Consider the following 56,565-nt stretch of genomic DNA (forward strand, 5'->3'; position numbering starts at 1 on the left):
CGCTCACCGACGCTGAGGTTGATGATCCGCTGCTCGGTGGTGCTGTCGAATGTCCCGAACTCGACGGCGTCGCCTTGGCTCCCGGTGACACGTTCACATGCTCGCCCGTGACGCACACCATCAGCCAAGATGACGTCGACGCGGGGAAAGTTCATAACAAGGCCACTGTCACCGCAGATTCGCCGAGCGGAGAAGCGACCGATGATGCCGAGACTGAAGCCACGATCGAGGGCTCCGACGCAGTCGAGCTGCGTAAGTCCGCTGGCGATATCGTCGACGTCGATGGTGATGGTCGTTTCGGCGCCGGTGACCAGATTGAATACTCGTTCACGATTCGCAATACCGGCACGACAACGCTCACCGACGCTGAGGTTGATGATCCGCTGCTCGGTGGTGCTGTCGAATGTCCCGAACTCGACGGCGTCGCCTTGGCTCCCGGTGACACGTTCACATGCTCGCCCGTGACGCACACCATCAGCCAAGATGACGTCGACGCGGGGAAAGTTCATAACAAGGCCACTGTCACCGCAGATTCGCCGAGCGGAGAAGCGACCGATGATGCCGAGACTGAAGCCACGATCGAGGGCTCCGACGCAGTCGAGCTGCGTAAGTCCGCTGGCGATATCGTCGACGTCGATGGTGATGGTCGTTTCGGCGCCGGTGACCAGATTGAATACTCGTTCACGATTCGCAATACCGGCACGACAACGCTCACCGACGCTGAGGTTGATGATCCGCTGCTCGGTGGAGCGGTCATCTGCCCGGCGGCAGTTGGTTCGACCGTTGGTCCCGACGAATCCGTCACGTGCGAAAACGCTACCTACACGCTCACGCAAGACGATATCGACGTCGGACACGTGGACAATACTGCGAGTGTTTCTGCCTCTGGTTCGACGACGGTTGAGGACAGTTCGTCCGTTGAGGTGCTCGTAGGCGGTGACTCAGATGTGGCGCTGGCGAAGAAGGCGGGTGCGCCAACCGATTCGAACGGTGACGGAATGATTGGGGTCGGTGACGAGATCAGTTACTCATTCAGCGTGACCAACACCGGCACAACACTTGTCAATGAACTCGTGATCAACGATGCGATGCTCGGCGGCGCAGTTGAATGCCCGAGTCTTGATGGTGCGAGTCTGAGCCCGGGCGAGACAGTTGACTGCGGACCTATCTCGTATTCAATTACACAGGACGACATCGACGCGCAGACGGTTCACAATGAAGCCATTGTGACCGGTGTTTCTCCTGAGGGAGAGGTGAGCGCCGGCGCCACTGCGGATGTGACTATCCCGGTCACGGACGGGATCGTGCTGGATAAGTCGGCTGGGAGCATTGTCGATGCCAACGACAATGGACGAACGGATGCGGGGGACACGCTGAAATACTCCTTCGCTGTGACCAACACGGGATCAACTACGCTCACAGGTCTCAACGTCACCGATCCACGGATCGACGGCGAGGTGACATGCGAGGACGCGACAATTGCGCCCGGCGAGATGGTGCTGTGCCAAGCTCCAGCAGTTACGCTCACCGCTGACGAAATTGATCGTGGCAAGATCGTCAATACTGCCACAGCTACAGCCACGGGTGCCGACGGACGCGAAGTCGAGGATTCGGACACCGTGACAACTCCAATTGAATCTCAACCAGCGATCGCCGTGGCTAAGACCGGGGGCGACTACGAGGACGAGGACGGCGACGCGAGGGTATCTTCGGGCGACACCGTGCAGTTCCGCTTCACGGTAACGAATGTCGGTGCAGTGCCGCTGAACGACGTTTACCTTGACGACCCGAAACTGGGCGGGGACGTTGAGTGCGATATACCGGACCTCGCGCCGGGTGAGTCCTTCGAATGCGGCCCGACGGTGTACAGGATCTCCGTGGATGAGGCGAAGTCGCACAGGGTAACCAACGCCGTGTCAGTCAGCGCCGTGGGCGGGACCGTCACGGTGACCGCGTCTGACTCAGTCACAATCGATCTGCCTGAGCTGCCTGTAACAGGCGGTGTACTCGGCCTGGGACTAGCCGTGTTGTTGATCGGCATCGGGATTGCTGCGCTGGTGATCTCGAGAGTTCGGTCCCAACGTCGGAAGTGAGGCTGACGTGGTTTTGGGGTGATCGACTGCACTCGCACTTGATCACCCCAACAGTTCAGCACTTCGTTCTGTGCAGCGGCCGCTACACTACTTGCCGTCGGCTTTCGCGTTTTTGAATGGGTCGTGCGCGAAGATGCAATCGTGTCTAAGTTCTAGAACAACGGGCGGCTCGTCCACCGGAAGGGCTTTCGGTATACCGGTGCCACGGGCCGCCGGCGCTTCGTGGTGGATCGCCGTGGCTGAACCCCTTGCCGTCGTCCTCGCCCGGTCTAAGGGTGGTCGCAGTTCCACACCTTGGCTCCTCTAGCCGGTTTCACCCCTAAAGGGTGATTTCAAAAGTACATTCCGAATCTAGGCTGGCGGTGTACCCGTTCTCACGAATCGGTGCACCGCATCACGACTGCACAATGACCGGGAGGGAAAGCAAAGTGGCCGACAAACCGAACATTTTGATCATCTGGGGCGACGATATAGGTATCAGCAACCTCAGTTGCTATAGCGACGGACTTATGGGCTATCGCACGCCGAACATCGACCGGATTGCAGATGAAGGAGCCAAGTTCACTGACTATTATGGTGAACAGAGCTGCACCGCCGGACGCGCCGCCTTCATCAGCGGCCAAAACCCTTATCGCACCGGACTCACCAAAGTGGGAATGCCAGGAGCACCAATCGGATACCAAGCAGAGGATCCGACTATAGCAACCGCTCTCAAAGCCGAAGGGTATGCGACTGGACAGTTCGGCAAGAATCACTTTGGTGACCGCGACGAGCACCTGCCAACTGCTCACGGATTCGACGAGTTCTTCGGCAATCTCTATCATCTCAATGCAGAAGAAGAGCCTGAGGAACCTGACTACCCGACCGACGAGGAATTCCCGAACTTCAAGGAGCGCTTCGGACCTCGCGGCGTGCTCAAGTCATGGGCAAACGAGGACGGGACTCAACGAATCGAGAACACGGGGCCGTTGACGAAAAAGCGGATGGAGACCTGCGACGAAGAATTTCGTGATGCAACGATCGACTTCATGCGTCGCCAGGTCGAATCTGACACTCCGTTCTTCACGTGGTTCAACACGACTCACATGCACTTCCGAACCCACACCAGGGAGGAAGACCTCGGGCGTGCTGGACGCTGGCAGTCGTCCTACCACGACACGATGGTCTATCACGACGAAATAGTCGGCCAAGTGCTCGATGAGCTCGACCGACTGGGGATCGCTGACAACACGATCGTCATGTATTCGACAGACAACGGTCCGCACATGAACTCGTGGCCCGATGCTGCAATGACCCCCTTCCGAAATGAGAAGGACTCCAACTGGGAGGGTGCCTATCGGGTGCCGTGTGTGGTTCGCTGGCCCGAGAAGATTAAAGCTGGCACGGTGTTCAACGACATCGTCAGCCACAATGATTGGTTCGTCACGCTTCTCTCTGCTGCCGGCAATCCGAATATTGCAGAACAGCTCGCCCAAGGCCAAGAGTTGAGTGGGACAAAGTTCAAGGTTCACCTGGATGGCTTCGACCAACTGGATTACTTGACTGGCGAGGTGGAGAAAGGGCCGCGTAACTACTTCTTCTACGTCTCGGACGACGGCGACCTTACCGCGCTGCGCTACGACAACTGGAAGATCGTGTTCTTGGAGCAGCGTGCTCCCGGAACACTTCAGGTCTGGATCAATCCATACACAGAGCTGCGCACACCAAAGATCTTCAACCTGCGTACAGATCCTTACGAGCGCGCTGATATTACCTCCAACACCTACTATGACTGGATGATCAGCCACGCCTTCCTGCTCGTCCCAGCCCAGAATTACGTCGCTCAGTTCCTGCAGTCGCTGAAGGAATTCCCGCCGCGTCAGGAACCTGCATCCTTCAGCGTCAACAAGGTGATGGAGAAGCTGAAAGCGGGTGCAGGAAGCGCATGAAGACGCCGTCGTCTCCGTTAGACCCTCAAAATCGGAGTGAGGACGTGATCGCAAAATTTTACGATCACCATCCATATCCGCCTCCGAGGGATCTCAGCGGGGTGACGGCTCGTACGTCAACGCAGCAGCGGGCAGCTTTGAATCTCATCTGGCCGGAGCGGCCCGTTACTGCGGCGCGTAGCGTTCTCATCGCCGGATGCGGCACCAGTCAGGCAATCCGACATGCACTACTCGATCCGAGCGCCCAAATCGTCGGAATCGATGTGAGTTCCACGGCGATCGCCGAGTCTCGAGCTCTCGCCCACAGGCACGGGGTGCAAAATCTCCAGCTACATCGACTGCCGATCGAAGACGTAGCTCGCCTCGGTCGCGTATTCGACCACGTTGTGTGTACAGGAGTGTTGCACCACCTGCCCGATCCCGATATGGGGCTGCGCTCTCTGCGTGATGTGCTTGCTCCCGGCGGTGCACTCACTCTCATGGTCTACGCGCCTTATGGGAGGACCGGAATCTACCTGTTGCAGGACTACTGTCGCCGGCTCGGTGTCGAAGCCAGCAGTGACGAAATAGCTGAGTTAGTCGCTACGCTGCGAGAGATTCCTCTCGGGCACCCCATCAGCCGTCTGCTACGCGAGTCGCGTGACTTCGCCGACGACGATGCACTTGCCGATGCTCTTCTCAACCCTCGAGATCGCGCATATTCGGTGCCCCAGCTGTTCGATCTTCTCGACGGTGCAGGGCTGCGTTTCGGACGCTGGGCTCGCCAGGCGCCGTACTTTCCGGACTGTGGTTCGATAAGCGAGACCCCACACGCACGGCTGATCGCCGGATTGCCGGCTGCGGAACAGTTCGCCGCGGCGGAACTATTTCGCGGAACAATTTCGCGCCACACCGCGATTGCCTTCTCCGATTCCGATCCGACCTCCGGTGTTATTGACTTCTCGCGACCAGAAGCAGATCGTTGGGTACCCGTCCCGGTGCCCACTACGATCATTGTCAAGGACAGACTGCCAGCGGGTGCGGCTGCAGCATTGCTCAACCGGGCCCATACTGAGAGTGATCTAGTTATGTTCATTACGGACTCCGAACTTGCGGAGTATCGCCGAATCGACGGACACCGGACCATCAAAGACCTCAGTGATGGCGCGAATGCATTCGTCGAACGCCTGTTCCGACACGATCTAGTAGTCATCGATTCGTCAGAGGAAGCATAAATGATTCAAGAGGTTCTCACCCACGACGTCGTTGTGTTGGACGGTGACGAGTTCCTCATGGGCTCGAACCACCACTATCCGGAAGAGGCACCTGCCCATCGAGTACGCGTCGGGTCGTTCGGGATTGACCGGCACCAGGTAACGAACCGGCAGTTTGCGGCTTTCGTCGATGACACCGGATACCGCACAGTCGCCGAGCGGCCCCTCGACCCGAAAGCCTTCCCAGGTGCCCCACGGGAGAATCTTGTACCGGGATCAATGGTCTTTACCCCGACGCCCGGGCCAGTCAATCTGTGGCACTTAAGCCAATGGTGGTCGTGGGTTCCCGGTGCTAGTTGGTCGCGTCCGGAGGGTATTCGGTCTTCCATTGTTGATCGAGACAATCATCCGGTTGTTCACGTCTGCCACGAAGACGCACAGGCATACGCCAACTGGGTGGGCGCCCGTCTGCCAACAGAAGCAGAATGGGAGTTCGCAGCTCGCGGCGGCCTCGAGGGAGCAGCGTTCACGTGGGGCGACGAAGCTCGACCTGGGGGACGGATCCTGGCCAATACGTGGGATGGCCCTGACTTCCCATGGCGATCGAGCGGCGAGTCCGGCTTTGACCGAACGTCACCCGTCAAATCATTCCCGAGCAACGGATGCGGCCTTTACGACATGGCCGGCAACGTATGGGAATGGACCGACGACTGGTGGACCGAACGCCACCCTGATGCCGCAGCAACCCCGTGCTGCGTGCCAATTGATCCCCGGGGCGGCGCTGTGGCTGATAGCTTCGATCCTGCTCTACCGCAGTTCCGTGTGCCTCGGAAGGTGATGAAAGGAGGCTCACACCTTTGTGCCGACACTTATTGCCTCCGCTACCGTCCGGCTGCCCGCAGGCCCCAGATGATAGACACTGGGATGAGCCACGTCGGCTTCCGCTGCGCCTGGTCGCAAACCACCGCTGAGGAGCACGCATGACTACACGACTTCCGTCCTGGCGTCCTGGCCCGACGAGGGACGCGATCCTCAACTACCTCGACGGGATCGAAGACGTTCCAGTCCAGGAAAGGGTTGCATATCTCGATAATGACGGCACGATGTGGTGCGAGAAACCCGGGTACGTCCAATACGACTTCTTCGTCGACGTCCTCCGTCGGCGGTCGGCAGATGACCCCAGCCTGGCACGGCGACCGGAATTCGCGGCAGTTCTTAACAACGATATGGTCGCAATCGGGGATATCGGTTTAGCAAAGATAGCAGGTGCCCTCTCGGCTCTCTATGATGGGTCGACACCGGCTCAGTTCGCCGCGGATGTCGATGAGTTCATCGAGCGCTACCGTCACCCATCATTCGGTACTCCGATTGACTCGGTGGTCTACGCGCCAATGCTCGAACTCATCGACGAGCTTCGCGCCTATGATTTCACCGTCGGCATCGTGACCGGTGGAGGCACCGAGTTCGTGCGTCGCGTGGCATCGCGTCTCTACAATGTTCCTCCAGAACTCGTAGTAGGCACCATGATTGGCTACGAGTTCACCCGTGACGACGAAGAGCGGCCAGTGCTGCACCGTACAGTCACACAGATGGGCGCCGCTAATGAAGGCCCAGCGAAGATCGAACATATCCAGTCTCAGACTGGACGTGCACCAATTCTGGCGGCCGGAAACTCAGCTGGGGACTGCGAAATGCTCGAATGGGCGAGATCTTCCGACCATGGCGGTCTAGCAATTCTCATCGATCACGACGACGCGCAACGCGAATTCGCTTATCGAAGTATGGCAGCGACGCTCGAAGAGACAGAACCGATCACCGAAGTCGCCGATCGTCTCGGATGGCATACCGTGAGCATTGCTGAGGATTGGGAGCAGGTTTTCTCGACCGCTGACGCTCACGAAGTATCCGAGGAATAATTCAGCCAAACTCACGTGAGTCCTGCGAGTAAGAACGGTGGTCAGTTTCGCGCTTGCGGTTTGACGCGCTCTTTGGGAGGAGGTTCTCGCTATACCCGTCACTTGCGACCTCGGCTCCCGCGATCTTGCACAACCGATGACAGAGGGGGATAGTAGCATCCCACCCGAAAATGGAATCTGCTCAGCGTACGCTCCCGGTTACGACTCGAAAGCGTCATGTAGCAGAGCGCCCACCGGCGAACGCTGAGTAGTTTGCAGGCACCGGCAATGCCCCGCCCTCACCTCACGGTAAGGTCGTGGCCCTTCGTCGTTGCCTAGTGAAGCGCCTGCGTGAGCACCTGTTTTTCCCCTAGGTGCGTCTCCCATGTGACTCGTAACTCGCCCGAACGCCGTTGGGCAGCCGGGGCGAGCTCGAACTGGATGTCTTGATTCGGTTGAAGTTCCGGAACATTGATGTCCTTGAACACGTCACCTGTGACTGCAACATGATAGACGACCGTGCCGTCGTTGTTGCGTAGTGTGCATTCGTCTTGGGTGTTCTGAGTCAGGTCCATGATTCACCCTTACAGTTTGAATAGGCCCTTATTATAGCGAGGGCATCTTTGTCGTTCTCAAGACTATTTCGAGACTACGCGGCGCTGTCAGATTGCGAGACGGTGTGGCCCCAGGGATGGTACTCATGGTCTCTCACAGTCCTACGAGAGCGTGCCAATGTGACGATAGTGGTGATGCCAGCCACGACTGCTGTTGCGGCAGCGAGAGCAATCGCCAGCTTGATTTGATCGCGTGGAATAGCCATGAGACTTAGCCTTCAATGCTGGTCGGCGTCGGGATTAGATTCTACAGCCGATGCCCACGTGGAGACCATGCCTCGCTCGTCTGGGTGGTGCCCTTTCGCCGCTATTTGATTCCGTATGGGTCGTCTGGTCGGCGTTGGTATTTGCGAATGTATGACTCGACGGCCGCATGCGATCGGCCAAGGATGGCAACGCGTTCGCCGAGTGGAAGGTCTGTGCGAGTGTAGGCCAGTTTTGCTTCTTCGCGGGTCCACGGTTGCCAAAGCCTTGGCGCCCGGGCCAGTGCGTGACGGGCAGGCGATACAGTCACCTCCCATTCGCGAAACCAGTTGCTCAAAGTATTGACATTGACGCCCACGCTTGAAGCGATATCGGCAGTGCTTTCGCCGCCCATACGACGCTGAGTGACCTCGTAGCGAAGTCGTTCCTTGTCCTCTCTCGTTGCGTAGCGTCTCGGTGAGTCAAGCGAATTGGCTCCACGCCACCAGCGCGCATAGCAACGCCTGCACAGGGCACGCGCTACTGGGGCACGGTCACACCAGGCGACAGCGCAAATCCTCATGAAGATCCCTCACCGTTAGGGAGTGTTCTATGCATCCTTGACTTCTCGTGCTTCTCGAGCCGACGCGACGTCGTCGACGATCATGGCAATGTGTCGCATGCTGGTGATCAGCGAACCGTAGAGTGGCCATGATGTGGCGGGGAGATTCTGAGCCTTGGACATGTCATCGGCCAACATCTCCAGCCGGTCATAGATCGGTTCGACTTCAGAGTCAGGGTCGGCAATGGCGCGACCAGCGTCTCTGACGATCTTTGACCACTTGTTGCGAAACCGTGTATCCCACTCACCTGTCGCATAGGTTGCTTCGCGAAGGGTTCGGGCTAGATGTCGAAGATGTGAGATGCCCTCGTCGACACGCTGAAGGATATTTTCGTATCTCTCTTCGTTGGTGTTCGTCTGCTTGTCGTCTGGGCGTTTTGGTTGAATCGTTCTGCGCAAGTTACCGCGGGTGTTGGCTCTCCGGCTTTCTTTTGCGAATCGTACTGACTGCCAGGCAGTGTTGAGTTCATCACTCATCGATTCCGTTTCGCGAAACCAGTCGTCGGCTCGATCAGTGTCCCAAGAATCGCTGAACTCTTGAGACATATTGATGAGGACGTCGCCCATGCGTCGGTTGATGTTGTCGATGTATCTCGCAGCTTGTCTATCGCGGAGTGGAGGGATAATGATCAAATTGACCGCTAGTCCGACGCCGACGCCTAATGCGACTTCGCCGATGCGTTCGAGGAGGAGGGGTTGCTGGCTACCGAAGCCACTGCCGAGGATAAAGATCGCAGTGGTGGCAATAGCGATGCCTTCATCGCGGATCCACGAAAACCTTGCACCGATCAAACCGATCAGGAGCGCGAGAGCAAAAGTCCATATGCTCACGCCCAGGTAATGACCGATGACGAAGGACAAGGCCACGCCGATTGTCGAGGCGACTGTTGACTGAGCTCCTCGAGATAGGGACCGGTAGACGGTGGCATGGACTGTCAGAAGTGCTGTCCACGGGGCGAGAAATGGCATCTGCGAGCTCAGGACGGCGGCAGATATCCACCAGGCACCAGTAGCAGCGAGGACGCTCTTGATGATCTGGAAGAGGTCGGTGACGATTTCGGGTTGCTTAACGAGGGCTGCTACTCGTTCTTTCATGTCTTCAGCCAATGGTCGTTCCTTAGTTGAGAGGCGGACTCAGGTGTAGTCAAATATTAGATCGGTGAGGCCGCAAGTGTTATTGCCTTCGCGATGCTTGAGCGCATCGGTACAGGTTTGCGGTCCGCAGGTGATGCAGCGGTGCAATCAGGTCTCGTTGCGGGTTGAGGAATCAACATGAACTCCCTCCGTAATGTGAGAGGTCGAGCCTTAATCATGGGCCGCGTGGTGAATCTTGAGCCAGCGATAGATGGCCTGTCGGGATAGGCCTGCCGCCCGCGCCACCAGGGCGACGTGGCCTGTCGCTATTGCTGCCTCGGTTGCGAGCTCTCTGAGTTCGTCGGTGTTGACCCGTATTCGCGTGTTGACGACTTGCAGCCGTCTCAGTATGAGTCGGTTAGTCTCTTGATCATGTTCCTGCGGTGTGTAGTCACGTAGCCATTTATCAAGCGTTGGGGCGGTGATCCCGGCGTTGCTATAGACGTGAGCTTTTTTTTGATGCCTGCTGCCACTGCTCTACACGCCATCTCCTGACGGTGACCGCTGTCGCGTGCGATCTCGTCCCGTAAGTACTCAAGGCGTGAAATGTATTCGTCAGGTGCGAGTACTGCAGTGTCTACTGCTTCATTCTCAGTCGATGAGAGGACTTCCTCACGCGGTTGCTCGTGAACTCTCTCGTCTCGTTCTTCACTTCGGAGTCGAAATTCGAGGGCGCCACCGAGGCCGACAACGAGGTCGGGATCATAGCCGTGCGAATCGGCTGCTTCCCGGAGTCGAAAGTACATTCGATCGTAGAACTGTGGAGTGCAAGTGAAGCGGACAGTGGGGCTGCCGTCAAAGAATGTGTCGAGCCATTCTTCAATGTGGCGAGGAATCGATGAGAGGTGTGGGATTTGTGAGCTGTCGGGGTGCCCCGAATCTGCGGGCTGCCTCGACGATTTCATGAGAATACACTACATGCGTTTTGCGAGTGTTCGGAGGGGACAAAGTACTGTTGCGAAGTTGTTATCGGTTCATGTGTGGTTGTCGGGGAAGTGGGATGGGACGCGACCAATCGAAATCAATCAGTCGCGCCCGATGAGTCCGCGATTTGCAAGCGGAATCAGCCGCAGGTATTCCTGCCAAACGTCTTGCACGTGAACGTCCAGACGCATTGCTGGCATTTGATCCCAAGATGCTGGAGAAGGTCTGCCTTCCTTCATTGGACGCCGCGCTCCGAGGCACGAAACGTGTCTCATTACTCTAGGCTTAAGCGACGGCAGCAGAGCTCAACTCGCAGCCAAGACGTGTGCGCTATTCAAAGCTGGTTCTCCGAAGGATGGATCTACTGGCCCAAGTCTTTGAAGTACCTGGCCACCGGCCAACGTTCAAAGCCGATCGACTCATAAATAGCCCTCGCTGGCGCATGCCCAAGGTCATCACCGGTCTCCACCATGACCATACCCATTCCGGCGGCACGAATTCGGCGGAAAGAGTGTTCGAGTAGTGCTTGTCCCACGCCTCGTCGTTGATGCTCGGGATCAACCACCAGAACGTAGACCTCACCCATTCGATCTTCGGGATGTAGCCGTGTGCACACCCATCCCACTGGGGCAGACTCGTGAATCGCAACATCGATATTGTCCGGTTCCTCGTCGAGAGTCGTAGCAAGGTCGTCGTATTGGCGTTGACGCCAGCCATGCGGATAGAAGGACTCATACACAAAACGGGGGACGGCCTCCATCACGCGCGGGAAAACGGGGTCCCACGCTCGGATGGAGAGATCAAGCAGGGCCTTCCGATGCGCCGGATCGAAGGAGACGATCTGTGGTGAGGTATTGGTCATTGCTTAATCCTTGCAGATCCAGATTAAGTGGGTGATGCAACACAACGCCATTGACCGATAGGGAATGGCTGCCATTTACCGATGAAGCTCACACGAGTCAGTATCGCCGGACAGGATGCGCAGCTTCAACTCGATGCACTCGTCGGTGCTGGGGTTCAAAAGCGGGACGTGTTCTCTGATGTGACTTCCGGAAGTAAGACGGCGAAACAGCGCCCCGGCATGAGACGACTACTCGACTATGCCGAAGACGGCGACACTGTCGTCGTGTGGCGCATCGACCGGCTCGGCCGATCACTCCTCGATGTTTTGGCAACCGTAAGCCTCCTGCGCGACCGAGGGGTGAAAGTTCGTTCCGATTCAGAAAACATCGACCCTGAGACTTCATCGGGTCGGTTAATGTTGGGAATGCTCGCTACCCTGGCCGAGTATGAGCGTGAACTCATCACTGAACGCGTCAATGCAGGCATTACCGCAACTAAGCAGAACGGGACCAAGTTCGGGCGGCCGCCGGTAGACCCGCACGAGATCGCCCAGAAGCTCGAGATCGCCGAAGACGCCCGCGCCAGAGGACGCTCTGCTGAAGACGCAGCAAGCTTGGTGGGCTGATCGAGAGCAACGTTGTATCGACACCGTCAGGCCGCTGGCACTCACGACACACTGGCGGAGCCGGTGTGAGATGGACGGGCGGGAGAAATGGCGCATCCTTCGGCTCCACGTCGAAGACGACATTCCGCTGACATATCTGGCCCAAGACACCGGCACAGATCAAACGAGTCATGAGAATCAACCAGCTTGCGACCATCACTGACGATGCCGTCGAAGCTGCTGCAAGCATCCTTGCTATCGGCCACTAACGCCATTATGCGATAAACAATCACCGCCATTTAGCGCTGAAGCTCACACCCGAATGCTCAGAATCGGTGCATCGATGAGACCTCTCGTATCCCTAGGGTTGTGAGGCACGTTTCGGGCCATCGGAGCGCGGCGTCCGATGCTGGAAAGCTAAACCTTAACCAGCATTTTGCGATCAAATGCCAGCAATGCGTCTGTCAATTCACGTGCAAGAGGCTCCGCGACTCCTGCCGAAAACGATCGAGACTCGGAACCCGCTCGCCACTTCACCGCTTTGGTGACTAAAGGCTAAGTACGTGCATACGACCTATCCCGCCGCCGAGGCGACGAAACGCTGTGCGCGGAGATCCAATCGTCGGATCTCCGATTCATCGACTTCTACGCCGAGAACGGGGCATGTGGGCACTGAGATGGCGCCGTCGACGATCTCGATCTGCTCCGCGGTGATCTGCTGCGAATACTTCAGCGGTCCCATGAGATAGGAGGGATAACTGAGAGTCGGCAGAGCTGCCGCCACATGCAGGCCGGCGGCAGTCCCGATTCCCATTTCGATCACGCTGCCCACATGCACCCCATAGCCATGAGCATGAGTAATCTGCGCCGCCTGCAACGCTGCCGTCAGCCTCCCAGCTTCGACTGCCCCAAGTTGAGCACCGTGGCAGATCGCTCGGTGACGACTCTCGCCGCGTCGGAGGTCGTGCGCACCGCTTCGTCAGCGATGATGTCGACTGGGTGGCCGGCCCTGTGGAGAATTGTCGCCGACGAAGAGAACGGAGATTACGGCTCCCTCGGGTCGTCAGTATACGAACCTCCTCGATGGGCTTGCGATCGAGGGTAGTTTTGCCCGTGACTGACGGTGCTTTTTCAGCGCTTAATGGCGGCGTAGGTTCGCACCTGCTGACCTTCAAATTGAGATCTGTGACTTGTTTCGCGACGTCAAGAACCCTCTGTGAGCGACTGAGCATCGTCAAATGCGTCTCGCAGGACGACGGTACTGACAGTTGGCCGAGCCCATACCATCTGGAACAGCCCGATGGCCATCGCTGCAGCTGCCTCACACCGTTCCGGGTTACTGGAATAGTGAGAACAGTCTATGAGCGATTCAGTGAGTTGATTGCGCCACGTCCGAGAGAACTCAAGTGCTGACGAACGGATGCCGGGTGCAGACTGCAATATACGAAAGGCCATCCCTATAGGAGCATTCGAGTCGAGGCCCTCGATTGCCCGGCACATGGCCTCCCGCAATGCGACCCATCCATGTTCGTCCTTGCGATTGCGCACGATTTCCGCGACGTCAGCGCCGAACTTCGCGATATGATCAAGAACTAGCGCATCGCGAGTGGCCACGTAACGGAAGAATGTTGGCCGCGATACTCCACACTCCTCGATGATTTCGTCGGTCGTGACATTGGCGTAACCATGGGTGAGGAAAAGTTCCAATGCGACTCGGTCGATATGCTCTCGACTTGTTGCTCGTGACCTCATTCGATGAGTTCCGAGACGGTGACGAATCGATAGCCCTGCTTCTGCAATTGGTCGATCACCGGCCCTATAGCCTCCTGGGTCTCGGTTCTACCGAACCACGGGTGGAGGAGAATGATCGATCCAGATGTGGTGTTTTCAACTGTGGCTTGAACTATATCTTCACTGCTTTGCGGAGTTCCTGACCAGTCCTCGTAGGCAACGTCCCATGTGACAGTGAGGCGATCGTGTTTGGCGAGGTAGAGAGGCAGCGTGAGGAGCTTTTCCCATGCGGGGGTCGAAAGGTCAGTGGGCCGTCGTAGCCTGTGTCCCGAATTACCTGATCAGTGGGCTCGATCTCATCAACTACTGTTGACGGTGAGACGAACGCCATCGGTCGGTGGCTCCAGGTATGATTGCCGATCTCATGCCCCCCGTGGATGATGCGCTGCATGGTGGCTGAATTGTCCTTGACGTCTTTGCCGTTGACGTAGAACGTTGCGGGCACCTGGTGATCATCGAGGACATCGAAAACGGCATCGGCATCAGCGTCTGTGGGACCGTCGTCGAACGTCAGTGCCACGACCTTATCTGAGGTCTCAACTCGGCTGACGAGTTCGCCGGCGATCTGCCATGAGCGAGTTTGAATGACGCGTTTAACACCGTAGCTAAACATCATCAACAGCACGATCGCGATCGCTACGGAGGCGATCAGTTTCTTCCGGCGCTGTCGTCGAGGAGCTTCGGAGCCGGAATTGTGAGACATAGTATCAATTGAACTACTGGTCTCCCAGTACGGTCAATCCAACAGCCTGTGAATTGCAGCGCCAAATTACGCCGTGAGAACACGGCCATTTAGCGCTGCAATTCACACTGCGAGAGGTGCCACGACCGAACGAGTCGCCTGTCTCGTAGAACTAAACATTTTTAAGACACAGCCAGCTCGGTGTAGCTATTGACCGGGATCTGCGCGACGATGTGTTAAGCGAGCTGGAGATCGGTGATGCAGGTCGCGCCCTCATCGGTTGAGGACAAGGTGGTAGAACCAGTCTTCCCTTCATAGTTGACTTTGATGGTTCCCTCGATATCGCTCGGCGCCCAGAAACCGACAAAACCGTTATCAAAGCTCGTTGCTTGTTCGTCGATTACGACGTCGCCGGTGGACTTATCGGTGATCTGGACGTCAAGGTCCTCGTTGCCGAGTTCTCCCTGACAGGTGGTCAGGCTGTGGTAGAAACCACTTGTGAGTGGTGTTCACATACGGGGCGATCGACACGTACGTTTTCGCAGCTGGCAAATCGAGTGTCACTTCCTGTGCTTCGCCAGTTAGTACGAGTTCGGCAGGATAGACCGACGCCATCAGATCACTAGGCCGATCGGTGACTGCGAGTTGGTCGAGATGATCGATGGCCTCCACGGCTTCCATCCCTTTCAGTCCGTGCTCGGAGAGGAATTCCTCCGACGAGACTTGATCGACTTCTGATCATGAATCAGTATCTTCGGCTGCGCAACCGGCCAGCAGCAGAGCGAAGACTGCAATGGCTATTCCTCGTCGCTTCAGATCATCTCCTACGCCTCACCATTGAATCTTCGCATTGTTCCAGTAGGCAATAAAGCACCGACTCGAGCCGGTGGAGTAAATATCTCCGTGCGCTCGAATGAATGGTGTCAACTAGTTCGTTATCGGATCGATTTGATCGTTGACGTGCCATCATCCGAGCACGTGGCATTCGCTACTCGCTCCATCGCTCAAGCCGGTTGCCACTATTATTCACCATGACTGCCTGTGGTCCAAATCTCATCCCCACCTTCGATCTTGGCGACAGACGCACCGTCTGTAGGGACAATCTCCTCCTCTATAGCACTTCGAGATCGAAAAGATCCGTCGGGCGGGGATCATGAAACCGCTGGATTACATCTGCGCTCTGGGTGGCTCCATCGTAGGACTCTTCGGTCAAATGGCGATCTGTTGAACACTGTGCGGAGGGTTTGAGCATGTCCGCGGCCAGCTTCTGACATCTGTGCATTCGCCAACTGAGACTGTGTCAGCCAATCCCCACCAGTCGCGGAACTTGAACTAGAGCGGGATTGTGAATCCATTGAATCCACTGCGTAGGTGAGGCGTCGATTATCCGTGGCCTTACGAAACGGCGATTGGGCGCGAAGGCTAGTCGGCGGCAGCAAGCGCCACCGTTATGCGCGAAATCCACACCACGTCGCCGAAAGCCGAGACCCATCGATTCTCCTCAGATCTTTTCGTACCACGTGTTGCTATCTACCGGTAGTCATGCTTACTATGTACCGGTAGATAGCGATACTTAGTAGAAGGAGGGTCCAATGGGCAAGCAGGAAACCGAGATGCTCAAGGGCACTCTGGAGGGCATCGTGCTGGCGCTCTTGGCTGGCCGTGCCGCGTACGGATACGAGATCACCAACTGGCTGCGCGAGCAGGGATTCACAGATATCGCCGAAGGCACTATCTACGCACTGCTGGTGCGGATCGAAAAGCGCGGCCTGGTCGACGTGGAGAAAGTTCCGTCAGCGAAAGGGCCACCACGCAAGGTCTATACGCTCAACGACCGCGGACAGGAGTACCTCAATGAATTCTGGAGGACCTGGAGCTTCCTCGCAGAACGGATCGAACAGCTCCACGAACACATCAACCACCTGAAGAAGCAAGGAGAGTAATCATGGCCGCACGTTGGATCGAATTGATCACCGGATCGTTTGAGAACAAGAAGCGCTGGCGCGCGTACAAGGCGAGAGTCCAGCAGTTGCCAATGAGCTATCGCACTGCTGTCGAGGGCATCGAGCGATACCTTCTGGTCACCGGACCTGCCGATGGCGACTATCTACTGGACATGGTTGACGACCTGGCCGACCTGTTCGAGGCGGCCGCGGTCGACGCTACGCCAATTCGCGAAATCGTCGGCGACGACCCGGCGGAGTTCGTCGACACGTTCAAGTCCAACTACGGTCTCGCCGCCTGGGTGGGCAAGGAACAGCGCAGGCTCGCTGATACGGTCCAGCGCGCCGAGAACGAGGAGGAACCACGATGACTGCCACGGTGCGGAGCCCGACGGAGTCGGCAGCGATCAAGGTGCGCGGCATTGAGAAATCGTTCAAGGGCCTGCCGGTGCTGCGCGGCGTCGACCTCGACGTGTCGCGGGGCAGCATCGTCGCCCTGCTCGGCTCCAACGGAGCCGGCAAGACGACTCTGGTGCGAATTCTGTCGACACTGCTCAAGGCCGATGCCGGCACCGCAGTCATCGAGGGCTTCGACGTCACCACCGAGCCCCTGCAAGTGAGGGAGTCGATCAGCCTGGCAGGCCAGTTCGCCGCTGTCGATGAAGTGCTCACCGGCCGAGAGAACCTCATCCTGGTCGCCAGACTGCGCCACCTTAAGAATCCGGACCAGATCGCCGACGATCTGCTGGCCCGCTTCGCCCTGACCGACGCGGGGCCCAGGAAGGCGTCCACCTACTCCGGCGGGATGCGTCGCCGGCTCGACATCGCGATGAGCTTAATCGGCGACCCGCCAGTGATCTTCCTCGACGAACCAACCACCGGACTGGACCCGCAGTCCCGAAACGAGGTCTGGCAGACCGTCCGACACCTGGCCGACAACGGCACCACAGTGCTGCTGACAACTCAGACCCTCGACGAGGCCGAGCATCTGGCCGATCGAATCGCGATCCTCCACCGCGGCACGATCATTGAAAACGGCACCCTGGCCGAACTCAAGCAGCTCATCCCACCAGCGACGGTCGAGTACGTCGAGAAGCAGCCCTCACTTGAGGACGTCTTCCTCGCCCTCGTCGGCGAGACCCCCAGAACAGACACCGCATCCGACTCGATTGCCGACGAGCCAGCTGAGCACCGAAAGGAATCCCCATGACCACGCACTTCCTGGCCGACACCCGCGTCCTGACTGGACGCTCGCTGCGCCACATCCTCCGCAGCCCGGATATAATCATCACCACCGCAGTCATTCCAATCGCGCTTATGCTGCTGTTCACCTACGTTCTCGGCGGCGCGATCAACACCGGCAGCCAACAATCCTACGTCAACTACCTGCTGCCCGGAATCTTGCTAATCACAATCGCCTCCGGCATCGCCTACACCGCCTACCGACTCTTCCTGGACATGCAAGACGGCATCTTCGAACGCTTCCAATCCATGCCAATCGCCCGCTCCAGCGTCCTCTGGGGCCACGTACTCACCTCCCTGGTCTCCAACCTGGTCTCGGTCGCCATCGTCATCGTCGTCGCGCTGATCATGGGATTCCGAACAGGCGCATCCATCGGAACCTGGATTGCGGTCGCCGGTATCCTGATGCTGACCACCCTCACCCTGACCTGGATCGCGGTGATCGCCGGTCTGACTGCCAAGACCGTCGACGGAGCCAGCGCACTGAGCTACCCGCTAATTTTCCTGCCATTCATCAGCTCGGCCTTCGTACCAACCGCCTCGATGCCCGGACCTGTCGCTTGGTTTGCCGAGAACCAGCCGATTACATCCATCGTCAACACCATCCGGGCGCTCTTCGCCCAGCAACCTGTCGGTAACGACATCTGGATCGCTCTGGCCTGGATCGTCGGCATCCTCATCGCCGCCTACGCATTCGCGATCCTCCTCTACCGCCGCAAGATCCGCTGATTCACGGTCGACAGTGGAGCACTACCGGGACCGAGCATCCACTGTTGCCTCCCTGGGACGCTCATCAGGAATCAACCCAGGCCAACGGTCAGAGACAAGTTTCAGGACCAGTCACGTTGAAGTGGCGTCGGTGAGGTCACACATGTGCCCAGGACACTCGCGTCATTGTCACGGATTTCTCGGCCGAGGACGGCCCGACGGAAGTCTGTGCGGCGGAGGGCCAGTTTCTAGCCACAGGGAACTCGTTAACTATTGAATATCCTAAGGTCGCTGCGAACCGTGGAGCGGCCACTAATCGCCGCGAAAACCATGCCACTTACACATGAGACTCATACTCCCTTCGGAAGTCGGAAGGCTGGCCGCAGCCTTTTTCTGGTGCGGCGCTGGGCGAAGCGATCAGTCGTACACTTGTCTTTTGGCCCATAGAGTCTATTCACGAGGTCCATGTCGCGCTTATACTCAAGGCCATGATTGAACTTCGTGTGGTGGGCGAATCTTCGCTTCCTGATCCGCTGATCGTATCGTTGACAGACATGCTTGAAGAGCTCGTCCGCAAGGGAGCAGCGTTGGGTTGGACGAAACCACCCACGTTGTCTGAAATCACCGAACTCGTCCGGTCTCTGGCCACCGATCCGGAGAATGAGTCATGCGTTGTCGTCGCAGAAGCGGAGAATCAGGTCGCTGCCTTCGGCTATTGGCGCCGTTACCAACGTCCCACTTACAGGCCGCACGCTGACTTAGAAAAATTAGCGGTTGCCCCATCTTTCGCAGGGGAGGGACTCGGGAGACGTCTGCTCCGTCAACTCGTCAAACAGGCAAAAGAGGTCGGGGTAGAACAGCTCACTTTGGATTTCCGTGGAGACAACCAGGCTGCAGAACATTTGTACCTCTCGGAGGGATTCAAGGAGTACGGTCGACTATCTGACTTCGTGGCCCCAGGCAACGGTAGACGTCTAGATGCAGTCCTTCATGTGCTGGACCTTCGCGAGGAGAATCGCTGATGGTTCATTCGCCAGGCAGCTGAGGCCACACACGGCGGCATCGTCGGAGGCCGCCGCTAGCATTTCGTCATCGGCTTCTGACGCGCCATATAACGATCGCAGAACCACGTCACTCACCAATGCGACTCACACGGGCCTGTCACACGAATAGATGTCAGGTCAGTTCGTCGCTGGGTAACCAGGATGGTCAGGACATTCAGCTGTTCAGCACAGACGGCGGAGAGCAAAACTATCGGCTTTGCAATCCGAATTATCGACTCTGCGCTCGTGATGGCAGCTCGCATGGCAAAAGTTACGACGACCTTTGGCAGTAGTGCATTCAGCTTCTGAAACTGAGTAGTCGATTCGATCAGGAAACGCCGAGACATGGTAGCGGACCTTGGGGGTCGCCCTCGTAGAATTACTGACAGTCAGATCCGAAACGCGACCCGATTGGTCGAAAGCGGCGAAACGGCGGCGAGCGTAGCCTGTGATCTGGGAATGCCTCGGGCGACCCTCTATCGGTGCGTATGCACTGTTGCTGAGTAATTCGGCACGTCATTTCTGCAGTGACGGCCTTTGAGCTCCGGAAGGATTCCGCCTCTCACCTGTGCAGTTCTCCTTCATCTACGAACGGGTATTCGACAGCAACGAGTCGCTGGCGGATACCAAAAACAGACAGAGGGTGTGTTTGACAAACGCTTCTATTGAAAGCTCCGCCGGACCGAACGAGCGTACCTTTTTGGCCGGCCGGCGCGAGCACATCACTGACGACTCCGTGCGGCCCTCACAATGCCCGCACCGCTGGCGATCAATAGCAGTCCAACGAAGAGCCAAATCGCAATGACAGCGCCGGTCCGCGGAAGGTCGCCGCCGCCTCCGTCAGCATCATCGTTAGATCCTCCTCCGTCCGCATCACCATCGGGCCCCCCTCCATCTGTATCGCCATCTGACGCGGTGTCATCAGAGTCAAAGTTGTTTGTCACTGTGATCGCAGATGGGCCTCCACCAACGGTGACCACTCCCGGTTCCCCGTCACCAGTAGAGGAAATCGTGGTGGATTCTGCACCACCGTCGTCGGTCTCAGTCACCGTGCACTCGGCACCGATCGGTAGGCCGTTGTAGGTCACCGGATCGTCCGGGGTGATATCTCGATCGGCTCCACCTGGGATCTCGATGTCTTCACCGTTGAACGTGCAGTCTAGGCTCACTTCGAAGGGTTCGAAGGGGCCGACTACATTCGCGCCCCCATCAAACTCGACCTCCTTGTCAACCTCGATCGAACCGACGTCGAAGGTGTTCTTCACCGTCACAGTCGCGGGACCGTCCTCGTTGCCCGGGATCACGACCTGTCCAGGGTCGCCGCCATCAACCGTGGTCGACACCGTCGCCGAAGTGGCGCCGCCGGTGTCCGTCTCTGTGACGATGCAATCAGCGCCCACGGGGAGCCCAGAATAGACTGCCGGTTCGTCTGGACCCACCGCCCGAGTCGGCCCACCGATGCCTTCGCCAGACATGTCGATGTCTTCGCCTTCGAAGCTGCACTCAGCTGTGACCTCGAAGTCACTGTCGGCAAACTCGGCGCCGTCACCTTCGACGATTTTCTCAACTTCGAACTCGCCCACATCGTAGGTGTTCGTCACGTCGACCTCGATTGGTTCGGTGCCTTCGCTAATGGTGCCGGAGCCTGGCTCCACGGTCGTGGTCGCCGCACCGCCATCGTCTGTCTCGGTCAGGGTGCACTCTGCACCGTCGGGCAGGCCGAGATAGATTGCCGGAATTCCCGGACCGAAGCCGCGAGTCTCGCCACCAGGGATCGGCACTTCCTCACCTTCGAACGTGCACTCCAGCGTCGACTGGTACGGCAGATCTGCCAGCGAATCGATGTCATCGACCGAATCAGGCATGTCAGGAGCAAAGTCCGCTCCGTCACCGTCAACGGTCTTCTTCACCACCAGCGGGCTGGTCTTGAAAGTATTCGTTGCTAGGACCTCGACACTGGCTGCGTCGCCGTCGTCATTCGATGGGACGACAACCTCGGCGGAAGTTCCATCGACGGGGGCGCCGTCATCGACGGTCATCGTGGTCTCTGTGGCACCGGCGGCGTCGGTTTCGGTGACCGTGCATTCCGCGCCGACGGGAAGGCCTTCGTAGACAGCTGGGTCGCCGGGCATGAATTCCTGTGTTGCTCCGCCAGGGATGTCAATTGGGCTATCACTGTTGGGGAAGGTGCATTCGACGGTCGCCTCGAACGGTCCTGCGTTATAGATGCCCGAGCCTATCCCGGTCAGCTTCTTGTCGACCTCGATCGTGCCCACATCGTAGGTGTTGGTTACCACGACCTCGGCGGGTTCAGCTTTGTCCGCCGGAACGATGACCTCACCTGGATCGCCGCCGTCGATGCTTGAGGTTATCTTGACGCTGGTGGCTCCGAAATCATCGGTCTCGGTGACCACACAGTCCGCGTCGACGGGCAGCCCATCATAGGTGATCGTGCTTCCTGGCTCGATCTGTCGTGAGGCACCGCCAGGAATCTCGATCTCGACGCCTTCGAACGTGCACTGTGCACTCACTTCAAACGGTCCGGCTCCAAAGTCGGCACCTTCACCGTCGACCGCCTTCTGGACTGAGAACTCTCCCAGGTTATAAGTATTGGTGATGTCGACACCGACCACAGTCTCAGAGCCGTCCTCGCCGCCGACGATTACCGTCTCGGGTTCGATTGTGACGTCAGTGGCCTGTCCTTGCTCGGATTCGGAGGTCGTACATTCGGCTCCGATCGGCAGCCCGTCGTAGTTGACAGTCTCACCCGGAGCCAATTCGCGCTCCGCACCACCAGGGACGTCAACTTCGGTGCCTTCGAAGGTGCACTCCAGAGTCACCGCATAGGGACCCTGGGCGAAGTCGGCACCATCACCATCGATCTTCTTGTCAACCTTGACCGCACCGGGATCGAAGGTGTTGGTCACCGCGAGCTCGGCTGGGTCGGGCCCAACGGTGACAGTACCGGGCTCGCCGTCCGGTGCTTGTGCAGAGACAGTGGTCGAGGTCGCTCCGCCGTCATCCGTTTCCGTCACAACGCAATCAGAACCGATGGGTAGCCCGTCATAAGTGACAGGTTCCCCCGGAGTCAGTTCACGTTCAGCTCCATCGGGTATCTCGACGTCCGTGCCCTGATAGGTGCATTCTGCGCTGATCTCGAATGGACCGAAGGTGTCGTCGGGAAGGTCGGTGTTGTTTTCGACGGTTTTGTCCACTGAGAATGACCCGAGGTCGAATTCGTTGGTTGCAACGACTTCCGTCGTGTCGTCCGCTCCTACTGTTACAGGGTTCGGGGTGATCTCAGACGAGGTGGCTCCGCCATCGTCGGTTTCGGTGAACTCGCACGAAGCACCGGTAGGCAGATCGTCGATCGTTGCTTCGAGCGGACCATCTCCACCGACACTCACAGAGCCGTCGTAAACGACGCTCGCATCCGTTCCGCCTTCTCCATCTTGGTCGAAGCTGCAGACGACGTCGAAGACGAAGGGGCCATTGCCGTATTCGCCAGCACCGTTTCCTGTGAGCTCTTTGTTGAGCTGGATCGAACCGACATCGAAATGGTTTTCCACCGTGACTTGTGTGCCAACGGTTCCTTCGTCATTGCCGACGATGGTCACCTCCGCTGTGTTGCCATCCGACACCACCGGAGCCTCTCCTGGCTGAGTGACGATCATCGACGCCGATGAGGCTCCGCCGGTGTTTGTTTCGGTGATCGTGCACTCCGCGTTGATCGGTAGTCCTGTAAGGTCCGCGGGCGTTCCATCGGCGTCGAGATCGACGATCATCGGGTCGTCAGGACCATATCCTTCGGCATAGACCGGATCACCAAGGAACGAACAGGCCACACCCGCTTCGAATGGTCCGAAGTTGGTCGGGTTGCCATCTTGGTCGACTGCGTCGGATTCGACTGTCTTGGCCAATTCCAGATCGCCGAGCTCATAGTTATTCACTGCGTTGAGGGTAACCGTGTCTGGGGACTCACCGATCGTCACAGTTTCGGCGTCAAGCGACGTCTGACCGTTCGAATCGTCCTCTGTGATGGTGCACTCGGCGCCATAGGGGAGGTTCGGTACTTCGGTCTGCCCGCCATTGGGCACGGTGATAGTGATTGGGTCGAGCTCCTTCTCTAACCACGAGTCAACTGCGGAGGTGCATTGCACCTGCAGGGTGAATTCGTCGGGAGCATAGTCGGCTCCTGCTCCTGCTGCAGTCTTGTGCACGGTCAGCGGACCGGTTGCGGTGGCGACTCCGACCTTCGCCCCTTCCGTCGGCAGCATATTGACTTCCTTATCCGCTGAGGTGACGGCCACTCCGCCCGCTGCTGCCGAGTTCCAGGCGATTGAGTGGTCCCCGGCCTCCGGTGCCTCGGCGGGCGTCGTTGTCGTGCCTTCCACACTGAGCGAATCGCCCGGTTCGAGCAAATGGTCAGGATCCATAGACACCACGACCTTGATCGCGGTGATCTGTTCATACTGATCGTCGGGAGTATCCGCAGTCAGTTCCACCCACCCGGCCTCTGGGTCATCGGAGGGGCACGGATGATTGATCGGATCGTCGATGTCGTCCATGCAGTAGTCCTGCGTCGTCGAGTAGTAGATCTTCGAGGTCGAACCTTCAGGGGCATCGACGACAGCTGGGGGCGGATCGTCAGAGAGAGTGGGGGACCATTCTGAACCACGTTCCGTCGAGGTGGCATAGGAACCGACATCACCCGGCGTCGGGAGACGATCGTAGAGAACGGCCTGGTCCATCGGCAGGTTGCCGACGTTTTCCATGTTGATTTGCCATGTCTCGTTATGGCCCGGGGCGATGACCGGGGTACAGGGGTAGGCATAGTAGCCGTCGTCATTTGGTGTGCATTCGACGGACTGATCGGGGTAGGCGGGATCGACTATGACGTCGAGTTCATCGTCTTCGGTGGCCTTTACCAGCTTGTCTTGGCTGATCACCGCCGTTCCTGTGGGATGAACGTTGGCATCTGCTTGACATTGTCCGGTTTCGTCGTCCAGGCGAGTTTCGCATTGGTCCCATGGTCGGTCTCCTGCCACTCCTGCAGTGTTGTCCACCGGAGTCTGCGGGGGGAGCCCGAATCGGAATTGCACCATGACGGTGATTGTGTAACTCTGTCCGACCTCGAGGACCGACCCTTCGGGAAATGTGAACTCGAGGTTGTCGACGTCGCCTTGTTGGTCCACGGACACGTCGTCGGCGTTTTCAGGCAGGTCGGGGGTACCTGGATCGGGGTCGGCTCCGGACAGAACGTAGGCATAAGGTGCGTCCCCATCCGCGAGATTCAACTGCGCACCATCGTCATCGGTGGGCATCGGGTCGGTGACCACCGGATCGGTGATCGGGCGCTGACCAGAATTGGTGATTGTGATGTTCATCGGGAAGGTCGAGTTCGGTCCTTGAGTTCCGTCGGAGACCGTCCCGTCGAAGTCCTTTGTGATGGTGACTCCGTTAGTGGCGTGCTTGTACCGCATCTGGGCGTCGTCCGAGTCCTCGGCCGTGACAGGAACCTGCTCGCCGGAGTCTGGATCGACGACGAGATCGGCGCCGGTCGTCGTACCGGTGACTGTATTGCCGGCTACGCCTGGTTCGGTTTCACCCGGAGCGTTCGGATTCGACGCCAGGTCGTGTTGAACGGAACCCCCAGAGCGCATTTCGTCGCGGCGGAGAACCTCGATCGGCACCGACTGCTTCGGGGTAGCCGGATTCTCCCAGATCTGTCCGTCGGCTCGGGTAAAGGTCAGCCTCAAGCCCTGGACGTCTTCGGGGTTGACTCCATCGGGGAGTGCGAAGGTGTCATTGGGAGTTCCTTCGATCCATTCGGCACCGTCGACCGTGACCGGTTCCGGAGAATCGGGTTCGCCGGAGAATGTTCCTCCTGTGAGGACGTCCACTTGAACTTGGTCAATGGGAGAAGCCAGCTGGGCCTCCGGGCCGAAACCGACGAAATTGTATTGGTTCCAGAATTGCGGGTCGTCGTCGGTCAGCACCATTTCGACGCTGCGCGAGGGCCCCTGCGGCTGCCCGGTGATTGTCATGACCGCTGGAGAGTCGTCCGCATCAGAGCCATGGTTCGGCTCTGTGATGGTGTCAGGGCTGAACGTCTTCGTCACGTCCAAATCGATCGCGGCGTCCTGAAGGTCCATTGTGGCATCGTCGTATGCTTGTCGGCGATCGCCGTCGGTGCCACCCGGATCATCGATTGTCGCGATGGCACCGTTCGTCTCCGGCGAGTAGTCTTCGACCGTGATCGGGTCATCGGTGTATCGATCGAACTGCCGTAGCTGCAAGTTCAGTTCGATGCTTCCGGCAGTATCGGCAGCGATCAATCCGTCGAACATGGTCTCGACACCGACGACATCAGCCAGATCCGAGGAGGTCAGAGCCAGAGCTTCTTCCGCACTGAAGTCAGCGGTGGTTTCATCGTCGTAGGTCAACCTGACCGTTGTGGTTTCCGTACCCTCGGGCGAGTTGATGGCATCGAAGCCGCGCAGAGTGAAGGCGTCGAAGGGCTTCGTCCCATCGTCTGCGATCACATCTGAGGAGTCCTCGACTCCAGGATCAGCGATCCGCAGTTGATCGATCTTGGAATCCGACTCGTTGGTACCGGTGACGGTTACCTCTGTCGTCGGGTAATACTCGTGCGGTGTCCCATCCGGGGGAACGGAGACCGGGCCCCCGGTCCAGTCTTTCTGCACGCCGACATTGATCGGCTGGTCGAGGATTTCGGCGGTATCGCCGTCCGTGTCGGAATACGTGCGGTTTTGGTATGTTGCCGTTCCCCGGGCGGTGTTGTTGGCCACGCCCGCATCGTCGGTGTTATACATCGTTCCACTGGTAGCGCCAAGCACGGGATCTTCTGCATTGCTCCGCTTGTAGTCGCGGACCTGGAATGTCAGGTCCAGGTGCCGGCCGTCGTCCTGCGTCGACCGAGCGACACCGTCACCTTTGACCGGGGCGGTGGGATCGTCACTGACTTCTGGACGGGTCGGGGACTCGGTGTAGATGACTCGAGCCGAGACGGTCGAGGCTTGCTCCTCCGGCGTCAGTGGTACAGCATCCATGCCACCGTCGCACGGATTGCCGCTCGTGCACGGGGAGTTCGCAGCTTGGACCCAGTCCGTACCGTTGAAAAGTTCGACGCCCGATATGGCGTCGTACTGGATCATGGGGTCAACCGATGAATTTATTGCTCCGATCTGAGCGAGATTGAACGCGTCATAGAACGAATCCGCTATATCGGTGCTCTCAGGATCGGCGGTATCGGAAATGATCATCGGGTCGACGCCGGAGAATCCGCCCGTCGACCATGTGATCTGACCGGTAACCTGGTCGTCGGTGCGAGCTCGGACTGTTGCTGGGTCACCCAACATCGTCTTGTCGATGAAATCTACAGTTCCGGACCCGTCGGTCGGGAACGGATCAACTGTGTCGCACCCCTCGACCGGTTCGGTCGCGTCCACGGTGTCGGCAGCGGCCGATGAGGCGGCACAATTCTCGATTGGATCGTCTCGATCTGCCGGTCCGGTGTAATCGGCCGTGAAATTCGGCTGGAACTCGGTGCCGGGTGGGAATCCTTCATCGTCGTCAGCATCGTATGTGAACCGGACTCCCTGGGTATTTTCGGGCAGGTCGCAGTTGACAGTTGCCGGCCCGTGAGTCGGAGGGCAGTCGGGTGCGGCCTGCCATGAATCGCCGTCCCAGTATTCAACGGTCAGGGTCGCGTTGGCTGGCACCGAGGTGCTGCGCACTCCGGTCGCGGTGAAGTTGTCCCAGAACTCGCCTGGACTGTCCGTGTTCACAGGGTCCTGAACGACGAAGGTGTCGGCGTCGGTCGTCGAGCCTTCCTCGCCGAAGGGCAACAAACTGCTCGGAAGTTGTACCACAACGTTCTGCCCCTCAGCGGCAGGAATTGTCGACGGACTGATGATCTTATCGGTGTCGGTGGCAAGCCGGTCATTGAGAGTGACAAGTTCGGCACTCGCCGTGGCCGGGTCCGTATTCGGAACCTCGGCCTGTACTTCGTTGGGGTGAGTGGCCCGGTCTGGCTCCTGATCGGGATCTGTGTCTGCAGTGAAGGGAATCGTTGCCTCGGCACCATTGGTGATGTCACCGCTGAACTCGACCGTGAATCCGATGACGGCGCAGGAGTCCGGTGGAGTTGCCGGCATGGTATCCACAGTTGTTGTCGACTCTGTGACCTCTGTACCGTCGGCACAGTTGTACGTCACGTTAGCCTCTGTCGCATCAGCTGGCCACACAACCCCTGCGTTGGCTGAATCGGTTCCCCACCCGGTGAAGGTGATGGGATCCTCGCCTTCGAAAGGACTGTCGGTGCCGGGGCTGGGCTCGGTGATGATCATTGAGTCTACTGACGTTCCTGTATTCGTCGCACCGAGCGTCACGGTTGTGGGCTTTCCTGCCTCTACTTCTGCGGGCGAGAAACTCTTGGCGGCCGTCACCGATGTGTTCGGCGGCGTGATGAGGTAAGAGTCGTCAGCGATGGCCGGGTCCGAATCCTCTCCATCGAGTGACACGACAGTCGATGTGTCGTTGTTCAGCGTAGTGGGGTCGGCAAGTTCTGAGACGGCGTCACTCTGCTGGACTTCGATGGGGATCGTGGCTGTGGCACCCGGTTGGATATCGCCGGAGAAGGTGTAGCGAACTCCCTCGACATCTGCTGGATCGACGGAGTCATCGAGAGTCTCCCACGAGTTGCCGTCCCAGTACTCCTCGGTGACATCAGTGGCGTCCTCGGGCATGTCGATGTCCCCGGTCCCGGTGTATTCCAGGTACGTGAATGGGTTCGGATCGGCGTTCGGGTCGACTGGATCTTGCACCACCATCGTGTCGACAGGAGCGTTCGAGGTGTTTGTTCCTTCGACAGTCACCGTGGCATCGGTGCCAGGAACCGCCAGAGCACCTTCTGGGTCGATCGTCTTGGCCGCATCCGTGGACAGCTCGAGTTCGACAACCGGAGTCACCGTTGCCGAGGAACTCTTCTCGCCAGCGTTGTCCGACTCGACGGTCGCCGTGTTCGAGATTTGATTGCCGCTTTCGCTATAGGGCAGATCTGGATCGATCTGCGCGGTGATCGAGATCTGCGCTTGATCGCCCGTTCCTACGCCGTCTTCATTTGTATACGTCGCTGTGTTGGATTCGAGGTCCGCGTCGACCTCTCCACCCCCACTGCTGACGCTTGCGTTGACCAGGATCAACCCATCGGGTAGGGAGTCGGTCATTTCAGTATTGGAACAGCTCTGGTCGGTGCCGCTGGGGTCCGAACACGAAATCGTGACTACGAACTCGACATCGTCTCCCGGACCATAGGGGCCATCAGATATGACTTGCTTGTTGATTCCCCACTCGGCCGCAGTGGCCGAAGTTGTAGGAAGAATCGTACCGGCCATAGCCAAGAGCAAAACGAGGAGAATTGACACGGCTCTTTTGGATCTCTTTCCGATCCAGTCGTGTTTCCTCGATCCTGGTGTTTTCTGACGAAACATCAAGCCCTCCTGCAGTGACCCACGTACACATCGTTGTGTGACAACTATCACGAAACTATCAGGATCTATGTTTCATTGCGAGAGTTACAGCAGAAATTTATGCACTCAAAGAAAATGAGTCGCTGTGAATCTCCAAACTTTCGAAACACTCTTAGTCGTTGTGAAGCCTTAATTGACCGATGAGTTGTGTATCGCTGTAGTCGCAATCTCGACAACTTTCTCATTGCGCACGACGATCGCGGTTGCCCTGAGTCAAGTTGAGACCCAAAGGCTCCTCCTCCTTTTGGGTTTCGTCAAGACACGCGCTTCGCCCACAGGAGGTGAGTTGCAGGCCAGAATTTGTAACTCCTGCTTATTCTGATCAGGGAGGGAGCACAAACATGACGGACTCACAGGAAGTATCAACGACGGAATCTAAGAGTTCTGTCACGGATTTCATTGCTCTACTACTGTTGTCAGTGACCGCGGTGCTCACTGCCTGGTGTGGATTCCAGTCGTCTAAATGGGGCGGCGAGATGTCAATAGCATTCAGCGAAGCATCCAGTTTGAGAGTACAAGCGACCTCAGCCGAGAGCCGTGCGCGCGACGCCCGACAGTATGACCTCTCGATCTACATCGAATGGGTGCTGGCCGATAGAGACCGGGGATTGAGAACCTACATCGAAGAACGTTTCACACCCGAGTTCAAAGTAGCTTTCGACGCCTGGAATTCCGGAGGTCGCAGCCAGTCAGGGCCCCTGGCCCATCCGAAATACACCCCGTCTGGAACAGAAGAAGCACTCCGTCTTGATCAGCTGGCTGACGATAGGTTTCAGTCCGCGCTGAAGAACAACCAGCAGGGCGATAACTACACGCTGTTAACGGTGGCCTTTGCTCTAGTTCTCTTTCTCACTGCTCTGTCTCAACGTAACCAACCCCAGACGGCGAGGAAGATCCTACTCACCCTCGCCATCGTTGTGGCAGTGGTCAGCGTCGTCATCATGCTTACTTTCCCAGTCCGTATTTGAACGAGCGCAGAGGACAAGAACGATCGACACCTCTTCTCGTTGCGGCCGCGGTCACCTGGGACGGGTGAATGTTTCGCATTGAGCGCGCTGCAAGACTCAACGATGGAGAAACCCTTAGAGAGGAATCATTATGCAGCACAAAGAACCGACAGCAGCTGTACGTACGGCCCAATCTGACATCGCCGCTTCCCTCCCGTTCAATGATACGAGGGATTTCGAAGACGCGGATCGCGGGTTTCTAGGAACCCTGAAGGACCCGGCAATTCGCAACGACCAGGGCGAGGTGGTCTGGGATGCATCGAGCTACGACTTCATCAGTGGAGACGCGCCTGATTCCGTGAACCCGAGCCTATGGCGGCAATCGACATTGGTCGCCAAACATGGCCTGTATGAAGTGGTGCCTGGTCTCTATCAGATTCGAGGACTTGATCTGTCGGTCATGTCGTTCATCGAAACCGACGCTGGCGTAGTCGTCGTTGATCCTCTCATTTCAGTCGAAACAGCATCAGCTGCGATGGGTCTCTATCAGCAGCATCGCGGACAGCGTTCAGTAGTAGCAGTGATCCATACTCACAGCCACATCGACCATTTTGGCGGAGTGCTCGGAGTGGTCTCAAGCGACGACGTTGCTTCAGGCAGGGTCCAAATCATCGCGCCAGAAGGTCTCGTGGAACATGCGGTGGCGGAGAACGTCTATGCCGGCGTTGCCATGGGCCGCCGCGCAGGCTACATGTATGGCGCACGACTCGAACGAGGCCCGCAAGGCCAAGTGGGGGCAGGCCTGGGACAGACAACGTCGACTGGTGCAGCGACACTCCTGCAACCCACTCTCGAAGTGACTGCCACGGGAGAAACGCACACCCTCGACGGAATCGAGTTTGAATTTCAGATGGCACCCGGGACTGAGGCGCCATCGGAAATGCACTTCTACATACCGCGATACAAGGCCCTGTGCATGGCCGAAAATGCTACGCACACACTTCACAACCTGCTGACCCTGCGGGGTGCTTTGGTCCGTGATCCGCATGTGTGGTCGCAATATCTCACCGAAGCCATCGAGCGCTTCGCCCATAAGGCAGACGTGGTGTTTGCCTCCCACCACTGGCCGACCTGGGGAAGCGACAACATCAGAAAGTTCCTATCCACACAACGTGATCTCTACGCATATCTTCACGATCAAACACTGCGCATGATCAACCAGGGAATGACGGGCGAGGAAATCGCCGAAGAGATCACTTTGCCTCCAGCGTTGGAGAACAGCTGGAGCACCCATGGCTACTACGGGTCGGTCAGCCACAACGTAAAAGCGATCTATCAGCGCTACATGGGGTGGTTCGATGGAAACCCTGCACGGCTGTGGCCCCATCCGCCTGCCGAACTCGCGAAGCGCTATGTGCATGCAATGGGCGGGATCGATGCAGTGATTGCCCTCGCTGAGGAGGCCTACGAGCAGGGCGATTTTCGATGGGCGGCGACTGTTTTGGATCATGCGATCTTCGTTAACCGTGACGATGCGAGAATTCGCGCGATATATGCAGATACTCTCGAACAGCTTGGATACGGGTCCGAAAATGGTACGTGGAGAAACTTCTTCCTTTCAGGGGCAACGGAGCTTAGGCATGGCAATTTCGGTACGCCGACAACAACGAATGCTCCGCTGATCATGGCTCAGCTGACTCCTGAGCAAATATTCGACGCGATAGCGATCACGGTCAACGGACCAAAGGCGTGGGGCGTGGAGGCAGCTTTCGACGTGATATTGACTGATCAGGATCGATGCTTCCATATCACCTTGTCTAATGGTGTGCTCATCTATGTTGAGCGTGAGCCTTCACCAGACGCGCCGTTGCGAATCTCTTTGGACAAAGACCGTTTGCTCAAGCTGGTAACCGAGGACACCGATTCAATAGATGTCTCGTACGACGGCGATGTCAAAGAGCTGAAGAAGATCTTCAGCGTTTTGACTCCGGGAGATCCGGATTTCGAGGTCGTATTGCCCTGAGACCTCCAAAGGAGTCAATCATTCGAGAGGGTGACCTCACCCTAACCGGGTGGGCGATACATTTTCCGTGGGTATGAGGACTCATCATGGGATTTGGGCACACCTTCCAGGCAGCTCGGACACATTCCAGAATACGAGAAACTATCGAAAGGAACGGATCATGGCCGAACTCATCGTCATTTCATTCGACAACGTACAGAACGCAGAGGGCGCGTACGAGGAAATTCAACGCCTCAGCAACGATTTGGTGGTCGAGACCGAGGGTCTCGCGCTTGTGACCGTGAACGAAAAGGGAAAGACTCACGTGCAGACTCCCGACCGGGGCGCCTCGGTTGGTATCGGCACAGCCAATGGTGCACTGTTTGGGACTCTCCTGGGCATTCTCTTCTTCGTCCCTGTTGCCGGGTTCGTGCTCGGCGGAGCGCTAGGAGCTCTCTTCTCTGGTTTGGACAGAGCCGGAATCACCCACGAATTCCGATCCCGGGTGAACGATGCGGTGAAGAATGGGCGACCAACCATCGTCATGTTCGCCACGAAGCTCACAGAGGACAAATTCGGTGAAGCCATTGCGCCGTTCCACGGGGAAGTCGACCAAACCTCGCTCACGGAGGAGCAGGAGAAAGAGCTCGCTCACGATCTCGCCGGTACGCGCTAGGCTAAGCCAGCTTCGGCGGTACGATTCGACAAGCTCATTTGACTACAAAGTTGGATCTAGTCGAGTTCTACTCATGCGTTAAGTCGTGCTCGTCACCAGATTTGAATGGTCGTCAAGCACGGCTTTTCGCATGCGGCGAAGAACGCCAGGAACTCGTTCATCACCCGCTACACTTCCATAACGTTCCTGCGCAAGAGCGGTTGGTAGGCCCGGGGTCGGAAGGTGTCAGCCAAATAGGTCGCTCGTTACTAGAGACGAACAATGTTTATGGGTCGCTAGTCTTGAGGTGCCACATCTGCGACTTATTCCGGCGGCTGGCTTTAAGCGGGCGACCATTTCTGGTTCGTCGGTGAGATCAGCGGAACCGACCGCCCTATTCCGGATCCACAACTAGGAGCGGGCTGAATGATTTAGGTGACGGGATAGGAGCGGGCTGAATGATTTAGGTGACGGGAGCGACTGGCAACGTTGGGGTTGTCGTCGAACCCTTGGTTTACTAATGCTGAGACCTGGGCGGCGGCTTTCCACGGAGTACGATCGATGTTCCTGGTGCTGCCTCCTACCCTTGGCAACGTAACTCGAGATTTGCTTCCAGCCTGGGCCGCCTCACGGGATTTCGGGGTCGAACATCTAGTGTTCTTGTCCCTCCAGTGAACCGAGCACAATAAAGTCGGTCCCCACGCCAGGATCGAAAAATGGCGGCGAGGCTCTGGTTTGACGTGGACGTTCGTGCGAGCTTCATTCCTCAATCAGAACCTATCCACCACGCATACCAGCGACATCCGAGTTCGTGACGAGATCTGTGTGCCTGCAGGCCCCGTGGCGACGGTATTCAGTGACGCCGCTGATGTCGGGTAAGTAGCCGCTACCCCTCTCCTCGACTCAGATCGGCATGCTAATAGAGCGTGGACAGTCACCGGCCCTCGAGCGCTGAACTATGCGGAGATTTCTGAACTCCTGTACTTGAAGCTCACTGGCCTCATCCGCTACAGGCATCCGGGCGTGTTCCGTTATATACGTCATGCCCACCGCGACATGATGCCATGGGATGGTATTCATTACTGCCGCGATCTACACGACCGCGCGACTCGGACGTGCCGCGGATCTATCGGACGACGTTTCAAATGTCTCGAGACGCTCGCCCATCGACTTTGCCGAGTTCGCCCATCGTGAGCGAAATTCATGGAATAGACATTGACCACGCATCGGTGAAAAGTATCTCTCAGCTTGGCTGTTGAGGTGTCCAGCCGGGGGAGTAGAAGTCCTGACGCATCGATAGGCGAAGCTCGTACGAAGCGGCAAAGATGACCTTATTCCGTGACTACAGGCCCTGGATAGTTAATCAGCAGCGCGGTCCTCACAGGTTGACTAAAGTGTGTCCCAATGGCCCGCTCGATCAGAGCGAATAGGCCGCCAACCGGGTGCGTTTTGTAGGTCCGGCCCTTGAAAGCGCGAATCCTCTTCCGCAACGAACCGGTGTATCGAGATCGCTACGTTCAAGTCGTCGCTATCTTGAGGGGCGATACTGGTGAGCTTCACCCCTCAAGAAATCCAAGACGTTGTTCAGTCCAGTAAACGGGCCTTTGCCGCGGAGAATTCCTCATCAGAGAGTGCGCCGGCGTCGTGAAGCGACGACAACTGTTGCAACTGTCCAATGATGCTGTTGTCCGTCGGGTGGGTTGAAGCTGCATCCGGATTATTGATGCTTTGTTGGGCATGATGTGCAGCTACATCGTATAGTTCCTGTTCATAGTCAGCTTGAGCTTTTCTCTGTCTGGCGTTCGTCATTGCTCCTGTGACGGCCCCTGCAGTTCCAGCGACAACGGCCGTGCGTGCAGCAAGGCCGAGAAGCCCAGGGCGACCAAATCGGCGAATCATTGGCATGGCTCCTTCCTCAGCTTTCGTTCATGAGTACATCGAACATTGCGTTAACAATTGGGGCCGGAACTCGTTCTGAGCGAAGAACACGGCTACCGGAGTCGGCCAATCGTTGGGAGAGCTCACGCTGATAGCTTAGCTCCAGTGCAACAACGAATGCCGTCCCACCGAGAGGAATGTACTCAGCCAGGTCTGAGACATCTGCTTCTCCAGTCAGACCTGCAGCGGTAAGTTCTGAATCGTCGAGCCCATAACTGGTCATATTCTGTGCCGCCTCGACCGTAGTTATTGCTCCTTCTTCATCTCGTGACACGAGGAGGATATCGAGCAGCCGGACTGACCCAGATGAAATCATGCCCTTGAGGGCGGCGAGCGTATCGGACTCGGGGCGATTCCCTCCGAGCTCAACGAGATACAACTCAACGGGGCCATAACGGAAATCTGTCATCGTTTGCACCTTTCTTAGTGGTCTAGGGATACGTTCTGAGCATCCACCTTCGATTCGACGCCTTTCTTGTTGAAGTTTTGGCGTCCTGAGCAGGGATCACGACCTGACGCAGGATAATGAGAACTGATGCAGTAATCGGAATGGCCACAAGCGCACCGAGCAGTCCCATAAGCGTGGCTCCAGCGATCGCTCCGATGATGACGAGGACGCCGGGAACAGCCACCGCTCGCCCCATGATTTTGGGCGTTACTACATAAGCTTCGATCTGAATGTAGATCAGATACGACACCGCGAATACCAAACAGGCGGTGGGACTGAGAACCAGTGACGCCATGGAACCGATGACCAGGAAGAGTAGGGACCCCATCAACGGTACTAGCGTGACGAAGAATGCAACGAGCATCATGAGGACAGCAATAGGCGAGCCCAACACGATATTGATGACGAAGACCACGAGTGCGTTAATGGCGGAGAGCATGACTCCGCCTGCCACTACGCCGCCGACCGAAGCTGTGATTTCATCCGTAAGCGTCGCGAATCTCTCTCGCTTATACTTTGGCACCAGCGAAGCGATCGCCTTCTTGAAGGAATCGAGAGAAACCACGAAGTACAGGGTCAGGACAATGACGATGACGGTGTTCGAAATGGCCCCGATGGCACTTAGCCCGGCTTTGAGCACACCACCTGAAACAGCGAGGAAGGATGACATGTCAAATACCGAGTTCCAGATCCGTGCCGCAGTATCTTCGGCGTCGACTCCCATGTTTGATTGCAGTGCGCGAAACCATGACGATCTGGTGAGGTCTTCGATTGCCTCCGGAGCCGTGTCGATCAGATGTTTGATCTGCTGTATGGTTGCGGGCACGATGAAGATGAGGACCACAGCAACTAGCGCAAGAAACGAGACTGCCACCAGACAGACACTCCACGCCCGAGTTAAGCCGAGTCTCTGTAGGCGCCGTACGAGCGGGTCGAGTCCGAGACTGAGAAATAGCGCCAGTAGCAGCAAAACGAGGACTGACGACAATAGATACAGAACTGCTGTAGCCAGGATGGCAAAAATTACCCCGACAGCAACAGTGAATCCAGACGCAACAGCATGCATCGGAGCTCCTTGTCGCCGACGCTCCTGATCAACTTGCCCGGCACTATTGCGTGACATGCTCGAAATTTACAATTTCGCACTTCGACAGTGAGTGTCATTAGCCCGTAGCGGATGAGGGATGCCGCTTTGAGGACATCAGCGAGAGCTTTCTGCATCGCCTGCTCTGGGCGATTATACCGAAGTGGCTAAATGCATCTCGTTAGTGTGGCAGGTAACGAGGCGAGGCCATCGGGGCTTTGCCAGGCGGTTAAAAGGAGTCGGGTCATGGAATTCTGGAGCAATTTCTGGTCGATCATCTGGTGGTTTATTGTAGCGTTTGTCTTCATCGCCTATTTGATGGCGCTGTTCAGCATCATCACCGACATATTCCGGGATCGTACACTCAGCGGGTGGGACAAAGCACTGTGGGTGCTCTTCCTACTGCTGGTGCCCTTCATTACCGCCCTCGTCTATCTAATAGTGCGTGGCGGGAGCATGGCAGAGCGCCGGGACGCCGACGCCCAACATGCGGTAGATGCCACGAATGCCTATATTCGGCAGGCGGCAGGAAAGACACCCGCCGAAGAGATCGAGAAGGCTACAGCGTTGTTGGACTCTGGACGGATCACCGCCGAGGAATTTCATCAGATTAAGACGAAGGCTTTGGCCTAAGCCTCGTGAACATGTCTAGGGCGTGGAGAAGATGACAGCAATGGGCCCACTTCGTCTGGGACCGGCCGTGATGGTGATGGCGAGCGTGACCTCGAGCGGCGCGAAGGGGGGTGTCCTGGAGGCTCTCGGATCTCCGATCGAGGAGGGCCACGTGCGTCTACTTGACCTCGTCTTCGTGAACGTCTTGCCTAACGGTGAACTGTGGTGCCAGGAAGCCACCTCCGCTGCGGTCAGGCTCGCGGGGTTGAGCCCACTGGTCCCTGGCTTGATAGGTATCGACGACGTCAAGCATCTAGCCGCGCGAACCACTGATAGCACCAGTCTGATCATTGCATTGTACGAACAACCTTGGCTGACGAAGCTTTCACAAGACAATTTTGAGACTGGCGGTGTCGTCTCTGTGATCGAGCCTATACCTGCAACCGTGTTGAACGCCGTTCTAGATCTCAACAATCAATTGTGAACCTCTGAGTCACAATTGCACCTGTCGAACTTCTCTCCTGGAATTAACGTTGAGCTTCTGATAGATCGAGCGTTGATGGCTTTTAACCGTGTTGATGGACAGCTGGAGGTCCTGAGCGATCTCGCTCAATGTCATCGCAGTCTGCATGAGAGCGAAAACATCATGTTCTCGTTGGGACAAGCCGTGGACTGAGTGTTCGTCGCGGTTGAAGGCGAGGCAGTCCGCAATGAAAGTTTCGTGTGCCGGATAGCGAAGTACATGCGCCGCAAGGAGCTGGCGGACGGAAAGATCTCCGTCGCAAAACGGTAATTGGATCTGCTCAGGAACGGCTAGTTGGAGGGCGGCCTCACACCATTCGTGAGCCATTTCCCGTTTACCGTTCCCTGCTTGAAAGAGAGCGATGGAGACTCGCGACGAGACTGCAAGATACGATGATTCTTCGTAGTCGGGTTGGCTCCGTAGCAGACGAATTGCACCTGGCAGGTCACCTCCGCGACGCAGGATTGCAGCCAGAAAGATTGCGACGAACGGAAGTTCAGGAGTTCCCACATGTGCCCTAGCGATGGACATCGCACGTTTCTTGTGTCCTGCTGCTTCCTCAAGCATTGCCACGGCGGCGTCTTTAAAAGCCTTCCACCTCACGCCTTGAGCCTCCCTCGTTTCCATTGATTGGATTTCGGAAGCGGCACGGCGGCAGTAGCGCGGATTGCGAGACATTGCTGCGGCAGCGGATAGCATCATTCGGGCGGCACCGTCGAACGTTGTTCTGGACTCATTGGCCCCAATGACGCTGAGGAAACTCTCATAAGCGGATTCGGCGTCGGCTTTCCAGTACTGAATCCATCCGCGGCCGATCGATTGGCCTCCGCCGTCATAGGACTCCCAGGGTGTCGGTGCTTCTGCATCTTCGTGCCCCAATGTATCCAGTACCCGGCTCGCCTGAGTATGGTGCCCGGCCCATGCGTGAGCCAGCACGAGCTGTCCTAGGGCTTTATGGCGAAGAGTTTCGTCGTGACAAGCTTGAGCCTCACGCGCTGCCATTGCCAGATATTCCTCGATCAGAACTGGATTTGAGTGATGGCGAAGTTCAGTCCATCCCATGACATAGAGGATGGATGCGCGGTCGACGGTGGTGAGAGTGGCCGAGGTTTCGAACAGCTCCCGGATGTCGGCGCTGGATTTCGCACTTGATTCTCGGTCGTCGAGCAAGAAGAGTCGCGCGAGAAGGAGAGTCTCTTTCCCCCCGTCAATGTTGGGAGAGTATTGCATGAGATTTGTCGCGCGTGTATACAAGCTCCGAGACATCACATGTTCGCCGAGTACGTCTTGTGCGCACGCGCGGATTAATAGTATTCGGGGGTCATCGGAATGAGGGTCGGGGAATGTCGAGCAGATTCGTTCGACAGCTGCAGCATCTGTGCCAATGACGAGACTTAACCAGCGCCGTAAGAGTATTTCCATAGCTCTTGATATTGAGCCAGCACTGAGGGCATGTTCCACGGCGTATAAAGGTTTATCGACTTCGAGGGCAGTGGCTGCTTGGAGGTGAAGACTTGCCAGTCTAGACGGATCTCTTCTCTGGAGGAGCGACCGGCATTGTTGCGCGAACACGGTGTTCCAATGATAGTGAAGTGTTTGTCCTTGGAGCCGTTGAACGAGGAAGAGCCCTCTTGAGGCACACTCAGCAAGCACCCTGCCCGCTTCAGGGTTTCCGGTGATGTCCACGGCTGTCTGAGCGGTCATCTCATCACACACTGCCATCTCGAGAAGGAGGGCCGAAGTTTCGGTCGGCAACGTCGCCAACACATGACGATCAACATAGTCGCCAAGTCGCTCGTTGAGCATTACTCCTTCGTCAGAAGCGCCGGTGCTGGGCGGAGATCCTGCAAGAATCATTAGACGAACAGCGATCGGCCAACCCTGCGTATACTCGATCACTTTCGAACACTGCAATGGTGAGCCGAGCAGCGAGCCAAGATCTCTGACTTCTGATTCAGTGAACCTCAATAGATTGGTGTCGAGTTTGGCTCTGGGGTTGTACAGCAGGAACCGCGAGAATGTTAGATCCAGATATGTTGTGCCGACGACCACGATGCGCAGCATTTCGGGCCCATCTTCGACGAGCGCACCGATAATGCCCTCGTTGATCGCCTCGAGTGCACGATGAGCATTATCAATGACCAAATATAGCGGCCGATTGACCGTTTCGAAGGACCTGCAAATAGCCCGGTAGGCAACAGCAGAATCAATGTCCTCAGACTCTTTCACGAATGATGCAAGCGATAATTGGGACTGTAGCGTACGTAGTATGTGGCGGTCGACTGTGCGTACGTCGTTGTCGAACCGGCCGAGGGAGTACCAAACGACGCTATTGTCGTATGTCGACGCCCACTGAGCAGCTTCAGTAGTCTTTCCATATCCACTTGGGGCAGAAATTACGGTTAAGCGATTCGTATGGACGCATTCGTCGATGGCGTTGACTACTCTTTCTCGGTTCAATACTCCACAAAGCCTGTCGGGAGAAGTGAAACTCTCCCGATCCCGCTGTGATGCTTTGACGTCTGGAGAAGCCATAATGTCACCATAGCTGTAATTGTGAAAGTTGTGAATAGCTTGCGTAAAGTCTGTTGTTCGCTTGATTGGTAGTCAGATTGGTTCGGGAGGGACTAGGGGCGGCTCACCTGGATCGCTTGTCACTACTGCCATGTAACCTTGTGATTTGAGGGCAGAGGACACAGTTTTCACGACTGCCGACGATACAGGGACGTCTTCTTCGGGTCGGTGCCAAAACTGTGCTTCAAGTGTTACTTTGTTAGGAGACATTGCTACGACGAGGACTCGGGTTGGAGTTGTCGGTACAACGCCGGGAGCCTCGTCGATGGTCTCTTCAATTGACCGAACCATGGCTTCTAGGAATTCGTGAGACAACTGTATGCGAATCTGAATGCCGCTGCGCCGTGCACCATGTCGGGAATGATTGACGATTGAATCCGAAAGAATTTTCGCATTGGGTACGTGCAAGGTGCGACCATCGCGGCTGAGGACGACAACTGCGCGCGCGTTAAGCTCGAGCACTCGACCAATTACCGGCCCGGAGGGACTGTCTATCTGTACTTCGTCGCCGACGTCGAGAGTCCGACGTGATTGGATGAGGACGCCGGCCGCAAAGTTCTCAGACGCACCGCGAAGGACAAGTACGAGAACTACTCCTATGACGATGACCACGGCGAGCAATGGTTGGATGTCTGCCCCGAGAAGTGCCAGGGCGATTCCCGCGGCCACAAGAATGATTGTGTAGCCAGTCAGGCGCGCGATTATTGTCACCATGGTTGGTGTGATGCCACGCATGCGTTTGAGCACGCCTGCTACAGCACGTCGAGCTAAGCGGGAGATGATCCAACCGACGACGAGGACGGCGATCGTCAGTCCTATCCGCACCCACGTGATGGAGTCCGGGAGGAGTGAAGCCAAATTCATGAGCTTGCTCCATCGCGTCGTGAAAGTGCACTGGCAGGCGAGATGAACCCTGTTGCTACCAGAATCAGTGGCACAAGGCGGATGCGCATGTTCACCTCAATGCTAAAAATACTCAAATCCTCTGCCTAGAACGACCAAGCCGATAGTTGCCAACAGAACCGCCATAATCACTGTGTTCTCATGAGCTAGCCAGTCACGCATGGTTTCAAGTCGCGGCTTCAGAAAATCCAATGCTGTGAAGTATGCGATGACAGGTACAAGCACTGAAGACGCGGAAAGAAGGGTGAAAATTGAGATAATCACGGCCAGAGACTTTAGATTTAAGTCTTCTGCGCCGATCGTAACCCCTGCGCTGGCTTCCATGAGGAGGTTTTCGGGATTCAAAGATGAAAGCACCACACCTAGCAACAATGTTCCGCGCCAATGCATGCTTGTGACTGTTGTTAACCATCCAGGCAGAGCTCTCTCTTCACCTGGTCGGGGACGACGACCCCATTGCCGGAGCGCAACGCCGATCAGTGCCGCGCCCAAGGCGATATCAATGCAGCTTCGAATGATGCCGGAGTTCTCGGAGTGCTCTGGAACCAGCGCTGATAGAGCACAGAACACTGCCACGACTCCTGCAACCCCAATCATCCATCCAGCCGCGAAACTGACTCCGGCGCTCTTCGCCCGTGGTGACAAGAGAATGATTGCGACGGCCATGATAGGAATCGGACTGATGACAATGCCGAAGACCATCGGAAGTAGTGAGCCGACCAGGGGAAACATTATCGGTTTTCACTCTGTGTCTAAACGAGAGGCAGCTGACACGGCGGCCCGATTGGTTTCATAGACGGCATCGTCCTTGCGCAGAATTCCCAATCGATTAAGACGCGGTTGGGCAGCGTCACGAACTCGGCTGAAGGCCAGACAGAGGTCGCGACGGTCTAACCATGTTCGTAGCGTTTCGACTGACTCCGCAGCGGTGACGTCCACGTCGGTGACTGCTTCCATGTCGATGACGACTGTATGTACTTGATCTCCATTGGTTTTCGCCGCTGTTACTGCGCTCATCACTGCTTGAGAAAACTCGTTACTGTTGGCGAAGAAGATGGGTGCTGCCATGCGAATCACGATGATTCCGGGCGCAGTGATTTCTCCGCGAGGAGCAGATTCCAAGAGTGACTCGCTTGGGTTGCCATTGGCGGCGAGCACGTCGATTGCCGGTGAGGCGCTTCGTTTGGCGAGATTGATGAGGGCAAGGACGAATGCAACGAGAATTCCAGGTATCGAGCCGATGAGCAGGGTCACGAGGAAGCAGACTGCGCCGATAATGAACTCGAAGCGATCTTGCTTGGCAATTGAGACGAAGTTTCGGATGCCGAGGAGCGGAATGACCGCGACCCCGACGATCGCGCCGATTGTCGGTGAGGGGATTTCTGCGAGCAGCGATGTACCAAAGAGGAGGAGAAGAAGGGTTCCGACTGCAAGGACTATCGAAGGCAGCTGGGTTCGAGAACCGACCTGGTCCATGGCCGCAGTGCGGCTCGTCGAAGACCCCATGACAAACGACCCGCTGAATCCTGCTGCGCAGTTCCCGAGCCCGAATGCCAGGAGATCCCGGTTGGGCTTTGTGGAATATCCTCGACGTTCACCATAAGATCTCGAGACCAGCAATCCTTCGGCAGCTGTGACCATGGTCAGTGCTATTGCAGAGGGGACGAGTGCTAGCCAGTCGAGCCAGCCGAGGGCGGGCCACGTCAGAGGTGGTGGGCCGGCGGGTACCGGACCAAGAATCGAGACACCTGCTCGGTCGGCGTGCGTGAGCGCGACGATCACGGTCGTAATGATCATCGCGATTAGAGCCCAGGGCACCTGAGGAACCAATTTGCGGCCTCCGATCAGCACAAGGACTACTCCTGCCGAGATCATTAAGGAGATGAGGTTCGTATCAGGCAATCCTGTGATCAATCCGGACAGCTTTTCTACGAATTCGCCTCCGGAATCAATTTTGATCCCTAGCATCTTGGCGCACTGAGACACGAGGATGTCCAAAGCGAGACCGCCTACGAACCCCACAAGGATCGGTTTCGACAGGAAGTTTGCCAGAAATCCTAGTTTCAAAATTGCCATGGCTGTAAGCAGAACACCACAGATGATTGCTTGGGCTAAGGCCATCGCGGCGTAGTTCTCCGATCCCGCAGCAGCCAGTCCACCTATGCTGGAAGCAACGAGAGCAGCAGCAGCGGCATCGGGGGATGCCACGAGCTGACGACTGGACACGATCAGGGCATAGACGATGGTGGGTACGACTAGCGCGTACAACCCTGCAGTTGCCGGCAGGCCTGCAATCTGCGAATATCCGATATTCAGAGGGATAGCAATTGCGATCAGTGTGATGCCAGCTGAAATTTCGCGAACGATGTTTTTCTTGGTGACTCCGACGAGTGGTAGTTGCACAGCTGAGGTCTCCTGTACTGACAGTTGAACCATGTCTATGACCTCAACTTTGCGCCCGAATTGTCGGTCAATGAGAACAAGTCACCCAGAAGGGGTGGGCCGGATAGGCACCTTTGGGCGTCTGAGACTTCCGCCGACTTGGGACTCCTCGAGTGGATTTCGGAAGTCAACCGATGAGACCACCGATACCCTTGCCAAGATTGGACAGCGCCAGTAGTGAGAGAACTACGAGCATGATTGCACTGTTGTGTTGTTCCATGAAGCCTTTCAGCTTTTGAAGTACAGGAGTCATGCGCTCTCCCAACAACAGATATGCGAGCACAGGGCCGACGATAGAAGTGCTTGCGATGACTACGAAAACGATCATGCTCACTACCTCCTGCGTTGGGTGCAACCCAGCGGTCGCGATCGCGACCGCAGCAGAAGCCGTCAAGGCAAGGTTCTTCGGATTGACTCCGGAGAGTAGAGCCCCTAAAGACATCGCCAATAACGGCTTCGCATTGTCGAGTTTGGCCATCCATCCTGGTGGTTCTGGAGCGGCACCGTCCCGAGGGCGCTTGCTCCACACGTTTGCTGCTAGAGCGCCGAAGACGACGGCCAGTGCAAGTTTGATCACCGAAGTGAGCATAGAAGAGGAGTCGCCGGCGCCGAGCCCTCCGGAGCCCGCTACAAGGAGCACGATGACTGAAACGAGGGCGAGACCCAGGACCCAACCGATTGCAAAAGCAGGTCCGTTCCGCTTTGCCTCAGCCGACATCAGTATGAGGATAGTAGCGACGATTGGTAACGGACTGATGGCTACTCCGAGTGCTGTGGGAAGCACGTCTCCGAGAGCCGTAGCCAATGAGTTCATCTTGCTACTCCTAGTGATGTTGAGCTGCTGTTGGTCCGGTCTAAGTATTTGCGTGAGGAGGTGTGTTCCGTCTGTTGACGAACAGTTCGGCGATCGCCACTCCGATGACAACGACAATCACGATCACCAAGGCGCTGGCTCCGGAGGGGTATGGAAGGAGAATGTAGATGTGCACGCCGACGGCGATTACGGCCGTGCGCACGAATGTGCGGTTCCGGGTGACGAACGCAGATATAGGCCCCCGAAAGATGCTGAACCGATCGTGTACGCGTCTGACTGCACGAACGAGTCCGCTTCTGATCGTCTTTCCCGTACCGTGGTCGGCGAGGAGATACGCTGTGATCGTAATGACGAGGGCGAGGATCACAATTGCGCGAAGTGAAGTCGTGAGGAACTGCGTGAATTGGTCGTAGATCGCGGCCGCAGCATCGTTAGGGAGTACTTCATCAGGGACGGCCTCAAGATAGAACGGGCGAGTAACATTGAGCACGAGACTTAGAGCTAGCATCGACGTTCCGACTGCGATTCCTGCTCCGAGGAGTGCTGCTCGGCGACCCGGCGCGAGTAGGATCCCCCCAACGAGGGCGAGCAGGGCCAGCAAGGGCAGGATTCGGGCACCAGTATCGAGCAAACTAAACGCGGTCTGCGCCTTCTCCAATGAAGTCGAGTGAAACATCACAAAACTGGCATTGACTGCTGGAATCCGTTCGGCCAGCTCGAATCCACGATCGATGAGCCGGCTCTTCGCTGCTTCAACGAACCCTGCGATATTGATACTCACCTCTCCATCGGTGACGTCAACGTGTTCACCCTTCTGATTTGTAAGGATGGCCACCGCTTGTTCGTGGGCTTCTCGATTCGCTGCCAACCAAACCCGTTCAAAATTTTCGGAGTCCACGACATTTTGTACAGTACCGTGGACAAAACTGTGAAACGCGTTGTTGATGGGTGACTGCAATCCGGTTAACAGAGGTGCTGCTTTAGGCGGCACGAAATCTTGTCGTGCTAATGCGTCGAGTGTGTTGGCGGTGAGGTCGTCTACAGACAAAGACTCCACGATCACCTCAGTGACACGATCGGTGACTGCTCGCTTAACAGCGGGGTCAGAGGCCAGCGGTGCAACGGTCTCCATGTAACGTTCGGTGTCACCAATGACGTCGTGTGCCCACGTGGCAACAACGGAGGTTGGTGCCAGTATTGCCCCTAAGGCGATGAAAAGCCCCGCGAACGTCAGACGCCACCGCTTCGATCCGGACCCGGTCCATCGCGGCAATTGTGCAGGCGAGGAATCCCGTTGGTCGAGTTCGGTTCGCAGTGCGGCCACTTGGGCGCGTAGCCTCGCTAGTTCGTCGTCATCGACCATCGTTATTCCCATCCTGCTTGTCGCTAGAGATGAGGTGTGAGAGCCAAGCCCGCTCCGGTACAACGTCAATGAAGACAGCACGGATCAGGAGGGTCAACGGAACTGCCAACACTGCGCCGATACCGCCGAAGATCATTGCCCAGAAGACAAGCGAAAGAAAAGCGACAGTACCCGAAAGGCCGACCTGGCTCCCTACAACTCGTGGTTGAATGAGCGTTTGGATCACGAAGTTCACCACAGAATAGACAACTACCACTGCCAGCGCCGTTCCTGGATCGTGCTCCATGAGAGCAATAAGGGCAGGGGGTATTACACCGATGATGAACCCGATGTTCGGAATGTAGTTGGTTAGGAAGGCAAGCATTCCCCATAGCCACGGATCTGGGATGTCGAGAACGTACAACGCTGCAACATCGATGAGGGCGATGATCAAACCGAACAGCGTGGACATTTGAGAGTAGTCACGGGTTCCTTTGGCGAAAATGACAAACGACTTCGCCATGCGTGACCCGCTAGCCGGAACCCACCGCAGCTTTTCCACGAACGAGCCTGCATCGAGGGCGACGAAGAACAGCAGAATCACAATGAAGGTGGCACTTGACAAGAGTCCTGCAACTCCGCCGATAAGGCTTGTGGCGAAGCCGACTACTTTGCCGACGTCGATTGAGCTCAACGTCGATTCGATCGGTGTCGAACCGACTCCGGTCTGAGCTAGAGCTTGGCCTGCGTCCGCGACCAGGTCTTGAAAATATGGCTTGTACTCACTCAATACCGTGACAAAATGTCCACCCGCGAGCACAATCATTAGAGTGAACCCGGCAACTATAGAATACAGGGTGATCAACGTGATCGTTGTGGCGGCCCACAAAGGAAGTTTCAGTGAAAGTGCTTTGGCTCTCACTGGTTGCACTGAGATCACTAATATAAGGGCCAATAGAGCGGGCGCAAGGATGTCAGCGAAGACGCGCAAACCCAATGCAGACACGATAGCCGCCGCTACCGTGAGGATGATTAAAGTTTCTCGCGGTAGGGGCCGACGCGCATTTCCTTCTTCACTAGGGGTGCCCACAACTTCAGCATAAGCTTCTTCGGGCCTTCTGACTCCTGGTTACTCGCGAAATCACCTGTTAGAGGTGAGCCACAGAGCTGAAGCCGATGCACGATAGTAGATTCGCGAGAACACACACGATCCGACTGAAAGGTCGCTTTGGTGTGAAATCAAAATTCGGCCCAAGGCAAAAGTAGCCGCTAGTAGTAAGGCAGAGATCTATGTCTGAGAACAAGGAAGTGCCAACTCGTAGGAATTCCCACCAAGGGGCAATAACCGGATGGTCGCAGGGCGGAGTAGCGCTTGCAGTCGTCATACAAATCTTGGTTGGGACCATGCAGGGCATCCAAGGGATCACAGCCCTTATCAATGATGAGTTGTTTCTCAATTTGCCAAACTATGTCTTCGCCTTCGATTTCACTATGTGGGGATGGATCCATCTCATTCTGGCGGTTCTTCTGATCGTGACCGGCATTGCTCTGGCAGCTGGTAGCCGCGTCGCCGCCGTCGCATCACTCGTCTTCTTGTGCCTGAGCGCAGGCGCAAACTTCTTCTTCCTGCCCCTTTACCCCCTGTGGTCGGTACTTATTATCGCCATCGATGTTTTCGCAATGTGGGCGATCTCCAAGTCCGGCCTCGTCGACCAATGACACTGACCACTACTCGAGGAAAGTGCATTTGAGCTTGCGCAATCGGTGCAGCTCAAATGCACTTTGAGTGTGTCTACCTTTATTTTGTCGAGGACGCAGCCCATGTTGCGAAGCAACGATTGGTAATGAGCATTCCAGACATCGCTGAAAGCCCCAACGTACGCTCGATGGGTTAGAGAATGTTCGTCGCACTGAGCCACCACGGCTTGCGTTGCTTTGGCGAGACGTGGCCTAAGACCAATCACAAGGATGTGTGCAAATCTCTGACCAACTTTGCGGTTGTTGGCTCAAACTGCTCGGTGCCGCCAGACGCCTGCCAATGCGGTTCGACGCTAAGGGCCTGTGGTTGCCGGCGGTCCTTGCCCATATGGGGGACTTCCCTGGTGACGCCGAGCGCTGGTGACAAGACCATCCCCGGGTTTCGGGGACTGGGACAAACATCTTCACTGTCTTTTCGGCCAACGAGTCTTTCAACCCCGGCGGACGCTGGGCCACTTGAAGCTATCGTATATAGCTCGCTCTCCACACGAGGCTCTAAGTTACTGGTAGCTTATCGTATTGCGCTCAGAATAGGGCGGTGCGTTAGTTCTTTGGAGGGGCTACCTCGCGGTGGTCCCACCACCGTTCGATGATAAAGAAGCCGAGGATCCATGTTCCCAGTGCTGTGATCACCCAGACGAGCACCGTCGTCGAGATCCAATCTGAAATGCCGGCTATTCGCAAACCTCCAGGAAACAGCATGGCAGCTGCCAAGGCGATCAATGTCGAGACCAATCCGATGCCGCCCAAAACTGCGGAGGCGTACTGACGAGCTAGATTAAACACGAACGGACCCATGATCGCCTGAACCACAGTGAAGACGACGACCGCGATAATGAATCCGCTGAATTCCAAGCTGACACCGTCCACCAGAAATGCTGCCAGAAGCAAGGCCACACCTGAAAGCACGAAAGAGATCGCGGTATGAAGGAGAAATCGAATCATCTCCAGTTCCTCCTGAAAGCACCGAACATGGGTCTGGAATCACTCTTCAGGTGCTTCATTGCGCAGCGGCCCGTATTGTTTGAGAGCGAACTGTAAACGCGGTGATGATGAGGAACACGCCGAGCACAATAACGTAAACTGCGACGATCCAGAGAAGTGCAGCTACTGTCGCTGTCGGATTGAACAGAAGCGCGAACATAAGAGCAAGAGCGAAAACGATGTCCAGGACCGCCAGGACTTTCGACCACCTTCTGAAAGACCGGGAAGACAAGCTGAGAATACCTCGAGCGAGCACCCCAAACGCCACCATCCACAGGATGAACCCACCGGTGATGACTGCGAAAACACTCGGTATCAGCATAATGACGATGCCAATAATTGTGAACGCGATACCCGAGGCTAGCTCCCAGGCCCAGCTGTTTCCGTGCTTGCGTGAGGTGTTGGAGTTGATGATCGTCAAAATTCCGTCGATGATCAGCCACGCTCCGACGTAGAGTCCGAGGATCACGGCCACCGCGGTGGGAGCGAGGATCAGAGTCAGGCCCATGGCGACCGCAACAACTCCTCTGAAGAGGAGTACCCAGAAAGTCCCTTTGCTGAAATTCCTTGTGGGTGACCCGACAACCGGACTGTGTGAAGGAGCTCGAGGAATATGATCGGCCCCCTCTCTTCCGACGTCTGCCTTTGGATCTGGTGTCTCCGGTGCGGGTGAAGTCGACATTGATTCTCCTCGCTAGGAAGTGTTGGTTCTTCTAGTATAAGAGTACTTATCACAAATTTGCACCGCGATTACGATGAATTCACGGCGTCGTGAAGCCTTTAGTAGATTGAGGTGGATCGAGCCCTGAATTCGGCTGCGTCGGTTAAATGCAGGCGATGAGCTCGGAACTATTTGGCAATGGATTCAATCGACAGACCTCTCGGCAAGTGATCAGAGAGTAGATTATGGATTGAGGAGGAGTGCCAAGGCATTTTTGACATAAATATGGGGTAACTGTCTTTCCGAGAGAGGTAAAGAGCTTGCTCCTGGATACAGTTGCTGTCTCCGTGCAAATCTGCGGCCCAGTTAAGTTCCACGGGCGGGCGAACTGAAACACTAGCGTCTGCGTTTGGCTCGCAAATCGGGGAAATCCTGGAACTACAACCTAGGCAAGTTTCGTGAAACTGACTGAGTATAGCCAGTCAGAACAAGTGGGAAATTTCATAAATTTGCACTTCAGCCCGATCCTACCGAAAGGTCATCATGAAAGAGTCAGCGCTTGTCTCCAAATTGTTCGCCGAGTTCCTCGGTACATTCGTCCTTGTATTCGGTGGTTGCGGGTCCGCGGTGTTTGCGGCCCAGGTCATTGATGACGGCGGATTCAACATGGGCATCGGATTCCTCGGGGTCGCTCTTGCCTTCGGCCTCACCGTAGTCGTGATGGCCTACGCCGTCGGACACGTCTCCGGCGGCCATTTCAACCCAGCTGTCACCCTCGGATGTGTCCTCGCCGGCCGCACTCCAGTCAAGGACGCCGTCCCTTATTGGGTCACGCAGCTCGTGTCGGGCATCGTCGCGGGCGGTGCAGTTCTCCTCGTGGCCTCGGGCAATCCGGACTATTCTCTGGCCGAGAACGGTCTAGCGACCAACGGATATGGGAATCTGTCACCGAACGGATTCTCGCTTGCCAGCGTCCTGGCCAGTGAGTTCATCCTCACCGCAGTGTTCCTCTACGTCATCCTCGGCGCCACCGATGATCGCTCTCCCGCCGGGATGGCGCCACTGGCGATCGGTCTGTCACTCACGCTCATCCACCTCGTCGCGATCCCGATTTCAAACACATCGGTGAACCCGGCGCGGTCTCTGGGTGTTGCGGTGTTCGCGGGCGGCGATGCCCTCGGACAGGTATGGGTATTCGTTCTCGCTCCTCTCGCAGGTGCCGCGGTGGCCGGATTGACCTACAACCTCCTTTTCCCAAACGTCAAGGAAGTTCGAATCGCTGAGGGCGGGTGACCGTCACCGCAGGGGCCGAGCCCATCAACGTGGTCGGGATCAGTAGATTCGATCCGCCTGTGGTGGCCTGCAAGAGTTCCGTAGGAGGGTGCACCAGGACATCCCTCTCGACGTCTTAGCAATCACACCTAAACAGGTCCTGCGGTCGATCAGTTCAGCTTTGAACACTGCGTTTTAGCGCCTTAGCCACGGACTTGGCGCAGATTCTTCCACGTGATCCTGCTGATCCTTCGACTACTGTCGTCGATTCATCGGGCTTGTGCGCAAAAATTCAACTGCCTTTTCACCGATGATTACTGAAGGTGCGTGGGTGTGACCGCGGATGATTTCCGGCATCACCGACGCGTCAGCGACTCGCAGCCCATTGACCCCACGAACTCGCAACTGCGGGTCGACGACCGAGGACTCGTCGATGCCCATCCTGGCAGTCGATGTCGGATGGTAAAGCGTATGCGAAGTGCCTTCGAGCGTGGCAATGAGCCGTTCCTCACTCGGTAGACGTTCACCACCAGACGGAGCTAGATAGCGTCCATTTGTGACAGCAGAGATCGATGGGGTGGCAATGATGTCGTCGACCATACGCAGAGCTCGCATCATCGTGGCCCGGTCAGCTCCTTCTGGATCCGAGAGATACCCCGCATCGATGACTACCTTGTCTCCGGGGTTGGCCGAAGCCAGAGTGATCGTGCCGCGGCTTTGTGGCTGTAGAAGGATCGGTCCCAGAGATATTCCGTGGCCAGGGATCCCGTTGAGTCCTTCTTGCACGTAGGCAACGGGTGCGAAAATCACTTCGATATCAGGTAGATCAAGCGACTCGTCCGACCGGATGAATCCATAGGCTTCCGCCACATTCGATGTCAGCATCCCTTTGCGTTGAGCGAGGTAGAAGATGACATTTCGTAGCTTGGTCGCATCCTTGAGCGTGCCACTCTGCACCTCGAGACATGTGAGACTCACGAGGTGATCGCGCATGTTTTTCCCCACTTCGGGAGAGTCGACGAGAACCGGAATTGCATGCGAATTCAGTTGCGCGGATTCACCGATGCCGGAGAGCATGAGCAGTTGTGGAGTATTGACGGCACCGGCGCTGAGCACGATTTCGCGTCTGGCTGTAGTTTCGAAGCGCACACCATCGACGAGATAAGACACCCCTGTCGCGGTGTTGCCGTCGAAGAGGACCTTCTCGACCAATGCCTTGGTGCGCACTTCGAGGTTTGTTCGTGACTTGGCTGGTTTCAAGTACGCCTGTGAGGTGTTATGACGCGCTCCACGGAGTTGAGTGACCTGAGTTTGGGTGAAACCCTTGGGCTGGGCAGTATTTGCCTTCTCAACGTGGTGTCCTGCCTCGGTTGCGGCTTTGAGAAAGGTACGGGTGAGCGCTCGGGGCGCGCGCTGGTGTTCAACGCTGATGTTCGTAGCGTCAAAGATCGGCGCCAATGCCTCCCACCCCCACTCAGGCCCGGCCAGGTCGCCCCAATTGTCGTAGTCGGCGGCGTACCCTGGCACCCACATCATGGCGTTGAGCGAGGAAGAACCGCCGAGGACCTTCCCTCGCGGCCAGTACACTGTGCGGCCGTCAAGGCCTGGCTGCGGAGTCGTCTCATAGTTCCAATCGTATGGAGACTTGAACAGTTGGGAGAACGCAGCCGGAATTGAGATTTTAGAATCTGCGTCCTCGGGGCCGGCTTCGAGCAGAAGAACGGAAACGTTGGGATCCTCGGACAGGCGCGAGGCTACGACTGCTCCCGCTGAACCGGCGCCGACGATGATGTAGTCAAATTGATCACTCATGGGTGATCCTCCTTAGTGAACATGAAAGTGAGAGAAAATAGATCAGGCTCGGAAAGCATGGAAGAAGATGCCTGGTAGCTTGGACCAGCTCGGTCGGGAGGCAAATTCCGTAAGCGCGCGCCCGGTGCGTGCCGCGCTGCGTGCTGTGACGAACCAGGGCGGTTTGGGAAACAGTGAGAATTCCCCGCCGAGCACTGAGCGGGGGAAGGGTCGGAACGGACCCGTGATCACCGTTCGTTCGGTGTGGGGGATGAGGAAACCGTTGTGGACGACGCCGATCCCGGACTGCGCATTGTCTAGAGTGTGTCCGGGGAATGCACCCCACGTGGCCGTTGAGGTAAGGAACCCCAAACCAGTCCACACATTGATCCCAATCGATCCATAGTGTAAGCGTTCGATCTCGGCGTCGAATTGTGATCCCATCGTCTTGCGGGTGTTGGGGGCGATGATGACATTTGCTCCTAATGTGCCGGCCAGTCGGTCATTGGCATAGTCAACCGCCTTTCGGAGGAAATCTGTAGGATGCTCGCTCGAATCATGTACGACATCATTCTCTGCCGGGGGAGGGCCGACCGAGATCGTCTTGATGCCCAGCACCGGCGCGAAATACTCGGTGCTTTCAACCTCGGCATGCTCATGGGAGTCAATGGTCACCAAGATTCGTTGCCCTTGGGAGAAGGTGTCAACGTTCTCGTGGTCAGCAACTGCCTGACGTAGTTTGTGGTCACTATCGGCGTACCACGGCGGTCGATGATCGATGTGTTCCAAAGCGGTTCGGAGCTCTCGGAGAAATTCTTCGCGTTGGTTCCAACCCGCGTCGATGATGACTGTTTGAGCGGCGATGCAATTGTGGCCGGCGTTGTGCAACCGCATTGTTGCGACGTTCTCTGCTTGAAACTTCAAATCTGCGGCCGACCAATTTCCGGGCACCACGATGACAGGGGAGACTCCTCCGAGTTCACTAGTGATGGGTTTAGCCAGTGCAGGCGCCCCGGTGCGTTCGCTGTCGTCACCCCAAACAATTCGGTCATGGGTAGTGATGCTGCCAGTGATGTGCACGTTGGTGATCTCTGGATGGTCGCTTAAGTATTTTCCGACCTCGGCTCCGCCCTGGACGATGCGTAGAAGATTGGCATCGATCAGGGGCGCCAGGGATTCACGGTAGACCGACAGGAGGGGAGCCAGGGATGGGTTGATCTTGAGAACGCTTGCACGGTTATGGGCGACGAGTTCAGTGAGTACATCCAATGGTCCGATCGATGTGATGTTTCCGGCACCGAGGACGAGGCTAATGCCGCCGCTAGTCCCGCGCTGTCTAGCCCCCAGCCCGGCCGCTGATCGGATCTTGTCAGCGGGCACTCCTGGAAGTGTCCAGACCTGTGCGGAAAAACCGTGGAAAAGGACCGTTTCTAATAGGCTGGTTGGAAGCACTTTCCACGTCAGACGGCCCCCGATTGTCTTCGCCGTTTTCAGCTCGTCGACAGGGGAGCGGCCTTCTGCCAGAAGTCTCAGAGTCTTAGCGACTGTTGAGAAACCCGACAGCGTGGCATAGGGGCCAGACATCCATTCCTCGCCGACAAGTTGAGAATTCGAATTCAGCCCCTTGATATCCGAGGCAGTACGGGTCCAACGATTCACATTGAAGGCAATCGACTGTTGTGTGAGTTCGAGCAAACGAGCACGTTGGGACAATGACATGCCAGTCCAGGAATGGATTCCGGCCCCCAGTGCGGAGATCGCATGATTCAGTCGATCAGTATCCAACGGATATGCGGGCAACCTGGGGTGTGTGGGTGACTGCGCAGTATCGCCATTGATCATGATGAGTGCTCCTCGCTGAGCCGGGTCATTCACAGATCTCAAGCTGTTGTGACCGCTTCGATTCTTTCAGTGCAGCCAGCGTATCCGCGATATTGCCATTTCCCCTATGGGCGTCAACCCAGACCTTGAACTAGACAGTTGTGCTTGTGCACAATATGCATCTAACCTCGCCATATGAGCATCGATGGTGAGCACACGGGGATCAAACTTGCAACAGTAGGCTCTGATCCGGCCTTCAAGCTGGAGCTCGGACGTCTCGCTGGTGAGATTGCCGATGACATCGTCACTGGCGAGCACGCGTATGCCGAAAAGCACATACCCCTCGAGATTTTGGTCGACATCATCGCACAGAATCTCCATTCTCTTCTGAATTCGCTGGACGGTGGAGCCCTCGATCTAAATCCGGCTCATCACGCCGGACGAGTAAAAGCTGAACACGGAGTGGAACTCTCCGGCGTCCTCCATGCCTACCGCTTGGCTGGTCTCAAATTATGGGGAAAGCTTGCAGCCTCCGGTGCCGAACACTCAGATCAGGACACGCTCTTCCTGCTGGGAGCCAACCTATGGACGGCACTTGACGAACTCTCCACAGCTGCAGCCGAAACTCACCGTGAGGTCACCGGTGCTCGCGACCGCTGGGCCGAGCATTCTCGCACTGCCGCCGTCGTCGACCTGCTTTCGCCTACTGTTACACCAGAACGGCGAGATGCCGCAGCACGACTATTACAACTGGGCGAGAACCTGCGACTCTTCGTCATCGTAGTGGATGAGCACTGTGCTGGCATCGAAGTCATTGGCGCGCGGACGTTTTGGGCTGAGGTCAACGGGGGACGGGTTTGTCTGCTGGCGCTAAGCAACCGAACCGAATTCGTCGCCACCACTGCTGGTGCCAGAGCCGGAGTCAGCGAGGAGTTTCATTGCCTCGACGATGCGGCCGAAGCCGAGCGACAAGCACGGATCGCCCTAAAGTGTCTGAGCGATCAGGCCGAGGGTATCTATCACTACGGTCACTCCCCGACGGATACACTTATATGCTCCCAGCCGACAGAAGCCCGCCGACAGGTCAGACGGACCTTCGCCGAGCTGAGAGCTCTGCCGCAAGAAAATCGTGACCTACTTCTCGACACATTCGAAGCCTGGGTAGAAAGTGGCGGCTCACTTACGAGCACGAGCGAGGTACTCCATTGCCATCGCAATACTGTGAACTATCGGCTGCGCAAATTCGAGAGCCTGACAGATCGGTCGATTTCCAATCCCGCCGATCTCACCGTATTGACGTTGAGTTTACGAACCATCCGCCTATTGGATTGGCCCGAGGGACCGCGAGGCCTTTCCGAACACTGAGGACAGAATGACCGGGGCCCGAGAGTTGTCATCGGGACAGTAGGCAGAACACGCGGAATGTTTTGCGTACCCGACAGCTGCAGCTGATCGCCTTGGTGCAGTGTCGAGGTCCTCCTACATGAGATTGTTGTGATACTGAGGATCAACGTCAGTAAGCAGGCGCTTGAACACCACGTCGCATGCGTAGATCTCGGTTCTGATTGTGTCGGGCGTATCGCATAACTTGCGATGGATGGATTCAGTAGACGCGGGAGTTGCCGACGGTCTACGATGGTTAAAACGCAAGAAACGAAAATCTAGAATCGAGACATCATGAGCACGAGTGCAGCAGCGCAGGACACCTTCTACGTGCCAGGGGACCAGGGGACAGGTGAGGTCTACGACTTCATCGAAGCTCACGCAGCGAAGACTGGCTCTCAGCCTGAACCTCGCTTCTACCTCTCGGGACCAGGCGCAAGAGATCAGGTAGAGCTGCCGCATGAGATCTACGAGATCCTGGTCAAAGCAGTGGACGCAATGCGATCGGGCATGGCAGTCACCATCACTCCCAACTCTCTGACGATGACAACCCAGCAGGCGGCCGAGATTCTCGGAGTCACGCGACCAACGCTCGTGAAGCTACTCGACGAGGGCAGGATCCCCTTTGAGAAGCCCAATACACACCGCCGCGTTCGCTTAGCGGATGTCCTCGAATACAAAGAGCAGCGGAAGGCTGAACAGCACGAGGCAATCGCTGAAATGAGTGACTACACCGACGATGAAGAAAGCCGGGAGCAGGCGCTGGCGCGGATGAAGAAAGCTCGAAAGATCGTCGCAAATCGGCGACGTTCAGCCTGATGATGGCACGATAGCGGTATGTACACCGCACTCCTCGACAGCTGCGTGCTCTGGCCCAGCCTTCAGAGGGACTTCTTGCTTTCTCTTGCCGCCGAAAAGGCGTTTCGTTTCGTCTTCAGTGAATCCATTCTGGCTGAGGTTGAAACCAACGAGGAGCTCAAGCTCATTGAGCGTGGTCGAGGCCTTGATGATTCGCGCGCCGCCGCCCTTCACCTGAGCCGCCAAATGCGCATATCCTTCGCAGACTCAATCGTCCAAGGCTGGGAGGGACTGGAAGGAACATATGGTCTTCCCGACCCGGATGACGAACATGTTCTGGCAGCCGCTGTCGTGGGTGGTGCGGGCAGTATCGTGACGGAGAATTTCAGGGACTTTCCACCAGATGCAATCCCCGAGGGGCTGCAAATTGTTAGTGCCGTTGATTTCGCTCACGAAACCGTCAGCATGAGGCCAGACCTGGGGGCGGCCGCAGTGACGGCATGGGCCCAGCGCTCGGGCAGGAATCACGCCTCGATGTCGGAGACAGACTTCCTGGACGAACTCGATCGCAGATACGAGATGAACGCTGCCACTGCGATCGTGCGCGACTTCTTCAATAGGGGCTAAGTGTGGTTTCTTGGCACTTCACAGACGGGAGGGAGGCGCTCACCCCCCGTTGTACGCCTCTGTCAGGATCTAAGCTTCGCCAAACCGTTCAACGTCGTTAAACCTCTAGAATCCAGCGAACGATATGGTGCCAAAAGAGGCTTCAAGCGTGTTCGATTCCCGTCATCTCCTCCAGCTGCCGGGGGGGGGG

44 protein-coding genes and 3 pseudogenes are annotated in these 56,565 nt (G+C 56.8%); 24 read left to right on the forward strand and 23 right to left on the reverse strand.

Annotated features, from left to right (window positions below; translation table 11 throughout):
- Positions 1-29: 29 nt before the first annotated feature.
- The 6 genes and pseudogenes from ACE03M_RS03675 to ACE03M_RS03700 form a co-directional block, all read left to right on the forward strand.
- Positions 30-836 (forward strand): annotated as a pseudogene (locus tag ACE03M_RS03675) (DUF7507 domain-containing protein); the annotation flags it as partial.
- A gap of 111 nt (positions 837-947) precedes the next feature.
- A complete protein-coding gene (locus ACE03M_RS03680; protein ID WP_485932831.1) occupies positions 948-2,093 on the forward strand; it encodes a DUF7507 domain-containing protein in 1,146 nt (381 codons plus the stop codon).
- Between the two features lie 428 nt (positions 2,094-2,521).
- Positions 2,522-4,021, forward strand: a complete 1,500-nt coding sequence (locus ACE03M_RS03685) for an arylsulfatase (RefSeq protein WP_485932782.1) — start codon at positions 2,522-2,524, stop codon at positions 4,019-4,021.
- Positions 4,018-5,235 (forward strand): class I SAM-dependent methyltransferase, encoded by a 1,218-nt coding sequence (locus tag ACE03M_RS03690; RefSeq protein ID WP_485932783.1) that lies wholly within the window; start codon positions 4,018-4,020, stop codon positions 5,233-5,235. Before ACE03M_RS03685 ends, ACE03M_RS03690 begins: the two co-directional genes overlap by 4 nt.
- Positions 5,236-5,292: 57 nt before the next feature.
- The gene (locus ACE03M_RS03695) at positions 5,293-6,198 is read left to right on the forward strand and encodes a formylglycine-generating enzyme family protein (protein WP_485932832.1); all 906 of its coding nucleotides are present in this window, start codon (positions 5,293-5,295) and stop codon (positions 6,196-6,198) included.
- A complete protein-coding gene (locus tag ACE03M_RS03700; RefSeq protein ID WP_485932784.1) occupies positions 6,195-7,130 on the forward strand; it encodes an HAD family hydrolase in 936 nt (311 codons plus the stop codon). The genes ACE03M_RS03695 and ACE03M_RS03700 overlap by 4 nt, the downstream gene beginning before the upstream one ends.
- A gap of 314 nt (positions 7,131-7,444) precedes the next feature.
- On the opposite strand, the gene ACE03M_RS03705 is transcribed toward ACE03M_RS03700, so the two are convergent.
- The 3 genes from ACE03M_RS03705 to ACE03M_RS03715 all read right to left on the reverse strand — a co-directional run bounded on the left by ACE03M_RS03705 (position 7,445) and on the right by ACE03M_RS03715 (position 11,448).
- A complete protein-coding gene (locus tag ACE03M_RS03705; RefSeq protein ID WP_485932785.1) occupies positions 7,445-7,684 on the reverse strand; it encodes a hypothetical protein in 240 nt (79 codons plus the stop codon).
- Between the two features lie 832 nt (positions 7,685-8,516).
- Complete coding sequence (locus ACE03M_RS03710) at positions 8,517-9,635, reverse strand: FUSC family protein (protein ID WP_485932786.1); 1,119 nt, start codon at positions 9,633-9,635, stop codon at positions 8,517-8,519.
- A gap of 1,312 nt (positions 9,636-10,947) precedes the next feature.
- Positions 10,948-11,448: a GNAT family N-acetyltransferase gene (locus ACE03M_RS03715; RefSeq protein WP_485932787.1), complete on the reverse strand. Its 501-nt coding sequence runs from the start codon at positions 11,446-11,448 to the stop codon at positions 10,948-10,950.
- A gap of 81 nt (positions 11,449-11,529) precedes the next feature.
- Between ACE03M_RS03715 and ACE03M_RS03720 the strand changes: the two are divergent.
- Positions 11,530-12,051: pseudogene (locus ACE03M_RS03720) on the forward strand (recombinase family protein); the annotation flags it as partial.
- 158 nt (positions 12,052-12,209) lie between these two features.
- Positions 12,210-12,302: pseudogene (locus ACE03M_RS03725) on the forward strand (AAA family ATPase); the annotation flags it as partial.
- A gap of 305 nt (positions 12,303-12,607) precedes the next feature.
- Here the strand turns inward: ACE03M_RS03725 and ACE03M_RS03730 are convergent.
- The 5 genes from ACE03M_RS03730 to ACE03M_RS03750 form a co-directional block, all read right to left on the reverse strand.
- Complete coding sequence (locus ACE03M_RS03730) at positions 12,608-12,964, reverse strand: enolase C-terminal domain-like protein (RefSeq protein WP_485932833.1); 357 nt, start codon at positions 12,962-12,964, stop codon at positions 12,608-12,610.
- Positions 12,965-13,236: 272 nt separating this feature from the next.
- The gene (locus tag ACE03M_RS03735) at positions 13,237-13,740 is read right to left on the reverse strand and encodes a TetR/AcrR family transcriptional regulator (RefSeq protein ID WP_485932788.1); all 504 of its coding nucleotides are present in this window, start codon (positions 13,738-13,740) and stop codon (positions 13,237-13,239) included.
- 196 nt (positions 13,741-13,936) lie between these two features.
- Entirely contained in the window at positions 13,937-14,527 is a 591-nt protein-coding gene (locus tag ACE03M_RS03740) for a polysaccharide deacetylase family protein (protein ID WP_485932789.1), read from the reverse strand.
- Between the two features lie 215 nt (positions 14,528-14,742).
- On the reverse strand, positions 14,743-14,985 hold the full coding sequence (locus tag ACE03M_RS03745; protein WP_485932834.1) for a CueP family metal-binding protein: 243 nt from the start codon (positions 14,983-14,985) through the stop codon (positions 14,743-14,745).
- Entirely contained in the window at positions 14,945-15,187 is a 243-nt protein-coding gene (locus ACE03M_RS03750; protein ID WP_485932790.1) for a hypothetical protein, read from the reverse strand. Before ACE03M_RS03750 ends, ACE03M_RS03745 begins: the two co-directional genes overlap by 41 nt.
- Positions 15,188-16,098: 911 nt before the next feature.
- Between ACE03M_RS03750 and ACE03M_RS03755 the strand changes: the two genes are divergently transcribed.
- From ACE03M_RS03755 to ACE03M_RS03780, 6 genes are all read left to right on the forward strand, one after another.
- A complete protein-coding gene (locus ACE03M_RS03755) occupies positions 16,099-16,449 on the forward strand; it encodes a PadR family transcriptional regulator (RefSeq protein ID WP_485932791.1) in 351 nt (116 codons plus the stop codon).
- A gap of 2 nt (positions 16,450-16,451) precedes the next feature.
- The gene (locus ACE03M_RS03760) at positions 16,452-16,820 is read left to right on the forward strand and encodes a DUF1048 domain-containing protein (protein WP_485932792.1); all 369 of its coding nucleotides are present in this window, start codon (positions 16,452-16,454) and stop codon (positions 16,818-16,820) included.
- Positions 16,817-17,659: an ABC transporter ATP-binding protein gene (locus tag ACE03M_RS03765; RefSeq protein ID WP_485932793.1), complete on the forward strand. Its 843-nt coding sequence runs from the start codon at positions 16,817-16,819 to the stop codon at positions 17,657-17,659. Before ACE03M_RS03760 ends, ACE03M_RS03765 begins: the two co-directional genes overlap by 4 nt.
- A complete protein-coding gene (locus ACE03M_RS03770; protein ID WP_485932794.1) occupies positions 17,656-18,420 on the forward strand; it encodes an ABC transporter permease in 765 nt (254 codons plus the stop codon). Before ACE03M_RS03765 ends, ACE03M_RS03770 begins: the two co-directional genes overlap by 4 nt.
- Before the next feature lie 467 nt (positions 18,421-18,887).
- Entirely contained in the window at positions 18,888-19,421 is a 534-nt protein-coding gene (locus ACE03M_RS03775) for a GNAT family N-acetyltransferase (RefSeq protein WP_485932795.1), read from the forward strand.
- 366 nt (positions 19,422-19,787) lie between these two features.
- Positions 19,788-19,949 carry a helix-turn-helix domain-containing protein gene (locus tag ACE03M_RS03780; RefSeq protein WP_485932796.1) on the forward strand — a complete coding sequence of 54 codons (162 nt, stop codon included), beginning with the start codon at positions 19,788-19,790 and terminating at the stop codon, positions 19,947-19,949.
- Positions 19,950-20,164: 215 nt separating this feature from the next.
- Here ACE03M_RS03780 and ACE03M_RS03785 read toward each other — a convergent pair whose 3' ends face one another.
- Positions 20,165-28,693 carry a DUF5979 domain-containing protein gene (locus tag ACE03M_RS03785; protein ID WP_485932797.1) on the reverse strand — a complete coding sequence of 2,843 codons (8,529 nt, stop codon included), beginning with the start codon at positions 28,691-28,693 and terminating at the stop codon, positions 20,165-20,167.
- 644 nt (positions 28,694-29,337) lie between these two features.
- Between ACE03M_RS03785 and ACE03M_RS03790 the strand changes: the two genes are divergently transcribed.
- From ACE03M_RS03790 to ACE03M_RS03800, 3 genes are all read left to right on the forward strand, one after another.
- Positions 29,338-29,964 carry a hypothetical protein gene (locus ACE03M_RS03790; RefSeq protein ID WP_485932798.1) on the forward strand — a complete coding sequence of 209 codons (627 nt, stop codon included), beginning with the start codon at positions 29,338-29,340 and terminating at the stop codon, positions 29,962-29,964.
- 130 nt (positions 29,965-30,094) lie between these two features.
- On the forward strand, positions 30,095-31,966 hold the full coding sequence (locus ACE03M_RS03795; protein WP_485932799.1) for an alkyl/aryl-sulfatase: 1,872 nt from the start codon (positions 30,095-30,097) through the stop codon (positions 31,964-31,966).
- Positions 31,967-32,126: 160 nt separating this feature from the next.
- A complete protein-coding gene (locus tag ACE03M_RS03800; protein ID WP_485932800.1) occupies positions 32,127-32,621 on the forward strand; it encodes a DUF1269 domain-containing protein in 495 nt (164 codons plus the stop codon).
- A gap of 1,563 nt (positions 32,622-34,184) precedes the next feature.
- On the opposite strand, the gene ACE03M_RS03805 is transcribed toward ACE03M_RS03800, so the two are convergent.
- Genes ACE03M_RS03805 through ACE03M_RS03815 form a run of 3 tightly spaced genes read right to left on the reverse strand, consistent with a single transcriptional unit; the run spans position 34,185 to position 36,052 of the window.
- Positions 34,185-34,505 (reverse strand): SHOCT domain-containing protein, encoded by a 321-nt coding sequence (locus ACE03M_RS03805; protein ID WP_485932801.1) that lies wholly within the window; start codon positions 34,503-34,505, stop codon positions 34,185-34,187.
- 10 nt (positions 34,506-34,515) lie between these two features.
- Complete coding sequence (locus ACE03M_RS03810) at positions 34,516-34,947, reverse strand: DUF6325 family protein (protein WP_485932802.1); 432 nt, start codon at positions 34,945-34,947, stop codon at positions 34,516-34,518.
- A 22-nt stretch (positions 34,948-34,969) separates the two neighbouring features.
- Positions 34,970-36,052 (reverse strand): AI-2E family transporter, encoded by a 1,083-nt coding sequence (locus ACE03M_RS03815; protein WP_485932803.1) that lies wholly within the window; start codon positions 36,050-36,052, stop codon positions 34,970-34,972.
- 264 nt (positions 36,053-36,316) lie between these two features.
- On the opposite strand from ACE03M_RS03815, the gene ACE03M_RS03820 reads away from it, so the two are divergent.
- Positions 36,317-36,703 carry an SHOCT domain-containing protein gene (locus ACE03M_RS03820; protein ID WP_485932804.1) on the forward strand — a complete coding sequence of 129 codons (387 nt, stop codon included), beginning with the start codon at positions 36,317-36,319 and terminating at the stop codon, positions 36,701-36,703.
- A 31-nt stretch (positions 36,704-36,734) separates the two neighbouring features.
- Entirely contained in the window at positions 36,735-37,166 is a 432-nt protein-coding gene (locus tag ACE03M_RS03825; protein WP_485932835.1) for a DUF6325 family protein, read from the forward strand.
- A 9-nt stretch (positions 37,167-37,175) separates the two neighbouring features.
- On the opposite strand, the gene ACE03M_RS03830 is transcribed toward ACE03M_RS03825, so the two are convergent.
- From ACE03M_RS03830 to ACE03M_RS03860, 7 genes are all read right to left on the reverse strand, one after another.
- Entirely contained in the window at positions 37,176-39,740 is a 2,565-nt protein-coding gene (locus tag ACE03M_RS03830) for a winged helix-turn-helix domain-containing protein (protein WP_485932805.1), read from the reverse strand.
- A gap of 72 nt (positions 39,741-39,812) precedes the next feature.
- Positions 39,813-40,643: a mechanosensitive ion channel family protein gene (locus tag ACE03M_RS03835; RefSeq protein ID WP_485932806.1), complete on the reverse strand. Its 831-nt coding sequence runs from the start codon at positions 40,641-40,643 to the stop codon at positions 39,813-39,815.
- Between the two features lie 102 nt (positions 40,644-40,745).
- A complete protein-coding gene (locus ACE03M_RS03840) occupies positions 40,746-41,384 on the reverse strand; it encodes a GAP family protein (protein ID WP_485932807.1) in 639 nt (212 codons plus the stop codon).
- Positions 41,385-41,423: 39 nt separating this feature from the next.
- Positions 41,424-43,118 carry a SulP family inorganic anion transporter gene (locus ACE03M_RS03845; RefSeq protein ID WP_485932808.1) on the reverse strand — a complete coding sequence of 565 codons (1,695 nt, stop codon included), beginning with the start codon at positions 43,116-43,118 and terminating at the stop codon, positions 41,424-41,426.
- Between the two features lie 133 nt (positions 43,119-43,251).
- A complete protein-coding gene (locus ACE03M_RS03850; RefSeq protein ID WP_485932809.1) occupies positions 43,252-43,938 on the reverse strand; it encodes a GAP family protein in 687 nt (228 codons plus the stop codon).
- Positions 43,939-43,978: 40 nt separating this feature from the next.
- Positions 43,979-45,301 carry a hypothetical protein gene (locus ACE03M_RS03855; RefSeq protein WP_485932810.1) on the reverse strand — a complete coding sequence of 441 codons (1,323 nt, stop codon included), beginning with the start codon at positions 45,299-45,301 and terminating at the stop codon, positions 43,979-43,981.
- Positions 45,291-46,370 (reverse strand): AI-2E family transporter, encoded by a 1,080-nt coding sequence (locus tag ACE03M_RS03860; protein WP_485932811.1) that lies wholly within the window; start codon positions 46,368-46,370, stop codon positions 45,291-45,293. Before ACE03M_RS03860 ends, ACE03M_RS03855 begins: the two co-directional genes overlap by 11 nt.
- A 200-nt stretch (positions 46,371-46,570) precedes the next feature.
- Between ACE03M_RS03860 and ACE03M_RS03865 the strand changes: the two genes are divergently transcribed.
- Complete coding sequence (locus ACE03M_RS03865; protein WP_485932812.1) at positions 46,571-46,999, forward strand: DUF7144 family membrane protein; 429 nt, start codon at positions 46,571-46,573, stop codon at positions 46,997-46,999.
- A gap of 582 nt (positions 47,000-47,581) precedes the next feature.
- Here ACE03M_RS03865 and ACE03M_RS03870 read toward each other — a convergent pair.
- Entirely contained in the window at positions 47,582-47,983 is a 402-nt protein-coding gene (locus ACE03M_RS03870) for a phage holin family protein (RefSeq protein WP_485932813.1), read from the reverse strand.
- A gap of 55 nt (positions 47,984-48,038) precedes the next feature.
- Positions 48,039-48,704: an HdeD family acid-resistance protein gene (locus ACE03M_RS03875; protein WP_485932814.1), complete on the reverse strand. Its 666-nt coding sequence runs from the start codon at positions 48,702-48,704 to the stop codon at positions 48,039-48,041.
- Positions 48,705-49,226: 522 nt separating this feature from the next.
- On the opposite strand from ACE03M_RS03875, the gene aqpZ reads away from it, so the two are divergent.
- Entirely contained in the window at positions 49,227-49,976 is a 750-nt protein-coding gene (gene aqpZ / locus ACE03M_RS03880) for an aquaporin Z (protein ID WP_485932815.1), read from the forward strand.
- Between the two features lie 234 nt (positions 49,977-50,210).
- Here the strand turns inward: aqpZ and ACE03M_RS03885 are convergent, their stop codons facing one another.
- Both ACE03M_RS03885 and ACE03M_RS03890 read right to left on the reverse strand, forming a co-directional pair.
- Positions 50,211-51,767: a GMC family oxidoreductase gene (locus ACE03M_RS03885; RefSeq protein WP_485932816.1), complete on the reverse strand. Its 1,557-nt coding sequence runs from the start codon at positions 51,765-51,767 to the stop codon at positions 50,211-50,213.
- 42 nt (positions 51,768-51,809) lie between these two features.
- The gene (locus ACE03M_RS03890) at positions 51,810-53,441 is read right to left on the reverse strand and encodes an aldehyde dehydrogenase family protein (RefSeq protein ID WP_485932817.1); all 1,632 of its coding nucleotides are present in this window, start codon (positions 53,439-53,441) and stop codon (positions 51,810-51,812) included.
- Positions 53,442-53,762: 321 nt separating this feature from the next.
- Between ACE03M_RS03890 and ACE03M_RS03895 the strand changes: the two genes are divergently transcribed.
- The 3 genes from ACE03M_RS03895 to ACE03M_RS03905 all read left to right on the forward strand — a co-directional run bounded on the left by ACE03M_RS03895 (position 53,763) and on the right by ACE03M_RS03905 (position 56,375).
- Positions 53,763-54,932 (forward strand): PucR family transcriptional regulator, encoded by a 1,170-nt coding sequence (locus tag ACE03M_RS03895; RefSeq protein ID WP_485932818.1) that lies wholly within the window; start codon positions 53,763-53,765, stop codon positions 54,930-54,932.
- A 312-nt stretch (positions 54,933-55,244) separates the two neighbouring features.
- Positions 55,245-55,769, forward strand: coding sequence for a helix-turn-helix domain-containing protein (locus tag ACE03M_RS03900; RefSeq protein WP_485932819.1), 525 nt, complete (start codon positions 55,245-55,247; stop codon positions 55,767-55,769).
- Between the two features lie 18 nt (positions 55,770-55,787).
- A complete protein-coding gene (locus ACE03M_RS03905) occupies positions 55,788-56,375 on the forward strand; it encodes a PIN domain-containing protein (RefSeq protein ID WP_485932820.1) in 588 nt (195 codons plus the stop codon).
- The last annotated feature ends 190 nt before the right edge of the window (positions 56,376-56,565 follow it).

It is taken from the genome of Brevibacterium sp. AGC70, assembly GCF_057334195.1.

What these genes read in the sequence shown, in the direction of transcription:
- ACE03M_RS03690 (WP_485932783.1), top strand. Translation starts at nt 4,018, where the DNA reads ATGAAGACGCCGTCGTCTCCGTTAGACCCTCAAAATCGGAGTGAGGAC.
- ACE03M_RS03695 (WP_485932832.1), top strand. Translation starts at nt 5,293, where the DNA reads ATGGGCTCGAACCACCACTATCCGGAAGAGGCACCTGCCCATCGAGTA.
- ACE03M_RS03700 (WP_485932784.1), top strand. Translation starts at nt 6,195, where the DNA reads ATGACTACACGACTTCCGTCCTGGCGTCCTGGCCCGACGAGGGACGCG.
- ACE03M_RS03705 (WP_485932785.1), bottom strand. Translation starts at nt 7,684, where the DNA reads ATGGACCTGACTCAGAACACCCAAGACGAATGCACACTACGCAACAAC.
- ACE03M_RS03715 (WP_485932787.1), bottom strand. Translation starts at nt 11,448, where the DNA reads ATGACCAATACCTCACCACAGATCGTCTCCTTCGATCCGGCGCATCGG.
- ACE03M_RS03740 (WP_485932789.1), bottom strand. Translation starts at nt 14,527, where the DNA reads ATGTCTCACAATTCCGGCTCCGAAGCTCCTCGACGACAGCGCCGGAAG.
- ACE03M_RS03750 (WP_485932790.1), bottom strand. Translation starts at nt 15,187, where the DNA reads ATGGAAGCCGTGGAGGCCATCGATCATCTCGACCAACTCGCAGTCACC.
- ACE03M_RS03755 (WP_485932791.1), top strand. Translation starts at nt 16,099, where the DNA reads ATGGGCAAGCAGGAAACCGAGATGCTCAAGGGCACTCTGGAGGGCATC.
- ACE03M_RS03760 (WP_485932792.1), top strand. Translation starts at nt 16,452, where the DNA reads ATGGCCGCACGTTGGATCGAATTGATCACCGGATCGTTTGAGAACAAG.
- ACE03M_RS03765 (WP_485932793.1), top strand. Translation starts at nt 16,817, where the DNA reads ATGACTGCCACGGTGCGGAGCCCGACGGAGTCGGCAGCGATCAAGGTG.
- ACE03M_RS03770 (WP_485932794.1), top strand. Translation starts at nt 17,656, where the DNA reads ATGACCACGCACTTCCTGGCCGACACCCGCGTCCTGACTGGACGCTCG.
- ACE03M_RS03775 (WP_485932795.1), top strand. Translation starts at nt 18,888, where the DNA reads ATGATTGAACTTCGTGTGGTGGGCGAATCTTCGCTTCCTGATCCGCTG.
- ACE03M_RS03780 (WP_485932796.1), top strand. Translation starts at nt 19,788, where the DNA reads ATGGTAGCGGACCTTGGGGGTCGCCCTCGTAGAATTACTGACAGTCAG.
- ACE03M_RS03785 (WP_485932797.1), bottom strand. Translation starts at nt 28,693, where the DNA reads ATGACCGACTCCCTACCCGATGGGTTGATCCTGGTCAACGCAAGCGTC.
- ACE03M_RS03790 (WP_485932798.1), top strand. Translation starts at nt 29,338, where the DNA reads ATGACGGACTCACAGGAAGTATCAACGACGGAATCTAAGAGTTCTGTC.
- ACE03M_RS03795 (WP_485932799.1), top strand. Translation starts at nt 30,095, where the DNA reads ATGCAGCACAAAGAACCGACAGCAGCTGTACGTACGGCCCAATCTGAC.
- ACE03M_RS03800 (WP_485932800.1), top strand. Translation starts at nt 32,127, where the DNA reads ATGGCCGAACTCATCGTCATTTCATTCGACAACGTACAGAACGCAGAG.
- ACE03M_RS03805 (WP_485932801.1), bottom strand. Translation starts at nt 34,505, where the DNA reads ATGCCAATGATTCGCCGATTTGGTCGCCCTGGGCTTCTCGGCCTTGCT.
- ACE03M_RS03810 (WP_485932802.1), bottom strand. Translation starts at nt 34,947, where the DNA reads ATGACAGATTTCCGTTATGGCCCCGTTGAGTTGTATCTCGTTGAGCTC.
- ACE03M_RS03815 (WP_485932803.1), bottom strand. Translation starts at nt 36,052, where the DNA reads ATGCATGCTGTTGCGTCTGGATTCACTGTTGCTGTCGGGGTAATTTTT.
- ACE03M_RS03820 (WP_485932804.1), top strand. Translation starts at nt 36,317, where the DNA reads ATGGAATTCTGGAGCAATTTCTGGTCGATCATCTGGTGGTTTATTGTA.
- ACE03M_RS03825 (WP_485932835.1), top strand. Translation starts at nt 36,735, where the DNA reads ATGACAGCAATGGGCCCACTTCGTCTGGGACCGGCCGTGATGGTGATG.
- ACE03M_RS03830 (WP_485932805.1), bottom strand. Translation starts at nt 39,740, where the DNA reads ATGGCTTCTCCAGACGTCAAAGCATCACAGCGGGATCGGGAGAGTTTC.
- ACE03M_RS03835 (WP_485932806.1), bottom strand. Translation starts at nt 40,643, where the DNA reads ATGAATTTGGCTTCACTCCTCCCGGACTCCATCACGTGGGTGCGGATA.
- ACE03M_RS03840 (WP_485932807.1), bottom strand. Translation starts at nt 41,384, where the DNA reads ATGGTCTTCGGCATTGTCATCAGTCCGATTCCTATCATGGCCGTCGCA.
- ACE03M_RS03845 (WP_485932808.1), bottom strand. Translation starts at nt 43,118, where the DNA reads ATGGTTCAACTGTCAGTACAGGAGACCTCAGCTGTGCAACTACCACTC.
- ACE03M_RS03850 (WP_485932809.1), bottom strand. Translation starts at nt 43,938, where the DNA reads ATGAACTCATTGGCTACGGCTCTCGGAGACGTGCTTCCCACAGCACTC.
- ACE03M_RS03855 (WP_485932810.1), bottom strand. Translation starts at nt 45,301, where the DNA reads ATGGTCGATGACGACGAACTAGCGAGGCTACGCGCCCAAGTGGCCGCA.
- ACE03M_RS03865 (WP_485932812.1), top strand. Translation starts at nt 46,571, where the DNA reads ATGTCTGAGAACAAGGAAGTGCCAACTCGTAGGAATTCCCACCAAGGG.
- ACE03M_RS03870 (WP_485932813.1), bottom strand. Translation starts at nt 47,983, where the DNA reads ATGATTCGATTTCTCCTTCATACCGCGATCTCTTTCGTGCTTTCAGGT.
- ACE03M_RS03875 (WP_485932814.1), bottom strand. Translation starts at nt 48,704, where the DNA reads ATGTCGACTTCACCCGCACCGGAGACACCAGATCCAAAGGCAGACGTC.
- aqpZ (WP_485932815.1), top strand. Translation starts at nt 49,227, where the DNA reads ATGAAAGAGTCAGCGCTTGTCTCCAAATTGTTCGCCGAGTTCCTCGGT.
- ACE03M_RS03885 (WP_485932816.1), bottom strand. Translation starts at nt 51,767, where the DNA reads ATGAGTGATCAATTTGACTACATCATCGTCGGCGCCGGTTCAGCGGGA.
- ACE03M_RS03895 (WP_485932818.1), top strand. Translation starts at nt 53,763, where the DNA reads ATGAGCATCGATGGTGAGCACACGGGGATCAAACTTGCAACAGTAGGC.
- ACE03M_RS03900 (WP_485932819.1), top strand. Translation starts at nt 55,245, where the DNA reads ATGAGCACGAGTGCAGCAGCGCAGGACACCTTCTACGTGCCAGGGGAC.
- ACE03M_RS03905 (WP_485932820.1), top strand. Translation starts at nt 55,788, where the DNA reads ATGTACACCGCACTCCTCGACAGCTGCGTGCTCTGGCCCAGCCTTCAG.